The 57,229-nt window shown below is 54.0% G+C and carries 58 protein-coding genes (1 of these 58 running past the window's edge); 20 read left to right on the top strand and 38 right to left on the bottom strand.

The window, feature by feature from the left end; genetic code table 11:
- Positions 1-73: 73 nt before the first annotated feature.
- The 7 genes from U2W12_RS13920 to U2W12_RS13890 form a co-directional block, all read right to left on the bottom strand.
- Positions 74-613 carry a hypothetical protein gene (locus U2W12_RS13920; protein WP_326501297.1) on the bottom strand — a complete coding sequence of 180 codons (540 nt, stop codon included), beginning with the start codon at positions 611-613 and terminating at the stop codon, positions 74-76.
- A 63-nt stretch (positions 614-676) separates the two neighbouring features.
- Positions 677-1,774 carry a quinolinate synthase NadA gene (gene nadA / locus U2W12_RS13915; RefSeq protein ID WP_326501296.1) on the bottom strand — a complete coding sequence of 366 codons (1,098 nt, stop codon included), beginning with the start codon at positions 1,772-1,774 and terminating at the stop codon, positions 677-679.
- A gap of 86 nt (positions 1,775-1,860) precedes the next feature.
- Positions 1,861-2,046 carry a 2-oxoisovalerate dehydrogenase gene (locus U2W12_RS13910; RefSeq protein WP_326501295.1) on the bottom strand — a complete coding sequence of 62 codons (186 nt, stop codon included), beginning with the start codon at positions 2,044-2,046 and terminating at the stop codon, positions 1,861-1,863.
- Between the two features lie 78 nt (positions 2,047-2,124).
- On the bottom strand, positions 2,125-2,895 hold the full coding sequence (locus tag U2W12_RS13905) for a hypothetical protein (protein ID WP_326501294.1): 771 nt from the start codon (positions 2,893-2,895) through the stop codon (positions 2,125-2,127).
- 312 nt (positions 2,896-3,207) lie between these two features.
- Complete coding sequence (locus U2W12_RS13900; protein WP_326501293.1) at positions 3,208-3,399, bottom strand: type II toxin-antitoxin system HicB family antitoxin; 192 nt, start codon at positions 3,397-3,399, stop codon at positions 3,208-3,210.
- A 194-nt stretch (positions 3,400-3,593) separates the two neighbouring features.
- Positions 3,594-5,378 (bottom strand): aspartate--tRNA ligase, encoded by a 1,785-nt coding sequence (gene aspS, locus U2W12_RS13895; RefSeq protein ID WP_326501292.1) that lies wholly within the window; start codon positions 5,376-5,378, stop codon positions 3,594-3,596.
- A 73-nt stretch (positions 5,379-5,451) separates the two neighbouring features.
- The gene (locus U2W12_RS13890) at positions 5,452-5,709 is read right to left on the bottom strand and encodes an FmdB family zinc ribbon protein (protein ID WP_326501291.1); all 258 of its coding nucleotides are present in this window, start codon (positions 5,707-5,709) and stop codon (positions 5,452-5,454) included.
- 105 nt (positions 5,710-5,814) lie between these two features.
- On the opposite strand from U2W12_RS13890, the gene pyrC reads away from it, so the two are divergent.
- Entirely contained in the window at positions 5,815-6,873 is a 1,059-nt protein-coding gene (gene pyrC / locus U2W12_RS13885; RefSeq protein ID WP_326501290.1) for a dihydroorotase, read from the top strand.
- A 19-nt stretch (positions 6,874-6,892) separates the two neighbouring features.
- On the opposite strand, the gene U2W12_RS13880 is transcribed toward pyrC, so the two are convergent.
- From U2W12_RS13880 to U2W12_RS13820, 13 genes are all read right to left on the bottom strand, one after another.
- Positions 6,893-8,254: an FAD-dependent oxidoreductase gene (locus U2W12_RS13880; protein ID WP_326501289.1), complete on the bottom strand. Its 1,362-nt coding sequence runs from the start codon at positions 8,252-8,254 to the stop codon at positions 6,893-6,895.
- Between the two features lie 18 nt (positions 8,255-8,272).
- Complete coding sequence (locus U2W12_RS13875) at positions 8,273-9,325, bottom strand: D-cysteine desulfhydrase family protein (protein ID WP_326501288.1); 1,053 nt, start codon at positions 9,323-9,325, stop codon at positions 8,273-8,275.
- A complete protein-coding gene (locus U2W12_RS13870; protein ID WP_326501287.1) occupies positions 9,322-10,701 on the bottom strand; it encodes an adenylosuccinate lyase family protein in 1,380 nt (459 codons plus the stop codon). Before U2W12_RS13870 ends, U2W12_RS13875 begins: the two co-directional genes overlap by 4 nt.
- Complete coding sequence (locus U2W12_RS13865) at positions 10,698-12,212, bottom strand: lyase family protein (protein WP_326501286.1); 1,515 nt, start codon at positions 12,210-12,212, stop codon at positions 10,698-10,700. The genes U2W12_RS13870 and U2W12_RS13865 overlap by 4 nt, the downstream gene beginning before the upstream one ends.
- Before the next feature lie 29 nt (positions 12,213-12,241).
- Positions 12,242-13,090 (bottom strand): phosphosulfolactate synthase, encoded by an 849-nt coding sequence (locus tag U2W12_RS13860; RefSeq protein WP_326501285.1) that lies wholly within the window; start codon positions 13,088-13,090, stop codon positions 12,242-12,244.
- Positions 13,083-14,006 (bottom strand): hypothetical protein, encoded by a 924-nt coding sequence (locus U2W12_RS13855; RefSeq protein WP_326501284.1) that lies wholly within the window; start codon positions 14,004-14,006, stop codon positions 13,083-13,085. The genes U2W12_RS13860 and U2W12_RS13855 overlap by 8 nt, the downstream gene beginning before the upstream one ends.
- A 10-nt stretch (positions 14,007-14,016) precedes the next feature.
- Positions 14,017-14,865: a CoA-transferase gene (locus tag U2W12_RS13850; RefSeq protein ID WP_326501283.1), complete on the bottom strand. Its 849-nt coding sequence runs from the start codon at positions 14,863-14,865 to the stop codon at positions 14,017-14,019.
- Positions 14,858-15,778, bottom strand: coding sequence for a CoA-transferase (locus U2W12_RS13845; protein WP_326501282.1), 921 nt, complete (start codon positions 15,776-15,778; stop codon positions 14,858-14,860). The genes U2W12_RS13850 and U2W12_RS13845 overlap by 8 nt, the downstream gene beginning before the upstream one ends.
- Before the next feature lie 12 nt (positions 15,779-15,790).
- On the bottom strand, positions 15,791-16,903 hold the full coding sequence (locus U2W12_RS13840; RefSeq protein ID WP_326501281.1) for a cobalamin-independent methionine synthase II family protein: 1,113 nt from the start codon (positions 16,901-16,903) through the stop codon (positions 15,791-15,793).
- A 171-nt stretch (positions 16,904-17,074) separates the two neighbouring features.
- Complete coding sequence (locus U2W12_RS13835) at positions 17,075-17,275, bottom strand: zinc ribbon domain-containing protein (RefSeq protein WP_326501280.1); 201 nt, start codon at positions 17,273-17,275, stop codon at positions 17,075-17,077.
- A 94-nt stretch (positions 17,276-17,369) separates the two neighbouring features.
- Positions 17,370-18,782 carry an aldehyde dehydrogenase family protein gene (locus U2W12_RS13830; protein ID WP_326501279.1) on the bottom strand — a complete coding sequence of 471 codons (1,413 nt, stop codon included), beginning with the start codon at positions 18,780-18,782 and terminating at the stop codon, positions 17,370-17,372.
- Between the two features lie 197 nt (positions 18,783-18,979).
- Complete coding sequence (locus U2W12_RS13825) at positions 18,980-20,572, bottom strand: GMC family oxidoreductase N-terminal domain-containing protein (protein WP_326501278.1); 1,593 nt, start codon at positions 20,570-20,572, stop codon at positions 18,980-18,982.
- Between the two features lie 179 nt (positions 20,573-20,751).
- The gene (locus U2W12_RS13820; RefSeq protein ID WP_326501277.1) at positions 20,752-21,546 is read right to left on the bottom strand and encodes a VacJ family lipoprotein; all 795 of its coding nucleotides are present in this window, start codon (positions 21,544-21,546) and stop codon (positions 20,752-20,754) included.
- Between the two features lie 140 nt (positions 21,547-21,686).
- Between U2W12_RS13820 and rnt the strand changes: the two genes are divergently transcribed.
- The 4 genes from rnt (at position 21,687) to U2W12_RS13800 (ending at position 25,277) form a co-directional block, all read left to right on the top strand.
- Positions 21,687-22,316, top strand: coding sequence for a ribonuclease T (gene rnt / locus U2W12_RS13815; RefSeq protein ID WP_326501276.1), 630 nt, complete (start codon positions 21,687-21,689; stop codon positions 22,314-22,316).
- 68 nt (positions 22,317-22,384) lie between these two features.
- The gene (locus U2W12_RS13810; RefSeq protein WP_326501275.1) at positions 22,385-23,812 is read left to right on the top strand and encodes a glutamate--cysteine ligase; all 1,428 of its coding nucleotides are present in this window, start codon (positions 22,385-22,387) and stop codon (positions 23,810-23,812) included.
- Positions 23,809-24,852, top strand: a complete 1,044-nt coding sequence (locus tag U2W12_RS13805) for a M14 family metallopeptidase (RefSeq protein WP_326501274.1) — start codon at positions 23,809-23,811, stop codon at positions 24,850-24,852. Before U2W12_RS13810 ends, U2W12_RS13805 begins: the two co-directional genes overlap by 4 nt.
- Complete coding sequence (locus U2W12_RS13800) at positions 24,849-25,277, top strand: HIT domain-containing protein (protein ID WP_326501273.1); 429 nt, start codon at positions 24,849-24,851, stop codon at positions 25,275-25,277. Before U2W12_RS13805 ends, U2W12_RS13800 begins: the two co-directional genes overlap by 4 nt.
- A 71-nt stretch (positions 25,278-25,348) precedes the next feature.
- Here the strand turns inward: U2W12_RS13800 and U2W12_RS13795 are convergent, their stop codons facing one another.
- From U2W12_RS13795 to rpoE, 4 genes are all read right to left on the bottom strand, one after another.
- On the bottom strand, positions 25,349-26,755 hold the full coding sequence (locus tag U2W12_RS13795) for a DegQ family serine endoprotease (RefSeq protein ID WP_326501272.1): 1,407 nt from the start codon (positions 26,753-26,755) through the stop codon (positions 25,349-25,351).
- A gap of 142 nt (positions 26,756-26,897) precedes the next feature.
- A complete protein-coding gene (locus U2W12_RS13790) occupies positions 26,898-27,851 on the bottom strand; it encodes a MucB/RseB C-terminal domain-containing protein (RefSeq protein WP_326501271.1) in 954 nt (317 codons plus the stop codon).
- Positions 27,848-28,402: a sigma-E factor negative regulatory protein gene (locus tag U2W12_RS13785; RefSeq protein WP_326501270.1), complete on the bottom strand. Its 555-nt coding sequence runs from the start codon at positions 28,400-28,402 to the stop codon at positions 27,848-27,850. The genes U2W12_RS13790 and U2W12_RS13785 overlap by 4 nt, the downstream gene beginning before the upstream one ends.
- Before the next feature lie 12 nt (positions 28,403-28,414).
- Complete coding sequence (gene rpoE / locus U2W12_RS13780; RefSeq protein ID WP_326501269.1) at positions 28,415-29,005, bottom strand: RNA polymerase sigma factor RpoE; 591 nt, start codon at positions 29,003-29,005, stop codon at positions 28,415-28,417.
- A gap of 288 nt (positions 29,006-29,293) precedes the next feature.
- Between rpoE and nadB the strand changes: the two genes are divergently transcribed.
- The gene (gene nadB, locus U2W12_RS13775) at positions 29,294-30,946 is read left to right on the top strand and encodes an L-aspartate oxidase (RefSeq protein ID WP_326501268.1); all 1,653 of its coding nucleotides are present in this window, start codon (positions 29,294-29,296) and stop codon (positions 30,944-30,946) included.
- A gap of 60 nt (positions 30,947-31,006) precedes the next feature.
- Here the strand turns inward: nadB and U2W12_RS13770 are convergent, their stop codons facing one another.
- Positions 31,007-31,390: a hypothetical protein gene (locus U2W12_RS13770; RefSeq protein ID WP_326501267.1), complete on the bottom strand. Its 384-nt coding sequence runs from the start codon at positions 31,388-31,390 to the stop codon at positions 31,007-31,009.
- 562 nt (positions 31,391-31,952) lie between these two features.
- Here U2W12_RS13770 and U2W12_RS13765 point away from each other — a divergent pair.
- Both U2W12_RS13765 and U2W12_RS13760 read left to right on the top strand, forming a co-directional pair.
- Complete coding sequence (locus tag U2W12_RS13765; RefSeq protein ID WP_326501266.1) at positions 31,953-33,359, top strand: hypothetical protein; 1,407 nt, start codon at positions 31,953-31,955, stop codon at positions 33,357-33,359.
- Between the two features lie 45 nt (positions 33,360-33,404).
- Positions 33,405-33,911 (top strand): hypothetical protein, encoded by a 507-nt coding sequence (locus U2W12_RS13760; protein WP_326501265.1) that lies wholly within the window; start codon positions 33,405-33,407, stop codon positions 33,909-33,911.
- 40 nt (positions 33,912-33,951) lie between these two features.
- On the opposite strand, the gene U2W12_RS13755 is transcribed toward U2W12_RS13760, so the two are convergent.
- Positions 33,952-35,451: an FAD-linked oxidase C-terminal domain-containing protein gene (locus U2W12_RS13755; RefSeq protein ID WP_326501264.1), complete on the bottom strand. Its 1,500-nt coding sequence runs from the start codon at positions 35,449-35,451 to the stop codon at positions 33,952-33,954.
- A 32-nt stretch (positions 35,452-35,483) separates the two neighbouring features.
- Here U2W12_RS13755 and U2W12_RS13750 point away from each other — a divergent pair, with 32 nt between their 5' ends.
- A complete protein-coding gene (locus tag U2W12_RS13750; RefSeq protein ID WP_326501263.1) occupies positions 35,484-36,065 on the top strand; it encodes a YigZ family protein in 582 nt (193 codons plus the stop codon).
- Between the two features lie 365 nt (positions 36,066-36,430).
- On the opposite strand, the gene U2W12_RS13745 is transcribed toward U2W12_RS13750, so the two are convergent.
- Positions 36,431-37,147 carry a hypothetical protein gene (locus U2W12_RS13745; protein WP_326501262.1) on the bottom strand — a complete coding sequence of 239 codons (717 nt, stop codon included), beginning with the start codon at positions 37,145-37,147 and terminating at the stop codon, positions 36,431-36,433.
- On the bottom strand, positions 37,144-38,157 hold the full coding sequence (locus U2W12_RS13740; RefSeq protein ID WP_326501261.1) for a tryptophan--tRNA ligase: 1,014 nt from the start codon (positions 38,155-38,157) through the stop codon (positions 37,144-37,146). The genes U2W12_RS13745 and U2W12_RS13740 overlap by 4 nt, the downstream gene beginning before the upstream one ends.
- A 281-nt stretch (positions 38,158-38,438) precedes the next feature.
- On the opposite strand from U2W12_RS13740, the gene U2W12_RS13735 reads away from it, so the two are divergent.
- The 4 genes from U2W12_RS13735 to U2W12_RS13720 all read left to right on the top strand — a co-directional run bounded on the left by U2W12_RS13735 (position 38,439) and on the right by U2W12_RS13720 (position 40,486).
- Positions 38,439-38,735: a PilZ domain-containing protein gene (locus tag U2W12_RS13735; protein ID WP_326501260.1), complete on the top strand. Its 297-nt coding sequence runs from the start codon at positions 38,439-38,441 to the stop codon at positions 38,733-38,735.
- A 5-nt stretch (positions 38,736-38,740) separates the two neighbouring features.
- Positions 38,741-39,157, top strand: a complete 417-nt coding sequence (locus U2W12_RS13730; RefSeq protein WP_326501259.1) for a 6-carboxytetrahydropterin synthase — start codon at positions 38,741-38,743, stop codon at positions 39,155-39,157.
- The gene (locus tag U2W12_RS13725; protein ID WP_326501258.1) at positions 39,154-39,609 is read left to right on the top strand and encodes a DUF1249 domain-containing protein; all 456 of its coding nucleotides are present in this window, start codon (positions 39,154-39,156) and stop codon (positions 39,607-39,609) included. The genes U2W12_RS13730 and U2W12_RS13725 overlap by 4 nt, the downstream gene beginning before the upstream one ends.
- Positions 39,610-40,144: 535 nt before the next feature.
- The gene (locus U2W12_RS13720; RefSeq protein WP_326501321.1) at positions 40,145-40,486 is read left to right on the top strand and encodes a YajD family HNH nuclease; all 342 of its coding nucleotides are present in this window, start codon (positions 40,145-40,147) and stop codon (positions 40,484-40,486) included.
- A 32-nt stretch (positions 40,487-40,518) separates the two neighbouring features.
- Here U2W12_RS13720 and rnhA read toward each other — a convergent pair whose 3' ends face one another.
- Both rnhA and U2W12_RS13710 read right to left on the bottom strand, forming a co-directional pair.
- Positions 40,519-40,956 (bottom strand): ribonuclease HI, encoded by a 438-nt coding sequence (gene rnhA / locus U2W12_RS13715; RefSeq protein WP_326501257.1) that lies wholly within the window; start codon positions 40,954-40,956, stop codon positions 40,519-40,521.
- Entirely contained in the window at positions 40,953-41,663 is a 711-nt protein-coding gene (locus U2W12_RS13710) for a methyltransferase domain-containing protein (RefSeq protein ID WP_326501256.1), read from the bottom strand. Before U2W12_RS13710 ends, rnhA begins: the two co-directional genes overlap by 4 nt.
- A 207-nt stretch (positions 41,664-41,870) precedes the next feature.
- Between U2W12_RS13710 and U2W12_RS13705 the strand changes: the two genes are divergently transcribed.
- Entirely contained in the window at positions 41,871-43,556 is a 1,686-nt protein-coding gene (locus U2W12_RS13705; RefSeq protein ID WP_326501255.1) for a LysM peptidoglycan-binding domain-containing protein, read from the top strand.
- A gap of 19 nt (positions 43,557-43,575) precedes the next feature.
- On the opposite strand, the gene U2W12_RS13700 is transcribed toward U2W12_RS13705, so the two are convergent.
- Complete coding sequence (locus U2W12_RS13700) at positions 43,576-44,322, bottom strand: IS5 family transposase (protein WP_326501254.1); 747 nt, start codon at positions 44,320-44,322, stop codon at positions 43,576-43,578.
- Positions 44,323-44,329: 7 nt separating this feature from the next.
- On the opposite strand from U2W12_RS13700, the gene U2W12_RS13695 reads away from it, so the two are divergent.
- Positions 44,330-44,485, top strand: coding sequence for a hypothetical protein (locus tag U2W12_RS13695; protein WP_326501253.1), 156 nt, complete (start codon positions 44,330-44,332; stop codon positions 44,483-44,485).
- Positions 44,486-44,608: 123 nt separating this feature from the next.
- Here U2W12_RS13695 and U2W12_RS13690 read toward each other — a convergent pair whose 3' ends face one another.
- The 6 genes from U2W12_RS13690 to def are packed head-to-tail and all read right to left on the bottom strand — an operon-like array spanning position 44,609 to position 51,387.
- Positions 44,609-45,970, bottom strand: a complete 1,362-nt coding sequence (locus U2W12_RS13690) for a sigma-54 dependent transcriptional regulator (protein ID WP_326501252.1) — start codon at positions 45,968-45,970, stop codon at positions 44,609-44,611.
- Between the two features lie 18 nt (positions 45,971-45,988).
- A complete protein-coding gene (locus U2W12_RS13685; protein ID WP_326501251.1) occupies positions 45,989-48,130 on the bottom strand; it encodes an ATP-binding protein in 2,142 nt (713 codons plus the stop codon).
- The gene (locus U2W12_RS13680; protein ID WP_326501250.1) at positions 48,112-48,684 is read right to left on the bottom strand and encodes a DUF4390 domain-containing protein; all 573 of its coding nucleotides are present in this window, start codon (positions 48,682-48,684) and stop codon (positions 48,112-48,114) included. The genes U2W12_RS13685 and U2W12_RS13680 overlap by 19 nt, the downstream gene beginning before the upstream one ends.
- Positions 48,662-49,948, bottom strand: a complete 1,287-nt coding sequence (rsmB, locus tag U2W12_RS13675) for a 16S rRNA (cytosine(967)-C(5))-methyltransferase RsmB (RefSeq protein WP_326501249.1) — start codon at positions 49,946-49,948, stop codon at positions 48,662-48,664. Before rsmB ends, U2W12_RS13680 begins: the two co-directional genes overlap by 23 nt.
- Before the next feature lie 6 nt (positions 49,949-49,954).
- Positions 49,955-50,878 carry a methionyl-tRNA formyltransferase gene (gene fmt, locus U2W12_RS13670; RefSeq protein WP_326501248.1) on the bottom strand — a complete coding sequence of 308 codons (924 nt, stop codon included), beginning with the start codon at positions 50,876-50,878 and terminating at the stop codon, positions 49,955-49,957.
- On the bottom strand, positions 50,875-51,387 hold the full coding sequence (def, locus tag U2W12_RS13665; protein ID WP_326501247.1) for a peptide deformylase: 513 nt from the start codon (positions 51,385-51,387) through the stop codon (positions 50,875-50,877). Before def ends, fmt begins: the two co-directional genes overlap by 4 nt.
- Positions 51,388-51,492: 105 nt before the next feature.
- Here def and U2W12_RS13660 point away from each other — a divergent pair, with 105 nt between their 5' ends.
- From U2W12_RS13660 to grxC, 5 genes are all read left to right on the top strand, one after another.
- A complete protein-coding gene (locus U2W12_RS13660) occupies positions 51,493-52,611 on the top strand; it encodes a LysM domain-containing protein (protein ID WP_326501246.1) in 1,119 nt (372 codons plus the stop codon).
- A complete protein-coding gene (gene dprA / locus U2W12_RS13655; protein ID WP_326501245.1) occupies positions 52,580-53,710 on the top strand; it encodes a DNA-processing protein DprA in 1,131 nt (376 codons plus the stop codon). The genes U2W12_RS13660 and dprA overlap by 32 nt, the downstream gene beginning before the upstream one ends.
- Positions 53,711-53,725: 15 nt before the next feature.
- The gene (locus U2W12_RS13650) at positions 53,726-54,193 is read left to right on the top strand and encodes a DUF494 domain-containing protein (protein ID WP_326501244.1); all 468 of its coding nucleotides are present in this window, start codon (positions 53,726-53,728) and stop codon (positions 54,191-54,193) included.
- 86 nt (positions 54,194-54,279) lie between these two features.
- Complete coding sequence (gene topA / locus U2W12_RS13645; protein ID WP_326501243.1) at positions 54,280-56,607, top strand: type I DNA topoisomerase; 2,328 nt, start codon at positions 54,280-54,282, stop codon at positions 56,605-56,607.
- Position 56,608: 1 nt separating this feature from the next.
- Positions 56,609-56,866, top strand: a complete 258-nt coding sequence (gene grxC, locus U2W12_RS13640) for a glutaredoxin 3 (RefSeq protein ID WP_326501242.1) — start codon at positions 56,609-56,611, stop codon at positions 56,864-56,866.
- 162 nt (positions 56,867-57,028) lie between these two features.
- Here the strand turns inward: grxC and U2W12_RS13635 are convergent, their stop codons facing one another.
- Positions 57,029-57,229, bottom strand: the 3' portion of a protein-coding gene (locus U2W12_RS13635) for a hypothetical protein (RefSeq protein ID WP_326501241.1). Its footprint extends 21 nt past the window's final position; only the last 201 of its 222 coding nucleotides appear in the window; its start codon lies off the right edge, out of view; the stop codon is at positions 57,029-57,031.

Raw genomic sequence — 57,229 nt, 5'->3', positions numbered from 1 at the left:
GACAGTTGAATCTATGTCTCTTTGTTAGCGAATAACTTGATGCATCGCATAAGGCTTACTTTTTGAGTTACTATCAATGCCAGCCGCCATACTGCTTGGTCGGGTCGCCGCGAAAGCCTGCAGTCGTTTTATTGTCATCGGGCACGGTGCCCATGCTTTCGGCCGCGACGAGCAGGTTGCCGTGCGTATAACCGCCGAGCGCCTTGGCTTTCTTCGCGATCGCGGTCGACAGCGGCGTGATGTCGTATTGGGTCACCGCCGGATGAATCACCGCGGTGATCAGCTGCGCACCGCCAGTCACCGGGTAAAAAGTCAAGATAATCGGCAGGGCGGTCCCGGCAGGCACCTGCACGCGATAATGCTCGCTGCCCTGCAAGGCCGTTTCGGCAATCACCGCGCCTTTTTCGTCGCTAACCTTGACCGTGCCGGCCTTGATCGGCCCCTTGTCATCGGAAACCAGACCTTCCAGCGTGGTCGCCTGTTCGTATTTTTTGACCGCCTGCTGTGGAAATGCGCTTTTCGGAGCGTCTTTTCCGCAGCCGGACGCCAGGAATAATATCAAAAGAGATGCCGCCAGCACACCTCGATTGAGTGAAGATGAATTCGCGCGCATACTTTTTACTCCCTATGGGATTTAGAAAACCGGCTTTGATTTTGTTCCGGCCATTAACACGAATCAGGCGACCGCCAGCATGTTATCGAGCGCCTTTTTCGCCAACGCCGCCTCTTTCGGCGGCACCGTGATCCGGTTGATCACATGGCCCGCGGCCAGATTTTCCATCACCCAGGCCAGATGCTGCGGGTCGGTTCTGAACATCGTCGAGCACATGCACAGCATCGGCGACATGAAATGCACATGCTTGCCCTGCGCCTTGCATTCCTCATTCAGCCGGTTAACCAGATTCAGTTCAGTCGCGACCAGCCAGCGCGTATTCGGTTCGGCCTCGCGCACCGTTTTCAGGATAAATTCGGTCGAGCCGATGTATTCGGATTTCTGGCAGACCTCGAATGCGGCCTCGGGATGCGAAATGACCTTCGTTTCCGGATTGCGCTCCAGAAACTGATCGATCTGCTCCGGCTTGAAGGCCTGATGCACCGAACAATAGCCGTTCCAGAGAATGATCTTGGCGTTCCTGATCTGTTCCTCGGTCAGTCCGCCGCGCGGCTTGTTGAAATCCCAGGCGACCATCTGCTCAAGTGGGATCCCCATCCGGTAGCCGGTATTGCGGCCCAGATGCTGGTCCGGAAAGAACAGCACCTTGCTGCGCCGAGCAAAACTCCATTCGAGAATTTTCTGCGCATTCGATGAAGTACAGACGATGCCTTCATGCTCGCCGCAAAACGCCTTCAGGTCGGCCGCGGAATTGATGTAGGTGACCGGCGTGACTTCGTTTTCGACGTCGATCACCTCGGCCAGCTCCTGCCAGCACTTCTGCACCTTGATCAGATTGGCCATGTCCGCCATCGAACAGCCGGCGGCAAGATCTGGCAGGATCGAAATCTGTTCCGGACGAGACAGAATGTCGGCGACTTCGGCCATGAAATGCACACCGCAAAACACGATGTATTCGGCGTCGGATTCGGCCGCATTGCGGGACAGTTTCAATGAGTCGCCGGTGAAATCGGCATGCTTGAAGACTTCGTCACGCTGATAATGGTGACCCAGAATCACGCAGCGCTTGCCGAGTTTGGCTTTGGCCGCAACGATGCGGGCGTCGCATTCGGCGTCGTCGAGGAGGGCGTATTCTTCTATCGGGAATGGAGTGGTAGACATACTTTCTGGTAAACAATACAAAAACGCTGGAACGCGGATTTCACACACTATCCGCTAAAAAAGCCGCTTGATCAAATCATCGCGGCTCATTGAAAATGCAAACGGATCATTTTGGGCTTATCGTCCGGCTCAAAATGGCAACTTACCGCATCGCGAACCTTTTGATGTAAATCGTTTAAATCATCGGCATCGGTGAATATCGAAACATCCAGTGCGCGAGCGCTAAAGCCGCCTTCCGGCGCGTCTTCGACCAAGAAAATAATCTCGTTCATGCTCATTTTCCTTTTTGTTTAACACCCCAAAGGTAAAAAATAGCCTTATCCTATTCAACTACCAGCGAGTGGTTAATCTTAGGATCTAATCACACCTTTTAAAACACTCTTAAATAAATCGCCCCACGTTAGCCAACCCATGTTTTTGGCTATGGATTCAACCGGTGGAGTGTCTATCCCTGCAAGCGCATCTCTTAGAGGCTTTAAGCTTTTATTCCTGCCGACTTTGTAGTAATTGAACAACCATGCGCTTTTCCATTTATCGTCAAAACCATTTTTAGATGGGGCAAGAGCAACGGATTTGGTTTTTCTTTTCGTCAGTTTGTCCAACGGCGCAATATCCAGGAAAATAAAAAAGAACTCTCGCGTATCCTGCAAAGGCGAATCAAACCCTATTCTGAGTTTTCTTGCAATCTGATCATGAGGCTTTTCTGGAGGCTTTGCCATACTCACAGCGCTATAAAGTTTGGCCTCAATGAAAATCAGCTTACCCGGAAGCTCGATACTTACATCTACTTCAGTAGATTCATTTGAAGAAAGTCCTGTGTATTGTTTGCCGATATGTATTTGAATCTGGTTTTCCTGGAATTGGCCGTCCTTGAATGAAAGGGGGCTTTCGCCCTGATAAGCATCCTCAAATATTTCATCCAGCACCGCAATTTTCTTCTGCGGCGGAAAGCTGGACAAGAGATCGAAACAGGACCACGTCAAAGCGTCTTCGCTGTTGGAATTGGACCTATTCCTCCACTTATGCCGCATCCCGTTATAATCTTGTTTGAGAAAATCCTCCAAATCTTTCTCTCGCCCGGGAACAATGACGTGATTACGCTGATAATCTTGATAGATCACACTTTGCTCCTTTCGGTATTAAAGCCCGCAACTTTTTAATCCGGTTTAGTCAGTTTTTTAATGATTGATTTGGCCAAATAATCATCGATTTCGTTATGTCGCGGCACAGGTTGAGATTGCTGAGTTTCTTCATTGATAAGTGCTTCGCGAGAAGTTCGTTTGCAACCTGTGAATAGCAAATCAATGACTTAGAGAGCTCAAGAAATGCCAATGAACTTGTTGCTATTCACTTATACCAGTCATGATTTCCACCATGTCTTTTCAACTTGCAGCCCATCGCCTCAAGCAGCCTGATCAGGTCCTTTCTTTTCATCAGGCCACTTGCATTTGCTCTACCTTGCGAATATACGGTATTTCATTGCTTTCAAGATCAACCAGCAAATCCTTCAGATTTTCCTGCAACTCCTCTTTGGTTTCTCCCTGAGTGATATAGTCCGGGTAATCATTGATAAACCCAAGAAAAAACTCCTTGCTTTTCCAATAGGTATAACTAATCGTTTTCATCGCCTTCATACCTCACAGTTTTCCCCTACATTCACAGGGCTGCGGCTTCGAAAGGTGGGTTACGGCGCGCGGAACAGCCTGCTGAATCCGATAGGTCTATGAGCGGCGCGCCTCGGCAACCGCTCCATGCGTTGCCCTACCTCCTTTATGCCCCAGAGGGTATGCATCCTTGCAGTCGCAACCCACCCTACGCCTTAAACTTTCTCTTTACCCGCCGGCTTGATCAATTTGATGCCCAATTCGCGCAATTGTTCCTCGGGCACCAAAGCAGGCGCGCTGACCAAAGGACACGCCGCCGATTGCGTTTTCGGGAACGCGATCACGTCGCGGATCGAGGTCGAACCGGTCATCAGCATGACCAGACGATCCAGGCCGAACGCCAGACCTCCGTGCGGCGGCGCGCCGTATTTCAAGGCGTCGAGCAGGAAGCCGAATTTTTCGCGGGCTTCGTCTTCCTTGATGCCGAGAATCTCGAACACGGTCTGCTGCATCGCCGGCCGGTTGATACGGATCGAACCGCCGCCGACTTCGGTGCCGTTCAGCACCAGGTCGTAGGCGCGCGACAAGGCCGCGCCGGGGTTCGCCTGCAATTCTTCGATCGAACAGCTTGGCGCGGTGAACGGGTGATGGATCGCGGTATAGCGGCGGCTTTTTTCGTCCCACGCGAACATCGGAAAGTCGACGACCCAGACCGGCTTCCATTCGCCTTCGATCAGCCCCAGGTCGTGGCCGAGTTTGACGCGTAAGGCCCCTATCGCTTCATTTACGATTGTGGCCTTGTCGGCGCCAAAGAAGATCAGGTCGCCGTTTTGTGCGCCGGTTTTCGCCAGCACGCTGTCCCAGACTTCGGCCGGAGCGAACTTCACGATCGGCGACTGCAAACCGTCAATGCCGGCGGCAAGATCGTTGACCTTGATGTAGGCCAGCCCCTTCGCGCCGTAAATGCCGACAAACTTGGTCAGATCCTCGATGTCCTTGCGACTCAGGTCGCCGCCTTTCGGCAGGCGCATCGCGACGACGCGGCCGTCGGGATCGTTGGCCGGCGCCGAGAACACCTTGAAATCGACGGCTTTCATATCGTCGGCGATATCGACCAGTTCCAGCGGAATACGCAGGTCGGGCCGGTCGATGCCGTATTTCGAAATCGCCTCCTGATAGGTCATGCGCGGAAAATGCGCGCCGAGATTCACGCCGATCACCTTCTGGAACAACTGATGGATCATTTCTTCCATGATCTGCATGATCTCGTTCTCGTCCATGAACGAGGTTTCGATATCGAGTTGGGTGAATTCGGGCTGGCGGTCCGCGCGCAAGTCTTCGTCGCGGAAGCAGCGCACGATCTGATAATAGCGGTCCATGCCCGCGATCATCAGGATCTGTTTGTACAACTGCGGCGATTGCGGCAGCGCGAAAAACGCGTTCTCATGGGTCCGGCTCGGCACGATATAGTCGCGCGCGCCTTCCGGGGTCGCCTTGGTCAGGTACGGGGTTTCGATCTCGAAGAATTCGTGATCGTCCAGGAAATTGCGCAGAACCCGCGCGACATCGCGGCGCACCTTCATCTTTTCCTGCATCGCAAAGCGGCGCAGATCGATGTAGCGGTAGCGCAGGCGCAGTTCCTCGTTGACCTCGATCTCGCTTTCGACCGGGAACGGCGGGGTTTCGGACTCGTTCAACACGATCATCTGGCTAACCAGCACTTCGATTTCGCCGGTGCCCATGTTCGGATTGATCGTGCCTTCGGGGCGTCCGCGCACCGTACCGGCTACTTTCAGCACATATTCGCTGCGCACATGCTCGGCCAGAGAGAAAGACTCACGCACATCCGGATCGAAGACCACCTGCACCAGGCCGGTACGGTCCCGCAAATCGATAAAAATGACCCCGCCGTGGTCACGGCGGCGATGCACCCAACCGCACAATTCAACGGTTTGCCCGGTATGTTGTTTCGTTAATTCCCCGCACTTGTGCGTCCGCATGGTGGTGTGATTCCTGTAAATCCGAAAAAATGATCGATATTAACTGCTTGGCGTGGTTAATTCAAGCCACAGCCTAGTGGCCGCAGCTGCCGCTGCAACTGTGCGGCTTGGAGGACTCGGTACTTTCGCCGGCGACATTTTTCTTCGCGCCGCTCTTGAAGTCGGTTTCGTACCAGCCGCCGCCTTTCAAACGGAAACCGGCCGCCGATATTTTTTTGATCAGATCAGGCTTGCTGCACGCAGGGCACTGCACCAGAGGCTGGTCGCTGAGTTTTTGCAAGGCTTCGTGTTCATGCCCGCAGGATTGACATTGATATTCGTAAATTGGCATGGAAGACTCCGGTAAGAAAATAATGACCGAGATAGGGATGCTTGCGTTTTTTTTCAAGCAGCTACGATAGAATATCGAGTTATTCTACAGAAAACGGCCTTTTAAATGAAGAAATTAACCATCATCCACCCCGACGACTGGCATTTGCATGTCAGAACCGGCGCGATGCTGAAAGCGGTGCTGCCGCATACCGCCCGGCAATTCGCCCGCGCGATCATCATGCCGAACCTGAAGCCGCCGGTCACGACCGTCGAGCAGGCCTTGGCCTACCGCCAGGAAATCTTGCGGGCGATTCCGGAAGGGCTCGATTTTACGCCGCTGATGACCTTGTATCTGACCGGCTCGACGCGTACCGAAGAGATCCGGAAAGCCGCCGAATCCGAGCATGTGCATGCGTTCAAGCTCTATCCTGCCGGAGCCACGACCAACTCGGACTCGGGCGTCGCGAACATCGAAGCCGCCTATCCGTTGTTTCAGGAAATGGAAAAGCAGGACATTCCGCTGTTGATCCATGGCGAAGTGACCGACGAACACTGCGATATTTTCGACCGGGAGCGCGTTTTTCTCGAAACCCAGCTAAGCCGTATCGTCGAGAATTTCCCGGCCCTGCGCATTGTCGTCGAGCATGTGACCACGCGAGAGGCTGTCGATTTCGTGACGGCGCAAGGCCCGAACATCGCCGCGACGATCACCCCTCAACACTTACTGTATAACCGCAATGCGATTCTGGCCGGCGGCATCCGCCCGCATCATTATTGTTTGCCGGTACTCAAGCGCGAAAATCACCGCCTGGCGCTGGTGCAGGCGGCGACCAGCGGCAGTCCGAAATTTTTCCTCGGCACCGACAGCGCGCCGCACCTGACCGAATTGAAGGAAAACGCCTGCGGCTGCGCCGGCTGCTTCAGCGCGCCTATCGCGCTCGAACTTTATGCGGAGGCATTCGAAAAAGCCGATGCGCTGGACAAACTGGAAGGCTTTGCAAGTTTTTACGGCGCCGATTTTTACCGGCTGCCGAGAAATCGGGGCACGATCACGCTCGAAAAGACTAACTGGCAGGTGCCGACGGCTTACGAAGACGTCGATGTCGCGATAACGCCTTTGAAGGCCGGAGAACAATTGATATGGAAAATGGCAGCGGCATCGATCGCTTCAGCCGAAGCCTGATTATCTGATCGCGGCGCATTCAGTCCATCCTGCCCGAAAGCCGGCTGCTCAGGGCGCCAGCCGCCATGATCATCGGCGACAACACCGGACTGAACGGCGGCGAGTAAGCCAGATCGGCATTCTCCAGATCATGACAGGTCAATTTGCCGAGCAAGGCGGTCGCCGCAATATCGATCATCTTGTCCGTCTTGCCGGGACCGATCACTTGCGCGCCAAGCAGGCGGCCATCCCGGCGATCGGCAATCAATTTGATAGTGACCTCCCGTCCGCCCGGATAATAGCGGGCCCGGTCGCCGCGCCTGATCAGCACCGAGACAGGATCGAAACCCTGCGCGCGCGCCGCCTGCTCGGACAATCCGGTCATCGCGACATTCAAATCGAAGACCTTGAAGATCGCGGTGCCGAACACCCCCGGAAAATGCGCATTGCCGCCGGCCGCGTTTTCGCCCGCGACCCGTCCCTGCAGATTGGCGATATCGCCGAACGGCATCCAAACCGGCTGTCCCGCTACCCGGTCGATCGTCTCGGCGCAATCGCCGGCCGCGAAGACTCCCGGAATATTCGTTTCCATCCTTGTGTCGACCGCAATCGCACCAGTCGTACCGAGCATGATGCCGGCGGCTTGCGCAAGTTCGGTATTCGGCCGCACGCCGATCGCGATCACGACCAGGTCGGCCGGAAGGATTTTGCCGGATTCGGTTACAACCGCGATGACGCGGCCGTTTTTACCCTGCAACTTGCTGAGACCATCGCCGAGGATCAATTCGATATTCTGTTCGACCAACTGATCGTGCACCATTTGCGCCATTTCGGGGTCGAATTTCGGCAAAATACGCGGAAACTTTTCGACGATGGTCGTTTCGATATTCAATTCATGAAAGGCCTCGGCAAGCTCCATGCCGATATAGCCCGCTCCGACGATCACCGCTTTTTGCGGCCGCAGCGTATCGAAAACTGATTTGAACCTGGCCAGATCGCCGATTTTTCGCAAGGTCAGCACGCCGTCAAGATCGATGCCTTGCGCCCGAGGCACAATCGGCAATGCGCCGGTGGCCACGATCAGACGGTCGTAAGCGATGCTTTCTTCGCTTTGATCCTGTAGATTGCGCACCATCATCCGCCGGTTTGCCGTATCCAAAGCAACGACGCGATGGCCGGTGTTAACCTGAATGCCGTCTTTGGCGAATTCTTCCGGTCTCCTGATCACCAGTTTATTCTGATCCGTAATCGTACCGCCAATCACATACGGCAACCCGCAGGCCGAATAAGCCACCTCGGCCTCGTCCTGAAAAACGATGACTTCCAGATCGGGGTTGACCCGCTTGGCCTTGGCCGCCGCCTTCGCCCCGGCCGCCACGCCGCCGATGATCACAATGCGCATGTCATTCTCCTTATTCTGTTAAATGACCCTCGGATGCATGTCCAGCCAAACGCCGTTACCCGCAAAAAAGGCCGGTTCGCCGCCGCTGTGCAAAAAGATCATGTTTTCGTATGCAGCAAACAAGCCTGTAGCCGATGCGCTCAGATAGCCGGCCATAGCCTTGCCGGTATAGACCGGATCGAGCAAAAGGCCCTCGGAGCGGGCCAGAAGCTTGATCGCAGCCGCGCCTACAGGACTCGGAATGCCATAGCCGGAACCGATGAAGCCGCCCTGCACCGGCGCATCCACGGCCGAGAAGCCGAATTCGCAGCCCAGCCATGCCGCCGCTTCATTAGCCAGACGTGCTACCTGCACGCTGGCTTCCGCTGGATCGCGGCTGACGCTGTAGCCGATGATTCGCCAATTCAGATTCAGCAATTTCGTTCCGAGCAGCCAACCCGCATAGGTGCCGCCGGAACCGACCGCCATCACGATCGCGTCCGGACTGAGCGCAAGTTCCAGGCATTGACGGTACGCCTCGCACACGGCCAGCACATGGCCCAAAACGCCCATCATGCAGGCGCCGCCGCGCGGGATCGGGTAAGGGCGTCTGCCGCTTCTGCGCATGCGGTCCGCGATGGTTTCGATCGCGGTATCCACGTTCGCCCTGTCGTCGTTTTGTGTGAAATGAACCTGCGCAGCCAGCATCGTGGTGACGCGGTAATTGCCGTCGATGTTCGGCGGCGGCTTACCCCAATATACGGCAATGCAGTCGAGCCCTGCGAATGCCGCCACGAAAGCGGTCGCGCGCACATGATTCGATTGCGGGCCGGCCCCGGTGATCAACATATCGGCTTCACTTCGCAGCGCATCGGCCAGTATCACTTCGAGGCCCCTAATCTTATTGCCGCCGAGCCCGAAGCCGATCAAATCATCGCGCTTGAGCCAAAGTTTTGGACCGGCCTGCGCCCTAGATAACCGGTCGGCGGGCTGCAAAGGGGTCGGATAGACCGCCAGTCTTTGCCGCGGGATTTTCTTTTCGATGTCACAGGCCAGATCGAGACGCCCTGCGGCGGTCATTGGAAGCTTCACGATGACTGCCCCGATAGATCGATTGAAGCGATCACCCGCTCGACCATCTCCGCACAATGGCCGGTACAGGAGCCGAGGTCGAACAGCGCATCGATCTCGGCCGTCGGCAACAGACCGGTAATGGATTGATCCTTGTGTAATGCCTGCCGCAGATGCAGCCCTTGCCGATCAACCCGCAGCGCGATTTCGTATAGCTTTTGATGCGCGCTTTGCTTGCCGATTTTTTTCGCCAGGGCCAGCATCACCTTTTCGCTGTAAATCAGGCCTCGACTGGCGTCGATATTCGCCAACATACGCCGATCGTGCACCTGAAGATCGGTCAATAGCGTCTCCAATAAGGCCAGCGCCTTGCCGGCAGCCAAGGTGGCGTCCGGAATGATCGCCCATTCGCCTTTCCAGGAACGGCCGTCGCGCTCATGACTGTGCACCAGATTTTCGGCCATGTGCGCGGCATGATGCCGAACGACTCTGGACAGCGTACCGAGATGTTCGGAAATCTCCGGATTTCTTTTCTGCGGCATCGTGATACTGCCGACCGCGCCGGGGACAAAACCCTCGCTCAGTTCGCCGATTTCTGGCCTCTGCAACTGCACGATTTCCTGACCGATCCGGTCGCCGGTCGCGCTGATCAAGGCGAGGCTATTCAGCCATTCGGCAAGACGATCGCGGCTGCTGGTCCACGAGATCGCGGGGGACTCAAGACCCAGCCGCTGCAGAACCTCTTGCTGCAATGCCAGCGCCTTCGGACCCAATGAGGACAGACTGCCGACGCCGCCAGCCAATTGCCCGACACAAAGCCTCGGGCCGAGCTCGACAAGACGTCGGCGGTGGCGGTCGACCTCGTCCAGCCAGCAGGCAACTTTGAAGCCGAAGGTGATCGGCAGGCCCGGCTGCCCATGCGTTCTGCCGCACATCGGCGTATCGCGATGCCGGACGGCAAGAGCGCTCAAAATGCGTTCGATCGCGCAGACTTGCTCGATAAAATGGTCACGGACCCTCACCAAGGTCCGCATCGTCTGGGTATCGGTAATATCCTGCACGGTCACGCCATAGCAGAGCCATTCGCCGCCCTGGGAGCCGACCCGCGATTTCAGGGCGTTGATGATGCCGAGCAGCGAGTGGTTCGTCTTCGCGAAGCCTTCACTGGCCTCGCAGAGGAAAGCCTCGTCGATCTCGATATGCGCGTGACATGCCTCGATTTGCCTGGCCGCCTCGACCGGAATCAGACCGAACTCCGCCTGCACGGCCGCCAATACCGACATGATTTCGAGCCAGCCCTTGATTTTATTCTGCTCGGCGAATAGCGCGCGCATTGGTGGCGTGCTCCAGGCCGGGCCGTAAATCGTCGAATCACTGATATGCACCGAATCGATCATGTTGCGGCCAGCGCCTCGGCGAGCATCAGTAGCTCCTTTTCCTTGTCTTCAAGGTAGGCGAGACTCTGCCGGACTTGCTCCCGATAGCCGGTGAATTGCGCCGAACAGTCGTTCAGCATATTTTCCATGCTGCGCATTGAAGTGCCGCCGGCCTCCTGCCGGGATTCGATCGCATGCAGGGGATCGAGCGCTTTTTCGAGTTGCGCGCGGGACAATTCGATGCGCCGTCCAAAGCGCTGTTCGCAGGCGGAGATAATGATGTCGGGAGACAGGGTACGGAGGCCATGCCCCTGAAACTCACTGGCCAGGAATCCGACCAGCTGATGCGCGGCGCGAAAATCGAGACCGCATTCGAGCACCAGCGTTTCTGCAAGATCGGTCGCGAGCGCCCAGCCGGACTCGATAAGGTGCAAGCCCCTGTCGGCTTTGAACGTCAAGTGTTCGAGCAGCTCGGCCATCAGCTCGCTCACTTCCGTCGCCTGCAGGACGGCTTCGGGCAGTTCGCCGTAAATCAGCAAGCGGTTATCAGGCTGGCCGCTCGGCGTTCTGGAACTTGCGGTCACGGTCGCACTAAACCCGATCATCTTGTTCGCGAAGGCCCTGACATGAGTCAAGGCGAATGGGTTTTTTTTCTGAGGCATGATCTTGCTCGCGCGCGCATGGCGGTCGTCAAGCTCGATCAATCCGAACTCCTGCGTGCTGAAAATCTGCAAGTCTTCGGCCAGGCGGCTCAAGGTGACGCTGCCGGTATTGAGTATCGAGACGCAGTTGATGCACACATCGGCCTGCCACATCGCGTCGCGGGCATGCTCGATCACGCCGGCAAAACCGAGAAGCTGGGCCGCTTGCTGCCGGCCTTGCGGAATCAGGGAGCCATTGGTGCTGCCGCAGCCGACCGGGCTGAGGTTCAATTGGCTAAACAGCAGATCGAGCCGTTCGAGGTCCCGGAGCAGAGGATAGGCAAAGCTCAGCAGATAATGTCCAAACGTGGTCGGCTGCGCCGCTTGCAGATAGGTGTAGTCCGGCATGATCGAAAGCCGGTTGGTCATAGCCCGTTCGATCATCACACCGCCCAGTTTGCTTAACGCGAATTGATTGTCCAGCAAGGCCTTGCGCATCACGATCACGAATGCGGTCGTAATCGCTTCGCGGCGGGCGCGACCGGCGCCGAGCCAGCCGGCTGCGGCGCTGCGTTCGCTCAGCCAGGCCTCGCGGTTGGTGTAGATGTCGCCGCGCTCGGGGCATGGTACAAAATCGTCCGGTTTCTTTTGCAGTTCCAGCAATGCAGCCAGCAATGCGCGTCCCTCGGTTTCGGGAATCGATCCCAGCTCGAGAGCAACGAGGGTCTGCGCGATGTCGGTGATGCCCAATGCATCGAACAGATGCAGTTGCTGAGCGAGTTCCTGGGCAAACACCGAATTTACCAATAAATCGGAAGGAGGGGCCTTCAGGCGGGCGCCTATTTCGAGCACTTGTTGCGGGAGTGGTTCCGTCGAATGCCGGGCAGTCATACTGATCTCAACTTTAACAAGAGGAATAACTACGGTTTGTCCTGCTCCACCGCATTCGGATCCCAGAAGCCGGTGCGCACCAGTTTATCGGAGACCCGGTTCAGCGTATCGAAGCGCAGGCCGTTACGCAGCGCCTCGACCGCGAGTATCTGATCCGGGCTGATATTGCCGAGACCGACATTCACGCCGAATTTTTCGATGAAATAGGCCTGCTGCGGCTTTAGCGGCGCCTCCCAGATCAACGCGTCGATTCTGGAACCGAGCAATTCGACGAGCCTTTCGACCTCGAAACCCTCGACATTGCCCGCCTCATCATAAACTCCGACGCCCTGGCCGCACTCCCTGCCTTCGAGAATCACCCAGGCCGCCCCCCACTCCAGGTCCTGCACTATCTCGTCCGCGAGTTGATCGACGGTCGGCTGCCGCTTCGGGTCTTTTTTGCCGACTTCGGTGATCGGGATCAAGCCAGCATTCAGCGCGCACTCGATGATGCGGCGCCGTCTGAAGCGCGGAATCGGCAGGGTGCCGTCCGAAATTTCGACCGCCTGAAAGCCAAGCGCCTGCGCATGCGTCATGTAGCCCCGGCAATGCATCTTCAGCATCGCCACTTCAAGCAGGGTCCCGCCCGGAAAAGTCAGGATATTGTGCTCGGCCAACAGGCGCAATTTTTCCTGCAATCGGGTTTTCTCGACGAATACCGAGGTGCCGAACGCGAACTTCCAATGATCAATATACGCGCCCGACATCTCCAAAATGCTCTGCGTTTCGAAGAGGCCCTTGCCGACATCCATCACCATCGTGCAGCCGGTTTTGCGCGGCTTCGCGCTGCGCGCTTCGCGCACGCCGGCAATGATATGTTCCCAGGCCAGTTCAGCCATCGCCGCCGTCTCCGGTTAATTCACGCAAGGCTCTTTCGAGCATCGGCAAATCGGTGCCCCAGGGCACGATCATCCGGGTGCCGTCCCGTTCAATATCATATTCGAGCAGGCAGCATTTCAGCAGCGTCAGGCGATCATCGGGGGCGGTCAGTTTGCGCGGGCACATCTCGACGCGCGGCGGTTCGTCGCCGTAATAATGCCGGTGAAATTGCAGGCTCCGTTCGCAGCCGAGCAAGGTCCAGTTTGCGCGTTGTGTCGGCCGCTCGTCCAAAAAATAGACCGGCGCGCCGAGTTCCTGCAGACCGCCCGAGCGGCAGGGGACCAGATAGGCTTCCGGGCTTACGGTAGCAGCCAAATCGCGCAAGTCGATCGTGACCGGCTCCAATATTATCGGAGGCAAATCGGCATAGCCCAGCACCTGTTCAACCATGTGTAATAACTTCGGTGGATGGGGCGGTACCACTTCAACCACGCGCAGGCGCAGCGGGTTCGGCCGATGAATGATGTTGACATGATCGAACGTGCCGACCACTATCGCGGTTTGCTTGGGGGTGACCCCGTGCTTTATCGCGGTAAGGGCAAGCGCCGAGCGGTTGGCGGGATCGGTATCGGGATCTTCGATCAAAATACAATCGGCGGGTAGGCCGAGTATTTCAACCTTCTCTGCCATTGTAAACAGGCTATCCGATCCCAAACGCTGCACCGCCGCGACCGCATAGTCACGGCTCGGGCCATGCAGAACCACAATATCGGTTCGGCGGTATACTTCCCGACTCATTAAATAACGCTCGATGGCCTCCGCCGTCATCGGGCCTTCATACGGCTGAAAACTGACGCAGCGGTAAGGCAACGGCACGAAGTTTTCCCGCTGTCTTAATTGACCGACTTCGAGGATACCGCCGTTCGTGTTTGCCATCCGCCTGCTCCTACAACTCGAACTCGCGGGTCCGATCATCATGGCTGAGTTCCCGGCGGTGAATCCGCATCGGGTCCAGACGGCGGATCAGCTCAATGATGCCCGGCTCGGGCAAACGCGCGCACGCCAGATCAGCGGCGACCGGAAAATCAAAACCGGTGTTCTCGGCGACAAGCTCCACCGTGGTATCGGGATAAACCGCATTCAGCCTGGCATGACCGGTTGCGTCGAAATCGAAAATACCGAGATCGGTCACGATCCAATCCGGTCCCTTGCCCCGGTACGGCAGTTCGGAACGTGGCCTGCCGTCGACGCTGCGGTGACCGACGCTGGTCACGAAATCGCAGCGATCGACCAGCCGGAAGCGGCGCCGTCCTTGTTGATCCGGGGGCGCGCGATGCGCCGCGGTCCAGATCGTGATATGGCCCGCATCGCAGGACAGGTTGCAGCCGCCGCCACCGCCCGGCAGCTTCAGTTTCAGATGGCCGGCATCGCCAAGCCGGGTCACATTCAAATTGCCCCACGGGTCGATTTGCAACCCGGATAAAAACATCCGCCCCATCCGCCCGCTTGCGGCCAGATCGAACAGTTCCTCGATATTCAAGTCGCATTCGGCGCCGACGCTCATCACGAAATCGTTCGAGGTTGGCGTCAAAAACAGGGGGCTCGGATTGACCGCATAGGTCGCGCCCGCCACCAGGACCAGATTCGGCGCATGGCTGCGCTTGGCCAGATGCAGCGCGAGTTGTACCAGGGGCGAGCCGAAACCGTGAAACGCCAGGATGCCGTCTTCGATCGTCAATGCGATCTGATAAATCATCAATTCGCCGAGCGTGCAGGTGCGGACTGGCTCATTCATACAAGCTCCTCCACTGCTCGTCGCTCTCGCGCCATGTTGTTAGCCGGTTCAAACGCTCTCGGCCGCCTATCGCCTCCAGATAAACCCGATGATCGGGACATTGACTAACGAACGGTTTCAGATAGTTTTCCCGAAAAACCTCGGCGCCTTGCCTGGCTTGATCGTAGTAATGCTGCGTATGCCGCCTATCATAGGCATAGTTCGGATAACATGAGGTCGGGTGCGCGCCGTATCGAACCTCGCAGACCGCGGTCACGTAAAAATAAGGGATCGTGACGCCTTTTTCAGCAAGGTCTTCATGCTCGAGGATCTCTTCGACCGTCACAATTACTTTGCGGGAGGCCTTCGCGAACAGAATATCGGCCACCGGCGGCCCTTCGATGTGCAGGTTGCCGTGGCGATCCGCGAAATGCGCATGCAGGACCGCAACATCGGGCTGCAATGGCGGCACCAGCACGAGCCTGTCGCCGGTATAAGGACAGATCATCGTTTTGAATTCGGGATGCAGCGCTTCAAAGCCCGTACCCTGCACCGAGCGGATCGGCATGAACGGCAGCCCCGAGATCGCGGCACGCAATTGCTGCACCAGCGTATAACAGCAATTATCCCTGACCTGAACTGCGCCGGATTCACAGGCGCGCCGGTAATTCGGCGCCATGCCGAAATCCTGCTCGAAACCGACATAGGATTCGCCGCTCACGGCCACGACGCCGGCGCCGCACAGCATGTCGATATCGATGCCATGGGCGGAGCCGACCACCGTAAGTCCTCTGCGCCCATGACGGATCAACTCGCGCAAGGCGGCCATCGGTTCGCGCCAGGACAAGCCGCCACCGACCGCAACCACATCGCCGTCCTTCACCTGAGCGACGAGTTCGGACAACGAACAACGCTTGTCGGCCTGCGTGAACATGGGCGGCTCCGGTTAAGCCACTCCAAGTTCCTTGCGGACGATCTTCGCGCCTTCGACCAGCGCGTGCAGTTTGTCCTGGCAGATGTAACGCTGCAACAGGATCAGACCGCAATCGGTCGTGACGCCCAATTGCTCTGCCGGCACCACGGTCAGTAGCTGCAGAATCTTCGCGGCAACCTGCTCGGCCGTTTCGCAGACGGTGCTTTTGACATCGATCACGCCGGCCCAGAACATCATGTTTTTCGGAATCGGATGTTTCTTCAGGAGGTCCAGGCCTGAATTCTCGAACGGCAGACGGCCGATGCCCTCGATATTGAAGACGTCGATGTTGGCCTGGTAGGATTTCGGCACAACCGACGAGGTCGGATTCGGTTTTTTGGCGTTTTGCGCACGCAGGGTCAAGTCGAAAACCTCGCCCGCCGATGCAGTTTCATCCGGGTAATAGGCCGGCGTCCCGCCCCAGTTGCCCCAGCAGATATGGCAGACGATTTTCGCGTTTTTGACGCCGGCCACCGCGCGATTGAATGCTTCTATCGCCCAGTCTTCGTAGAAATAAGGCCAAGTGAATTCGTCGAGTTGAATATAATCGACACCCAGTGTATCGACCTCCAGAATATCTTCGTTGATCGCCTTCGCAATGTCCATCGCGCGGTCTCGACTGTTCGAGTAATGAAGATCGTTCGTACACTGCGCCAGCACCTGCACACCGGTGTATTGCACCTTGACCGGCTTGTCGGTCGCCCGCTTCAACGCCCTCGCCTGTTCGACCATGATCTGGCCGCGGCGTTTGATTTCCTGGGTCACGGTCGCCGAATGCAGTCGGCTGTAAATCGGAAAGCCCAAATGCTTGCCCGACAGATCGTAGCCGAGCCGATCAAAGTAGTAATACAGCGCCTGATCGGCATAGTTGTCGCCGTGCAGCCTGCCGTCCGCGATGATGTCCAACCCTGCCTTCAGTTGATCGGTCACCAGCGCGGCGGTCGCATCCTCGAGCGCTTCCCGGACCAGCGCATCAGGCGGCTGCCTATCGCCCTTGAAATGCCTCGCAAACGCCGCGTCCCACCATCTCGGATTCGGATAGTTGCCGACCATGCTGGTTGGAATCAATACTTTATTCTTATTCATAGCTTGCTCCCAATGTTCTGAATGACATTCGATCGCTCACCGCGTGAATCCAGTAAAAAATTCCTCTGTTCAATCCGATTGCGCGTCCAGAGATCGTCAGTCGAAAGTATCACAGTTATATTTTGACCCATATAGGTATAAATACCTATGCAGACTTGCCACTCACCTCACTCAATGGCCTCCGCAGCAAGGGCAGCCCTTGCCGTGAGGCTTTTCGAGCGGATGAAAATCGCTCGGCCGCTCGCCTATCGGTTCGGCCGCGCGGCTCCCGCATTCCGAACAGACCCAAATCCCCGGAACTTTGGCGCCGTTCAGCACCAGACTTTGAAACTGGTGTCCGCAATCGGGACACTTGAGCAGATAAACGGGCATCCCCCCTCCTGAATCAATATACTCCGGCTAAAAGACACAAAGCAGGGCGCATGTCTCCCCTCTACCGGCATACACCCAACGTCGCGCGGCCGGGTTAGCGCGAATACTTCAGCCAATGACTCTGAAACAATGTCTCTTCATCGAATGTTCTCGGCGCAATCGGCCGCGACACCCAAGTCAAATTGATCATATGCCGGGCATTCACATTTTCGGTTGTGATGTTACCGCCCCAAGTGCCGCAGCTTAGACTCAGCGTATAGGGCAAGCCGTTACGCGGACTGCCCGCTCCTTCGTTCAGATTTTGATTGACCATGACACGGGCGGTCCTGGTTCGCATCGCCAACTCCATCACATGCGCCTCATTCGCGGTATGGATGCCGCAGGTATGACCCTGTCCTTGGTAAGCCGTGATCGCATTGACTTCGGCAATCGCATTGTCGATGCCGTCCCGGTAACGATACAAGGCCAGCACCGGCGACAGTTTTTCGCCCGAAAACGGATAATCCGATCCCGCGCCGTGCTCTTCGACGATCAGAAAGGTACAATTATCGGGTACCTCAATACCCGCCAGCCCGGCAATATGCCGCGCCGATTTCGCGATCACCAGGGCGCTCGGAAGATGGACCGCAGGTTCCGGCCACATCAGCGCCTGCAATTTGGACTTTTCCGCGTCCGTACAAAGATGGCCGCCGGCCTGCTGCAACTTGCCGAGCAATGCCTGATAAATCGACTCCTGCGCAACGACCGCATTATCGGCCAGACAACTGGTCGCATGATCATGGCGCTTGGCGGCCGCAATCATGGCCGCCGCATCGTCGAGATCGGCGGTTTCATCGACCACATGCACGGCATTGCCGACACCGACGCCATAGGCCGGCGTTCCGGAACTGTAGGCCGCCTTGACCATCGCCGCGCCGCCGGTCGCCACGATCAGATCGGCCAACTGCATCAAGCGCTGGGTTTTCGCAAGAGAGGAATTTTCGATCACCTGCACCAGGTCGGCCGGCGCGCCGACCTGAACACAAGCGGCGCGCATCAGTCGCACACTCAATTCGGTAGTTTTCTGTGTTCTCGGATGCGCGGCCACGATGATTGCATTGCGTCCCTTCAAGGCCAGGAGTGTTTTCAAGGGAGGCGTCGCGTCAGGCCCGGTCGTCGGTATCAGCGCCGCGACCACACCAACCGGTTTGGCGATTTTGACAAGGCCTTTTTCGGGAATTTCCTCGACCACGCCGACCGTTCTGACCGTCAGAATGTCCGCCAAAGTACCCATGCAACGGTTGCGAATCTTGGTAACCTTGTCGTTGTAATTGCCGAATCCGCCCTCATCGACCGCCAGTTTCGCCAGTTGCTCCGCATGATCCTGGCGCACAACGGCCCAGCAAACCGCCTTGACCAAATCATCGGCCTGCTCTTGCGAATAGTCTTCTATGCCTTGCTGCGCTTTCCGAGCGCGACCGATATAGCCGGCAATCTCATCCGTATCGTGCTCTGTCGTACTCGCCATGGATGCACCTCCTAACTACGGCCTCAAAGGGACGAGAAAAGATGGCGAACATAGATTCGTCATTTGCCGACTCTATCACTCTGCATAACTATGTACAATCTAAATTTTTGCACTGTTGTCATGAAAACCGAATGAATGAGTATCGCGACAAAGGAGAAGCTGCGGCTACTCGAGGAACGTATATTAGCAGGGAATGATTATGTCGAATTGCGGATCAAATCGGCCGCTTTTTCGGCAATCATGATCACCGGCGCATTGGTGTTGCCGCTAACGATGGTCGGCATCACCGAAGCGTCAACGATGCGCAAACCGTCGATGCCGTTCACGCACAATGCGGGATCGACGACCGCCAATGCATCCGCGCCCATCCGGCAAGTGCTAGTCGGATGCCATGTAGTTGACGCGGTCCGTTTCACAAATGCCGCCAAGCCCTCATCGTCCCGAATGTCGATACCTGGCGACAACTCAGCGCCGCGAATATCGTCGAAGGCGCTGCCGTAAAGAATGCTCAGATTCCAGCGCACACCCGCAACCAAACAGCGCAGATCATCCGTGTCGCTAAAATAACAGGGATCGATACGCGGCCGATCCAACGGATCGGCGGAAGCCAAGGCAACCTGCCCCCTGCTGCGCGGCCTGTTCACATAGGCGGTCAGCGCGATGCCGTGACGCGTGGGCGTGCCCGCTTCGGGATACTCGGGCGTCAAATTGCCGAACAAAAACAATTGCAAATCGGGATAATCGACATCCGGCCGACTTTTGACAAAGCAGCCGGCTTCGAGAAAATTCGAAGCCAACGGCCCGGTTTTTTCGCGGTCGTATTGCTGCTGCGCCAAGGCTTTCTCGCCCCCGGGCAGCGGCGCGAAGGTCAACGGCTGGCTCAGTTCGCAGCGTACCCTGGCATGAATATGATCCTGTAGATTTTTGCCGACCTCCGGCGCATCATGCAGTACCTTGATGCCCAACGTTTCCAGTTCCGAAGCCGGACCAATCCCTGACAACATCAAGAGATGCGGCGAACGCAAGGCGCCGGTAGCGACAATGATTTCGGCACTGGAATAGGCCTGCTCGATCACGCCATTATGCAAATATTGCACGCCGATTGCGTGCCGGCCATTGAACAACAGCTTGGTGGCGCGCGCATGGCTGAGCACAGTCAGATTCTGACGTGAACGGAACGGATGCAAATAGGCCTTTGCCGCGCTACAGCGTTCGCCTTTGTCGATCGTACGCTGCAAGGGACCGCAGCCGTCCTGGCTTTCGCCGTTAAAATCAGGATTAAATGAAATGCCGGCTTCCTGCGCGGCGGCGAGGTATCGCTCGGTAATCGGGTTTAAGCGGGAATGGCTGGAAACGCGCAGAGGGCCTGACGCGCCATGGTAACGATCCTGAAACATTGCGTTTGTTTCGGATTTAATGAAATAGGGCAATACCTCGTCGTAGCTCCAGCCGCTATTGCCGAGGCGGGCCCAATGATCGTAATCGTTGCGGTTGCCGCGAATATAGATCATGTAATTGATCGAGCTCGAACCGCCGAACGCCTTGCCTTGCGGCAAAAAAATACGCCGGTTTTGCATAGCCGGCTGCGGCTGAGTTCTATCGCCCCAATCGTAGGGGCTGTCCTGCAACTCGGCGAAACGCGCCGGTGTTTGGATTATCGCCGCCGTATCCTCGCCTCCGGCTTCGAGCAGCAGCACACGGCAACCCGGCTCTTCGCTGAGCCGGGCTGCAAGCACACAGCCGGCCGAGCCCGCGCCAATGATAATGTAATCCACGATCGGTCTGGGCATAATTGCTCGCCTCGCATAAAGATCACCCGGCCAATGCATTTTTCAATCACAGGTACGTAAGCCTGCATCCAAAAGGGCGACCTCCCTCCTCTCGGGAGGATAGCGAAAAAAGACGACTCTTGCGCAATCGCGAAAGCCGCCCGAGAAATAGCGATTATCCTAAAGATTAAAGCCCTTTATTAATAAGGTCTGACCGGAGGGGCCAACTCCTTATCCAGTTCCTCGTCTATATTAAAATTATATTCTTCATGTTTCTTATCTTCCGGAATCTTTCCGTCATGGACCAGATATTCACGCTGCTGCAAATACGCATTCTTGAAAAAATCGTAGCGATCCACCGCCGCCTCCGTTGCGATTTTTTCGGCACTCAGATTGTCGGCGCGCGCATCGATCGCATTGGTCGCAAAGAGCCCGCCGGAAATAGCGGTAGAAACACCGGAAGACACTCCTAAGCCGACATAACTGATCGGGTTCATCGCCGCATCGCCGATCAAGCCGCCCACCCCGCGCGGTGAACTGGGCCCGAACAGCGGCAACACCAGATAGGGGCCGGACGGCAACCCCCAATAACCCAAGGTCTGGTCGAAATCTTCATCATGTTTCTGCAAGTCGATCATCGAAGCGACATCGACGAAGCCCGCCACACCGGCAGTCGTGTTAACCAGAAAACGCGCGCCGTCCTGGCCGCTCTGCATCAGTTTTCCTTGCAGCAAATCATTGACCGTCACGCCAATATCATCGATATTGCTAAAAAAGTTGGTAATACCACGATCGACGAACGATGGCGTGATCCATTGATAACCTTTCGCGACCGGTTTCATGACATAGTCATCAAGGTTATCATTAAAGTTCTGCACCCCCCGATTCCAACCTTCGTACGGATCCCGAGCATCTTTTGACGTCGTCGCGCAAGCGGTCGCCAGCGTCGCCAAACCGAATACAACGCCTTTCATTATTATTTTAAACTTTTGCATTTCATTCACTCTTGATTTCGCTAAGGTTCCAATACCGCAAAACTACGCGTAACATATCACAAATGTAACAACTCTTCGAGTCTCTTCATCGCGACTTCTTATCAACAAACTTATTCTGCCCCCTTATAATTCAACCTTAAATGGAAACGCACGCAATCCCTATCGATCGACGCTTTAGAGGCTACCTGCCGGTAATTATAGACATAGAAACGTCCGGCTTTAACCCCAAGAAAAATGCCTTATTAGAAATTGCGGCAGTGCTCGTAGAATTCAATGCCGATGGCAATCTGGAAATCACCGAACGCTATTCGACGCATGTGATTCCGTTCAAAAATGCCGAGCTCGACGAATCCGCACTCAAATTCAACGGCATCGATCCGTACCATCCGTTTCGGATGGCGATCGACGAAGACGAAGCGCTGCATATGATTTTCAAACCGATCCGCCATGCGGTCAAACGCAACCTGTGTACCCGCGCAATTCTGGTCGGCCATAACCCGGCCTTCGATTTGAATTTTTTGAATGCGGCGATTCAGCGCACGCAAAACAAGCGCAGCCCGTTTCACCCGTTCAGCAGTTTCGACACGGCTACGCTGGGAGGGCTCGCATACCAGGAAACTGTATTAGCTAAAGTTGCCAAGGCCGCCGGCCTCGAGTGGGACAATGAGAAAGCACACTCGGCGCTTTACGATGCGGAAATGACCGCAACGTTATTCTGCAAGATCGTGAACCGCTGGAAACAAATGGAAGCCTTCATAGGCGAAACATAATTCGGATCATTGACGCTAACTTTTAAAAGTCCGTATGATGGGACACCGCCGATAGCCCGTATGCCACCATGGGACAAGAAATCACTCTGACCGAATTTGAAGCAGTCGACTTTATCGCCTTCCGTCAGAAGCTCGCCCAGGAAACGGCTCTGCTCAAACAGATGATTGACCGGAAATCCTGTTCGAATCGGCAACCTGTCGCCGGCTTCGAGATCGAGGCCTGGCTGGTCGATGCGGCGATGCGTCCGGCGCCTGTCAATCAGCAGTATCTGGCGACACTGAACGATCCACTGGCCAGCGCCGAACTCGCCAAGTTTAATTTCGAGCTGAATTGCGAGCCGGCGCCATTGACCGACAATGTGTTCAGCCTCCTGCATGCCCAATTGGAGCGCATTTGGCAAAACGCCGGCCGACATGCCGAAAGCATGAACCATAGCGCGGTAATGATCGGCATTTTGCCAACGCTTGCGCAAAGCGATCTGCATCTCGGCAACATGTCCGACATGCACCGCTACAAGGCATTGAATGAGCAAATCCTACAGGCGCGCGGGAAGCCGATTCATATCGACATCAGCGGCACGGAGCATCTGAAAATCGAGCATCACGACGTGATGCTGGAATCGGCGACTACGTCGTTTCAGACGCACATTCAGTTGCCGTTGGACCTTGCACATCATTTTTATAATGCGTCGATCATCGCTTCCGCGGCGGTTGTCGCAATCAGTGCCAATTCGCCGTTTTTGTTCGGCAGGGAACTCTGGCATGAAACCCGGATTCCGCTGTTCGAGCAGGCTGTCGAAACGGGCGGTTACGCAGGCGCGGCACGAGGTCCGCTGCACCGGGTCAGCTTCGGCTCGGGCTATCTGCGGCATTCGGTGATCGAATGTTTTGAAGAAAATCTAGCGCATTTTCCAGTCTTGCTGCCGGTCACTCAGGATACCGACGCCGCATCGTTTACGCATTTGCGTCTGCACAACGGCACGATCTGGCGCTGGAACAGGCCGTTGGTCGGATTCGACGCGGACGGCACGCCGCATCTCCGCATTGAACATCGGACGCCCGCCTCCGGTCCGACACCGCTCGATGCGATCGCGAATGCGGCGTTTTATTTCGGTCTCACACAAAACATTTGCGAGCAGATATGCAACCAAGGGCTGCCACTCACTTTTCCGGAAGCGAAGGACAATTTTTATCTGGCCGCCCGTCACGGGCTCGATGGCACGATAGTCTGGTTTGACGGCGCGCGGCATAGAATGGACCATCTCTTACGGACGGAGCTGTTACCGCGGGCGTTCGAGGGTTTAAAACCATTCGGCGTCAGTGCTTCCGACATTGGCGATTATTTAGACATCATCCGCCAGCGCCTCGCGAACAAACAGAACGGCAGCGACTGGCAGCGGCGCTATGCAAAAGAGCATCAACGGGATTTTGTGGAAATGACCCGAACTTACCTAAAAAACCAGAGCAGCGGCAAACCGGTCGGCGAATGGCAATGACGAATCAACTTTTTCATCAATTGAATGCCGTGCCGGCCGGATTGTTGGAAACCGATCCGATCCATCTGCGAACCCTCTTGCCGAAACCCACGCTGATACATTTGCAGGGCAAGCTGGCGGAGCCGTTGTTCATCTCGGTATTGCTGCACGGCAATGAACCGACCGGTTTTCTGGCGCTGCAGCGGCTGCTCATCAAATACAGGCACCGCGAATTACCAAGGTCGCTGGCATTGTTTTTCGGCAATGTTGATGCGGCCGCGCAAAATGTCAGGCGGCTGGAGCATCAGCCCGATTACAACCGGATCTGGCCGGGCACCGAATTGCCTGCCTCCGCGGAAACCGCAATGGCCGCAGACGTCTTAGCCGTGATGCGGTCACACCGGGTCTTTGCGAGCATCGACGTGCACAACAACACCGGCCTCAACCCGCATTATGCTTGCATCAACCGTCTCGATAACGGCTTTATGCAACTGGCCGCATTATTTGGCCGTTTGGTCGTTTATTTCAGGCGCCCGACAGGCGTGCAATCCGCCGCATTCGCCGAATTATGCCCGTCGGTGACTCTCGAGTGTGGACGCCCCGGTCAACAGCACGGCGTAGATCATGCGTTTGAATTTCTGGACAGTTGCCTGCACCTGTCCGCACTGCCGGAACAGCCGATGCATGCCCGCGACATCGACCTGTTTCATACGGTCGCGCAGGTCAAGGTCTCCGACGCCGTTTCGTTCAGCTTTACGCGTAGCGATTGCGATTTACTATTGAACGACGATCTGGAGCGGATGAATTTTACCGAGATTGCGCCGGGCACGATTTTTGGCCAAGCACGCCATGCCAGGATGTCGCCCTTGCTTGCGCAAGATGAACAGGGAAATAACGTGACCGATCAGTTTTTTAACTTGAACAACGGCAATTTGCAAATCACCCGGCGGACCATGCCTTCGATGCTGACATTGGACGAACGCGTAATCCAGCAGGATTGCCTATGCTATTTAATGGAACGCCTCTCGCTTCCCATACATCAGGAATCCCAATCCGCATGAATCCAGCCTTTACATTGCATCCCCGCTTGTCGGAAGACTGTATCACGCTCGGCCGTTTCGGCTTATGCCGACTCCTGCTGATGAACGACAGCCATTATCCCTGGTTTATTTTGGTGCCGGAAAAATCCGATCTGACCGAAATATATCAACTCAGCAAGCTCGATCGGATGAGGATAACGGAGGAGTCGAGTTTTCTCACTGAAAATCTCGCGGACCTGTACCGGGCAGACAAAATGAATATCGCCGCGATCGGCAACCTGGTGCCGCAGCTTCATATTCACCATATCGTCAGATACAAAAACGATGCGGCATGGCCCGCGCCTGTCTGGGGAAGATTTGACCGCACACCCTATACGGAAGACCGGATCGCAGCCATTACCGATCAAATGCATTACCGCTTCAAGGATTTTTTGATAAAAGTTTAGGGTTTAATCAGGAAGGCAGCCCAGACCAACCAGCACATGCAGGTTGGTCCGAGGACAAAAAACAAGTTTAATTACTTGCCTATTTTCAGCGCCAGGAATACCGGATTGCCGCGGCGTTGAACCAACAAAGCAATCGATTTCCCTTCCGGTAGATTTTTGACAACCTTAGAAAAATCGGCGACATTTTTGATCACGCTGCTCTGAATGCGCAGGATCACATCGCCCGGTTGAATACCGGCATCTTTCGCAGGTCCCTTGCCGACACTTTTCACGAGCACGCCATTCTTCGCGATTTCAAGCGCTTCCCGTTGCTCGGAGGTCAATTCGGTCACCGAGATGCCGAGTTTATTGTCGGGTTTTGCTTCGCCTTTGCCGCCGACATCCGCCAATTTCTCTTCCTGCTCAGGCAAGAGTCCAATCCGGATCGACACGGTCTTCGTCTCGCCCTGCCGTATCAGCTTGAGTTCCGCTTTTTCGTCGATCGGAGTCATACCGACCATCGGCGGCAATTCGCCCGAGGATTCGATTTCGTGTCCATTGAATTCAGTGATGATATCGCCAATCTGAATATCCGCTTTTTCGGCGGGACTGCCTGGCACGATTTTCGCGACCAGCGCGCCATGCGGACGCTTCATGCCGAACGACTCGGCCAATTCGCGGGTCACATCCTGAATCTGCACACCCAGCCAACCCCGCGACACCTTGCCCTTCGTTTTGATCTGGTCGACGACATTCATCACGACATCCATCGGGATCGCGAATGACAAGCCCATGAAACCGCCGGTCCGGCTATATATCTGCGAATTGATGCCGACGACCTCACCTTCCATGTTAAATAAGGGGCCGCCGGAATTGCCTGGATTGATCGCGACGTCGGTCTGAATGAACGGCACATAATTGCCGCCGGGCAGACTGCGCCCTTTCGCGCTGACAATACCGGCTGTCACCGACTGTTCGAAGCCGAAAGGTGAGCCGATCGCGAGCACCCATTCGCCGACTTGTAATTTTTCCGGCGAACCGATCGTCACTATCGGCAAGTCTTTCGCATCCACTTTCAATAACGCCACATCGGTGCGCGCATCGGAGCCAACCAGTTTTGCGACCAGCTCTCTTCTATCGGTTAACTTGACAACAATCTCGTCGGCATCCTTTACGACGTGGTGATTGGTCAGTACATAACCATCCGTCGAGATGATGAATCCCGAACCCAGCGACTGCGTATCCCTGGGGACGGAATCACCACCGGGCGCATTGAAAAAGTGTTTAAAAAACTCTTCCATTTCGGGCGGCAAGTCTTCGGGCAGTTGCTGTTCCTGGGGAAGACTGCTGGTTTCCGGAGATGCTTTTTGGGTAGTACTGATATTGACGACCGCTACACCATTTTTTTTGACCATTTCGGTAAAATCAGGCAGCTGCGCGTAAACCTCGTGACTGAACAAAAAGACCAGAAAAACACACCAACCAAGCCTTTTAAGCATAAAAATCTCTACTTCCAATAACATAAAATTGATCACCTACCAGCCATGCTACCGATGGCCTGTAGGGCCGTGTACACAGTAAAAACTCAAAAAATAACTCCTTCGCTTGAGGCCTGCCCAAATGCCTGACCTTTGGAAGGCCTCAACGGCTGCCGTATTTAATCCCGATGCCTTCGGCAATGGTTTTCACCGTTAACGGCGGTACTTCGCCCATCGCCGTGACCTGATAATCATCGAGATTGCGGCTATAGAAGTTGACCACACCGACTGACCTCGGACCTGACGCCAAGTCGGGATTTTTGTTTTCCATATACACCGAAATCGACGCCAAACCATCAGTCATCAGCAAATGATCAACGGGTAAACGAGAATCATGCATTGTTCTGCGCGCAAAATATATTTCTTTGAATCCGACGGGCGGATTCGTAACGATGAACCGCAGCTTGCCGGGATTATTGTCTTTTATCGCTTGGCTTTGCGAATTGGCATTCGCCGACTGCACCTCGCTAAAAGGCAATGCTTCCTTGACATGCTGCTCGGTAAACACCACTTGTTCGAGAAGCGCGCCGGAAAGATCATACACCGCGACCTTCAGCGGCAAAAACTGTAGCTTTTCTACCCAAATCCTCCGCGCGTAACGAAATTCGTCTTTCGGCCGAATATCGATGACATAGGCCGGAAACATCGCCACATCTTCTTCGCCGGACAGCGCAAAGTCATAAAGGTTGGCCAGCTCATCAAGACTTCTCGAAAAGTTGACCAAAAACGAACGCTCGTAGGGCCTATGGTCGAAAACGACGGTTTGCGTGTCATTGTATCGGCAACTAACCTGATCGCCATTTCTGACGACTTCCCTCAAGGGCGAATTCAACGATACCAACCGCTCCTGCTCCCTGCCTTGCTCCGCCGCATGAAAATATTTCATCGTTTCGAGCTTGCTGTTGCGCAAAAACACGACGGTGCCCTCGTAATTGAGAGCCCCCATGGCCTGAATCATATTTGCCAGGATTTGCTTCGCGGTTAATTTACTGTCTTCAGCTGAAGCCGATCCGATTGAGAAGAAAAATAGCAGGATAAAGCGAACAACCACGGTCATTTTTGACTGTAATGAGTAACTTGTGCATAGGGCTGAAAACCAGCCTGATCATTAGTAGTATAAATGCTGCTGTGGGCCTGCAAATAATCGTTGATTTGTTGATTGACCGGATAAGAATCTCGAGGCGTTTCTATTTCGGCCATTTGCGGGACTTGCTTGACCGGCGGTTTAGCCGTGGCAACCTGAATATTACTGGCCGGTTCGTGACGCTGCGTGTGGGCGACAAACGCAATTATCGCGACCGATGCCGCTGTGGCAGCAATTTTATGCGAGCGCGTAAGACGCCGTTCTCGAACCACACGGCGCTCCGCATTCGGAATCATGTAAGTCGGCTCGCGCTGAATCCGGCTACTGACCGAGGCAACGAAATCGGACGTTGACGATACCGACATCTCGTGGTTTTTGATTGCGTAAGTGATTGCCTCATAACGGCGCATCTTGTTGTTCAAATCGGAACGGGTCCGTATTTTTTGCAAGAGACTCAAGGCTTCTTTTTGAGGAAGCTCATCGTCCAGAAGTTGAGAAATTTTTTGCATTAGATCTTCATGCATCGAATATCACCGTCAATCGAGCAAGGGGGTTAATTTATTATCGATCGCTTCACGCGCTCTAAAAATGCGTGAACGCACCGTACCAACTGGGCAATCCATCGCCTGAGCAATCTCCTCATAACTCATTCCTTCAAACTCCCTCAGCATAATGGCCACCCGCATTTCTTCAGGCAATTTTGCAATCGCCGTTTTGATTGTCTCGACGATTTCCCGGCTGAGCAGTTCCCTTTCGGGCGTTTCCTGGCCATGCAGTTGAGGCAGATTTTCATAGACTTCCGCATCCTGGACGTCTATCTGCATGTCGACATTCCGTCTTGATCTCGACATCAGATAGTTTTTCGCGGTATTGATTGCGATCCGATAGAGCCAGGTATAGAAAGCACTTTCACCTCGAAAGCTGCCCAGCGCCCGGTAGGCTTTGATAAAAGCCTCCTGCGCGACATCCTGAGACTCGCTAGGATCTTTAACATAGCGATTGACCAATTGAACGATTTTATGCTGATACTTGATCACTAAAAGGTCATACGCGGACTTATCGCCCTGCTGTACGCGCAATACCAAGTCTTCGTCCAATTGTTCGCTAGCCCTTGAATGACTCTTCACTTGTGTTCTTGGATGGTAGAATGGACAGAATTAAACCGCATTAGTTCTGCTGTGACAAAAAAAATTGCTATCACGGTAAAAACCGTTATTATCCATCATGCTTGCCAACTAAGCCAGTCCGGCCCTTGCACAGATACTCATTTATCCTTGCGACGCCGCATACCAAGAACATAAGCCGTTGATTAATTATAGCTTCAATTCAATCAAATTCATTGCTGTTTGCCCAGAGCCGCAAAACCACTGATCAACGCCTGATTACCCATTCCGCATACCTTCCTGTAATTTTAGATGCACAATTCAGCAACACCTTATGACGTATTAATCGTTGGCAGCGGCGGCGCCGGCTTAAGTTTAGCCTTAAAATTAGCCGAACATGGGATTAAACTCGCGGTACTCTCGAAATTCGCGTTAACCGAAGGCAGCACTTTTTACGCACAAGGCGGCATTTCCGCCGTGTTCGACGCCGAAGACTCGATCGAATCGCATATCGAGGACACCCTGGATGCCGGCGCCGGGCTTTGCGACCCGGATATCGTCAGATTAACCGTGACGCACGGCAAAAGCTCGATCAACTGGCTGCGCAGCCAGGGCGTGGTCTTTACCGAGGAAGAAACCGAATCCGGCGAATTAAAATTGCACCTGCACCGCGAGGGCGGTCATTCGCATCGGCGCATCGTGCATACCGCCGATGCGACAGGCAAGGCAGTCTCCTTATCGCTGATCGAACGCGCGCGCGAACATGCCAATATCGATCTTCTTGAAAATCATAACGTTGTCGAACTGATTACCGGCTCATGCTCTGACAGCGCCAGCCCGATCGGCAGACGCATTCTCGGCGCGTATGTCCTGAACACCCAAAAACAACAGGTCAAAACGATCGCCGCACGCGCCGTGGTATTGGCGACCGGCGGCGCAAATAAAGTGTATCTCTACAGCACCAATCCGCAAAGCTCGACCGGCGACGGCATTGCATTGGCCTGGCGCGCGGGCTGCCGGGTCAGCAACATGGAGTTTATGCAGTTTCATCCGACCTGCCTGTATCATCCCGAGGCGCGCGCATTTTTGATCAGCGAAGCAGTCCGCGGCGAAGGCGGCAAACTGATCCTGCCCAACGGGTCTCCGTTCATGCAAAACTATGATCCACGCGGCGAACTCGCGCCGCGCGACATCGTCGCCCGCGCGATCGACGCCGAGATCAAAAAGCGGGGCATCGACTGCGTCTATCTTGACATCAGCCACAAGCCCGAAGCCTTCATCCGCGAGCACTTCCCGACCATTTACCAACAGTGCCTCGAATACGATATCGACATTACGAAACAGCCGATTCCGGTGGTGCCGGCAGCCCATTACACCTGCGGCGGCGTATTGACCGACAGCTATGCGCGCACCGATATCGCCAATCTTTACGCGATCGGCGAAGTCGCCTGCACCGGCCTGCACGGCGCGAACCGGATGGCCAGCAACTCGCTACTCGAATGCCTGGTGTTCGCGGAGCGCGCGCATATCGATCTGGCCAGGAAACTGCCAGAGATTGCCCCGCCGCCTTTGCTTCCGGCCTGGGATGAATCGATGGTCGCCGATTCCGATGAAGAAGTCGTCGTATCGCACAACTGGAACGAGCTCAGAAACTTCATGTGGGACTATGTCGGTATCGTCAGAACCGACAAACGACTGCACCGGGCGCGGAACCGCGTCGAACTGCTCAAAAAAGAAATCGCCGAGTATTACGGCAATTTCCGTGTCACCAGCGACCTGCTCGAACTGCGAAACTTGGTGATCGTCGCCGAATTGATCATCCGCAGCGCTATGTTGCGCAAGGAAAGCCGCGGCCTGCATTACACGCTGGATTATCCCGAGATCGACCAGAGCAGACCGCCGCAGCCCACCATTTTGCAACCGGTGCGGCTGAAAGGACGCAATACCTACGAGATGGGAGAATGAAAAATCACCCATAAACCCCGTTTCCGCAACACTAGCTGCCCCCTAAACCGATCGGCCTACCTAACGTTTCAACAACACCTCGACTTCATGCGCGGCGTGGTCACAATCAAGGGCCGTTTTGACGACTTGACGCCGCAATGTCAGACCGCTGCCGAGTCCGTCAATATCACGGGATACATATTCATTCAACGGTGCACAGACCTGCTGCATATGTTGTTCGGCCTTCAATACGTCGGTAAAATTACCGCCCTCATCTGCCTCCGTCAGCATCATCACTTCGCTGGTCATCCGGTTTTGAAAGCGGAACACCTCTTCGACATAGTGCGCAAACTCTTCTTTACTCAGTCCAGTGCCCCCGAAATCGCCAACATACGGCAGCGTGCATCCCTGTAACAGGACGACCAGAATCACTCTAAACAAGCGAAGAAAGTACGGCAGCTTCATGGATGATCAGCCATTCGAACGTGATAGGACGATAACCGGCCCGGTTAAAACTCGACAAATATACACAAATTCGCCGCCTACGGTGGATAAAAATATACGAATCAATCGACTCTCACGGCTTGACGGAAGCGCCAGATAAAACACAAACCCTTGATAAAAAAAGACTTTTCAATGCGGCGATCGGTTAAAACCAAGTTCCGCATCAAGCCGACGATCGCCTTCGAGGCCCAGCCGCTACCAATCATTTGACAATAAAATACCTTTAATATTTGCTCCATTTTTTGTATCATCATACTAATACGCTCTTTTTACGGCTTTCTTTCCAAGCAGGGAGCAACGGTTTTTGTAACCGCTTCGTTAAGCACTCATGTCTAAAAAAATAACGGTAAGATGAGTTAACAACCGTAAAACACGGCTTAACAAACCGGTAGCTAGCCCTATGCGGTCAACCATGACATCCGGGATACTGAACGCTAAGATCAGTGCCTCTCCCGGCACATGGCTCCAAGCATCCGGCTTTTTATACCAAGAATAATAAATTTAACAAACCGGTGTGAAGACAATGACTGAAAAGACTGTAAGCAAATACCTGTCAAATCTGGAAAAATTTTTCGCCAGCGACAGCCCGATTTTACAAAAAACATCGAAAGTCTTTCATGAACTCGATCAACTGGAATACGACCTCGGCCTGATCGAAGCGGATGGCACCACCGCGACCAAAAGCTCCTGGTGGCCGATCGTCAGTTTGATCGGCGGCAATTCAAACGCCAAGTCGAAATTCATAAACAGTTATTTCGGTTCCGATTTGCAGTTAACCGGCCTGCAAACCTCCCATAACAAATTTTCGGTCCTGCTGCACAACAACCAGACCAGCCCGACCATCTTGCCCGGCACCGCGCTTGATGTCGATCATCGCTTCCCGTTTTATCAAATCAGCCACAAGATCGAGCAATTGCAGCGGGGCGAAGGCAGCCGCGTCAACGCCTATCTGGAACTCAAAACGCTGCCGAGCGACCACCTGAAAGGCAAGCTGTTCATCGAAGCCCCCAGCATCAGCGCGACTCCGGCCAACGCGGTCACCTCTTTTTTGATCTCTTATGCGATCGAAAACTCCGACACGGTGTTCGTCTTTACCGATGCTTTCGAAACGCCGTCGCCTTTGCTGGATCATTTGATCACACAGATTCAATTGCACCAGGATACCAATAAACTGGTTTACCTGATCGATGCGCCGGCCGCATTGAATTCCGCCAGAACCGGCGAAATCATCTCTACCTGGCAACGGCGCCTAGCCGATCTCGGCATTTCTTCAGGCCAGTTCATGCTTTTGCCGAGTCAGGAAACCGGCTTCATTCCACAACCCGGCAAAGTTGATTTCAGCGTGATTGATCAGCGTCTCGCCAATGTCGGCTACGATCGTACTTACCGCGTTTTGCAGGCACTCGAAGACAACATCGCCGAAATCGAAAACGTCGTGATTCCGGAAGTCAAAAAAGCCCTCGCCACCTGGAAAGATCGGGTCAATATGTCCAGCCTGCTGGTGCTCAGCCTGTTCATCGTGCTGGCATTGTTTGCGGAAATCAACACCGGCATCGTCTTGGCCACGCTGATCGATCCGATTTTAGGGCCTATCACGATCCTCGTGCTGATCGCAATCATGACGCCAATTCACCTGATCTTCAGTCGGTTGCACGCCAGGCCGATCATCACTCAGTTGAACAACCGCCAAAAAGAACTGAATCTGCTCGAAAATCTGGCCGGTTTGTTTGAAAAAAACCTGACTTTTTCACGCATGATGCTACCGGTTTCCGAACCAGCCCTCTGGAATAAAAAAACCAAAAGTCGGCTGACCCATTTAACGGGAAAAACCAAGGATCTCGTGCAGTCCCTGAACGATACGTTCAGCGCCTACAATGCGCAACTCTTCGATATTTTTTCGGACAGCAAAGGCCCCAAGGAGCTATTGTAGACGATTATTTCCAGCCGGCCCCTTCCTTAACCTGTCAGAATCGCCATGGCAACCGTCGACATCATCAGGCAATATCTGCCTTTATGCTGGTTCCGGCACAACCCCCTCGAATTGACTCGATCGGCCAGTTTTTTTAAACAGAATCTGATTTTCTATTACCTGATCGAGTATTTCCTGCAGGCCAACATGACCGATGACCCATTCGAGTCATTTTACGAAGTCACGATCGAAACTGGCTTGACCCTGCTCTTTATCGGCCTGATGATGTTTTTTAATAAAACGCTGTACGGCTTCGTGCAGGTCACGACCGCAATGATGCTCTGCGCGAATGTCGTCGCATTGTTCATCATACCGGTGATGATCTGGTTGACCGTCAGCGACGATCCCTTCAGCTACTACATCCTGTTTGCACTGATCTTCTGGGATTTTACCCTGGTCGCCTACATATTCAAAAAAGTCATTGAAATCAATATATTCGCGAGCGTTATTCTCGCCTTGCTGTATTTTATTACAACCTATCTGGGTGCTTTCGGGCTTGGCCAATTGATATGACCACCGCAACAAAGCCGGGTTTAGATCGCACAACTCGAGCCTAAAACCGTTCAATATCCGGAAAACGCAAGTTGCCCTGATGCACGTGCATCGCCCCCCATTCCGCGCAGCGGTGCAGACTTGGAATTGCCTTGCCGGGATTCAACAAACCTTGCGGGTCGAATGCGCGTTTAAGCGCCTGAAACTGCATCAATTCGCTTGCCGAAAACTGTAAACACATTTGATTCAACTTTTCGATGCCAACACCATGCTCGCCGGTAATCGTGCCACCAACGGCGACGCAATGACCCAGAATCGCCCCGCCCAGTTGCTCGGCCCTGTCGAGTTCGCCGGGCTTCCCCGCGTCATAAAGAATCAGCGGATGCAGATTGCCGTCGCCAGCATGGAATACATTCGCGACCGCCAATCCGTAATCTTCGGATAATTTTGCAATCTTTTTCAACGTAGCGGCCAGAAAGCGGCGCGGAATCGTGCCGTCCATGCAGTAATAATCAGGACTGATCCGGCCGGCGGCAGGAAACGCTGCTTTGCGGCCCGCCCATGCTTTCTGCCTGCTCTCCGGGGTATTGGCAATAGCTAGTTGATAAGCGCCGCACGCCTTCAGTAAGCAGGCCGAGTTCGCCAAATCTTCCTCGACCTGTTCTCGCATTCCGTCGAATTCGGCGATCAAAATCGCCTCGGCTTCACGCGGGTAGCCCGCGCCGATAAAATCCTCGGTTGCCTGGATGATCGCATGATCCATCATCTCCAAACCGGCGGGTAGCAGCCCTGCCTCGATAATCCCGGCGACCGCCCGCCCTGCCTTTTCGACATCGTCAAACGCCGCCAGCAACACCTGCGTCTCTTCGGGCAAGGGCAACAGTTTGACCGTTATCTCGACCGCGATGCCCAATAGTCCTTCCGAGCCGATCATCAATGCAAGCAGGTCGAGCCCCGGACTATCCAATCCGCCGCCACCCAATGTGACCAACTCGCCATCCATCGTCACGATTTTTGCTTCCAGCACATTGTGCGTGGTCAATCCGTATTTGAGGCAATGCACGCCGCCGGAGTTTTCCGCGACATTGCCGCCCAAGGTACAGGCGATCTGCGACGACGGATCGGGTGCATAGAATAGGCCATAAGGCCGCGCCGCCTCCGAAACCGCGATATTGCGCACGCCGGGCTGCACTCTGGCCTGCCGATTGTCAGGATCGACTTCAAGAATTTTATTCAACTTCGACAAGACAAGCAGCACGCCATTGTCAAGCGGCAAGGCGCCGCCGGCCAGCCCGGTACCGCCGCCCCTCGCCACGACCGGAACGCCTTGGCTATGACAAATCCGCATGATCTGTTGAATCTGATCCACGGTTTCCGGCAGCAGAACCAGCCACGGCAGACAGTGATAAACCGACAATCCGTCGCATTCATAAGGCCGCAAGGCTTCGGCTTCGGTCAAAATCGAGGCGAGCGGCAGTAGGCGTTTAAACTCACCAAGCAGGCGGTTACGATCGATCTGATGGTGAATTTTTTCGGCAGGATGCGGATGTATTGTTATCATACCCGGTTTGCAGGACGGATTCGGAGCGAAGCGTGTATTGTGTCAAATCCCAACACACGATTGAAGACAATATCAAAAAATCGCGTTTTATCGGCATGATTTTTCCTTGCAAGGATGAACAATCGATTACTCGGCATTTGAAAAACCTGCACAGTCAATACCCGGATGCGACGCACATTGTGTATGCTTATCGGCTCAAAACGCCACAAGGATTCGTTTATCGTTTTCACGATGCCGGCGAACCGTCCGGCACGGCCGGAAAGCCTATTTTTCAGCATCTGGAAGGCAAAGACCTGATTGACGTACTGCTGGTGGTGGTCCGTTACTTCGGCGGCATTAAACTCGGAGCGGGCGGCTTGACGCGCGCTTATGGCAACGTTGCCAAACGGGTCATCGACGAAGCCGATATCGAACCTTTCATCGAAATGGCAAGCGGCAGGTTGGCGGTGACTTACAGCCAGTTACAGCCCTTGGAATATTTACTCAAAAAACTGAACGGACGCATCGTCGCGCAGCAGTTTGCCGAACAAATCAATCTGGTGCTTGAATTGCCCGCCGAACACTTGTCGACGTTGCGACAATCCTTTCCGTTACTCGAAATAATCTGCTTGTAAAACTCATCTGGACTTACCGCCGAACACGCTCTGATAAGACACAGACATCATCGTCGACGCCAGCATATACAGCACAGGCGTCAACAACGGCATGACGGACAGGCAAAGCAGCGCCTGCAAAAAGCAAGGTAGCCTCGATGGAGCTTTGCGGAATCGAGGAACATCGAAGCCACAAAACCCTCGATTCCGCTGCGCTGCATCGAGGCTACTTTCATTATTATAAGAAAATAGCTTTCGGATGTCGCCGGCCGCTGTAGCTTGTCGAACTCGATAAGGCGCAATAGCGAAGCGTATTGCGCCGCAATGTTGGGCTTCCCATGCGGCGCAATCCGGTTAGATGCACGCTTGGTTTTTCACCGCCGGCTTCATTTGGACCTGGCGCCGAAAAGACTCTGATAGGACACATACATCATCGTCGACGTCAGCATATACAGCACAGGCGTCAACAACGGCGTGACGGACAGGCAAAGCAGCGCCTGCAAAAAGATGAAGCCCTGCATTTTATAGAACGCATTCGAACATTCGGAAAGCGCCGCCCGGCCCTCTTCCTTCGCCGCGCTCCAACCGTAATTTCTGAATAACATCAACGGATAACTGAACCAGCTCGCGAAGCTATTCATCATCAGCAAGCAAAAAATCAACGCGACATTCGCGTAGCCGAACAACCAGATCGCCAACTCACGCGTCGTTTGCCGCTGTAGGTTTTCCGGGGTGAATTCCCAATCAAAGAAAAATTTGGCGATATTTTGCCAATCGCCGGCGGCAATACCTGCAATCGTCCTGAAAAGCCCCCAGCAAAACACCAAGCTACCGGCGGCCAAAATCGCCAGCGGCAGGCTTTTTTTGATCGCCCACGACAAAGCGACCGGATCATCCGCCCGGTATTTCAAATCGATATATTTTGCCACGCCGACGCCGACGAACAGGCTGCCGACCGAAACGAGGACGCCCAGCGCCAAGGACAAGTGCCCCAACGGCATCAAGAGTCCGATCACCAGGCAACAGCCAAACCAGACGACCGGACCACGACCTATAAATTGCAGGGATTCTCGCAGCCAATCGCTAAAGGTGATTTTAATCACGCTGAAATCCTGGCAATCCCGACCGCATCGCGCAGCTCCTTGATAAAGGGCATGCTGATCGCGCGCGCCTTGCGCGCGCCTTCCTGCAATTGCTGCTCGATATGATCCGGCGCCTGCATCAAAGCCTCATAGCGCTCTCTGGCCGGCGTGATGTGCTCGTTGATATATTCGAACAAAGCCTGTTTCATCTCGCCCCAGCCGATGCCATTCGCATAACGCAAGCGCATTTCGCTGATTTCGGCTTTGGTTGCGAACGCCTTATAAACGCTGAACAAGGTGCAAGTCTCGGGATCTTTGGGCTCGCCGGGCTCCAGCGAATTCGTTTTTATCTTATTGATCAATTTTCTGAGCTTTTTCTCGGGTTCGAATAGCGGGATCGTATTGTTATAGCTCTTGCTCATCTTGCGGCCGTCGAGCCCCAACAAGGTCGCGCCATGCTCCTCGACCACCGCCTCGGGCAACGTAAAATGCTCACCGTAAATGTGATTGAAACGCGCCGCGATGTCCCTCGCCATTTCAATGTGCTGAATCTGATCCTTGCCGACCGGCACCTTGTCGGCCTTGAACATCAGGATATCGGCCGCCATCAGAATCGGATAGCTGAACAGGCCCATCGTGACACCTTTGTCCGGGTCATTTTCGCCGCCTTGTTCGTTGTCCGCAACGGCAGCCTTGTAGGCATGCGCACGGTTCATCAAGCCTTTCGCGGTTACGCAGGTCAAAATCCAGGCCAGTTCCAGAATTTCGGGCACGTCCGACTGCCGGTAAAACACCGCATTCGAGGTATCGAGCCCTAAAGCCAGCCAGGTCGCAGCGATTTCCAGACTGGACTGCCTAACCCGTTCCGGCTCCTGACATTTGATCAGCGCATGATAATCGGCCAGAAAATAAAAAGGCGCGACATTGTCATCCTTGCTCGCATCGATCGCCGGCCGAATCGCGCCGACATAATTACCCAAATGCGGCGTGCCCGTGGTTGTGATGCCTGTTAGTACCGTAGCTTTACTCATTTATTCCCACTCTATGGTCTTTGATTATCTATGCGACCAATCAATCGATTGCCGGTAAGTTCAATGGGCTACCCACATCGGACCGAACAGCATCGGGTCATGCGCACATCTTACCGAAATTCAAACGACTTTGCAGGGCAAATGGCCGGCAAAAAAGAGGCGTCCGCTTTTTTAGCCCATTGCGCAACTTTTATAGTACACTTTGGCTAATTCAGCGCAGGATATTGAGCAAAATATTTCTTCAATCCTTGTGATTTTACAACTCAAATTAGGTTAAAATTTTGCCTGATACAAATGAAAAACGCCACCAAACGCGGCTGACGATGGACAGCGAGATCGCCGTCAAACTGGCTGGATCGTCCGAGCAACAATTAGGGCGCTGCAAAACTATCAGCGGGGCGGGCGTCTCGTTTATCACACACCAGGCGCTTCCGCTGGGCAAAGCCGCCGAGATCCACGTCTTCAAAAGTTCGCTCGGCCCGCCGGTTACCGCCTTCACTGAGATCATGCGCTGCACCCAATTAACCACGAACAGTTACGAAATCGCCGCAGCGATCAGAAGCATAAAAGGATGTTGATTCACATGTACACGATAACCAAAGAGGTTTATTTTTGTTACGGCCATAGGTTGATGAATCATCCCGGAAAATGCCGTCATCTGCATGGACACAGCGTCAAGGCCTCCATTTCGATAAAACAGGAACGGCTTAACGACCAAGGCATGGTCTGCGATTTTTCGGACATTCGGGATTGCGTCGAGGCCTATATCGATCAAAATCTCGATCATAATTTTCTCCTGCACAAGGACGACCCGATCATCCCGATACTGGTTGCCAACAACGAACGTTTTCTGGCCCTGGACGAACATCCGACCGCCGAGGTACTCAGCAAAATGATCTACCGTTATCTCCAGCAGGCCGGCTTGAACGTCGCGCAAGTTGTTCTCTGGGAGACCGCCAGCGCCTATGCCTGCTATAGCGAGGATTCGCCGCAATCATGAGCCAGCTCAACCCCGTCAATAAATCCTTCTGCCTCGAACAGGTCTGCGCCGCCAACTATCAGAAAATCTTGTGCTTGATACCAAATCTGCTCGACTGCCTCGATACTGCGACCGGTCGTGCCAAGGGCGCTTCAACGCTGCATCTCGAAATACTGGAACGCTCTCCCTATACGTTGACGATTCTGTTGAGCCACAGCTTCAAAAAAAATCTTGAGGAGTTTATGGAACCCGCCGTGACGATACGGCTTTATCTGGACCTGCAACTGGCCGAAGCAATCAGCGACCACTCCCGCGCAGCCGTGACCAGAGTATACAAAAACCCCGGCTTGAGCCTTGAGATTATGAATTACAAATGGCGGTTAAATTACTTTCTGCAAAAATGGCTGGAACATTGTTTGAATAAAAATTACCGCTTCAGTGCTGAAACCATTGAAACTATCGCCATCGCATAAATCTTGATTCAGCGCGATCCGCTCATTGCGGCGCATATCCACAGTCGCGCCGTCATGCATTCGATCAAGATATTGCCGTTATCCGCGGTGGCGATGATTTAGCAGCGAAGGTCTCGGGACGATGTCGGCCGCGATAATGCTGTCCGGTGTATTATCGCCACCGCTACTGATCAAAAGCGTTAACAAATCGCGGTGTCGTCCCGCTGGCGCATCGCCCAGTAAATCCCTGATTCAAGGGCTCTGGATTGACTGTTTGAGACGGAAGTAGTATGTTTTTCTGGTTGGCACTTGTACGACATAAGGTGCATTCAAGGTTTGGCCCTACTTTAGAACCGAGGCGTTTCAAGTTTTTCGCAAAAATCCTTACCCAAAGCAACTGCTTCAACCAAAATTTTCGGATGCATCCTTTTTTCAAGCAAGCACTTTGGCCCTTAAGTTTATGGCCTGAAGCGACGAAATATGCCGTCAGCGCCCCCCAATAACTCAGACAGCACACATACCAGCCATGAAAAAAACGCCCCTCGATAAAGACAAAATGCAGGAATTCATCCGCGAAGTCAAGCATAACCAGAAACTTAAAGAAGATACTTATCGTGAGCGAGCGCTCAAGATGTATCCCTGGATTTGCGGGCGCTGCGTGCGGGAATTTACTTCCAAAAACTTGAGCGAATTGACCGTTCATCATAAGGATCATAATCACGACAACAACCCGCTCGACGGCAGCAACTGGGAATTATTGTGCGTTTACTGCCATGACAACGAACATTCTCGCTACGAAGAAATGCGTTTCGGAAGTTCGCATACGCTCAAGACTTCGGCTCCCGTGGCAACACATAATCCTTTTGCAGGGCTGAAGGATTTGCTGGGGAAGAAATAAGTGCAGGATTCGGAACGGCCTTGCCCCTGAACCTACTTCAGCCCATCGATCCCAAGATTCGCCAACTCGTCAGCCCTGTCGTTTTCCTTATGTCCGGAATGCCCCTTCACCCACTTCCATTCGATGTGGTGAAGGCTTCTGGCCGCATCCAGTCTTCGCCACAAATCCTCGTTCTTAACCGGTTTATTGCCGGCGGTTTTCCAGCCTCTTTTTTTCCAGTTCGGCAGCCACTCAGTAATGCCTTGCAGGACATATTTGGAATCGGTATTCAGTTCAACCCGGCAATGTTTTTTCAAGGCTTCTAGTCCCTGAATGGCGGCCGTCAACTCCATCCGGTTATTGGTGGTATCTTTTTCGCCGCCGTACAACTCCTTGACAGCTCCTTTATAACTCAGCAGCACACCCCAACCGCCTGGCCCGGGATTGCCTCGGCAGGCCCCGTCCGTATAAATGATCACGGTATCCGTCATGAGCCGACCCGTGTCGTTGGATTGACCGAATTGATCAGCGCCAGGCGCGGTTTGAGCTCGCACACCGGCGTCAGCGGTATGATATTGTACCGCCGCTTGATCGCCTTGATCGCATAAGCGCCGGCGGTTAATGAATAACAATTATCGATGAATTTGCCGTGCATTGAACGTACCGATTTGGCATTGAATTCGGTGAATAAAATCACTTCGAAGTTGAGCAATTTCAGCCAATCGATGACCCGAGTGCGGCTGATAAAATGGCCGGACCAGGCGTCATGTTTTTGCCGCTCCCACAGATATTCGTATCGTATCCTCAAACTCCAGGGATTGAAATTGACCACTACCAATGAGCCTTCCGGCTTCAATACGCGTTCGATTTCGCGCATGGTTCGCAGGCAACAAGGATCAAACTCCAAAAAGTGAGGCAAAATAATCATATCGACACTGTCGCATTGCAACGGCAAGCGACTGGCTTCGGCCCGGATTTTTTTGACTGCCGGTGCGCCCAACCCCTCCGCATCAAGCACAATATAATATTTATATAAGGTGCAGTCGATCAATTCCGTTTCCCAACCCAAGCCGCCAATCTGCAGGATCGTCTGTTTGCAACTGACCGTAATCGAGCGCTGTAGATAATCGGTCTCTTGCTGCCGGAGCACTTCGCCGCGCGGAGTTTTGTAGTAGGAAAATAAAAAGTCGCGCTTCATCGCAAGTCAACAAATGAGGATTATTTAATGTTATTCGGTCAAAAAATGATATATACTCTATAGTTATAACCGACTTTGAAATTCGTTTGTAAAAATGACAACCTCCATTTGTTCGCAACTGGGCTCAGGCAAATAATCTGCTGAAGCGGGTGTCGTTTTTTATGATGCCACAATCAGCACTTTATAGACATAAACAAGGGTTAGAAAATGCAAATTAATTCTAACAGGTCAGTCAAATTATTGTCCCTGTCACTGTCGCTGATTGCGGCCGGCTGCTCACAGCCATCGAAAGATTCCCTCAGCGCCTACGATACCCCACCACAAGTCTCATCCGAAGATCACAGCTTTTTCGAGCGTTTTTCATATCGCTCCCATAATAAAAGTAAGCTTAGCAACCGGCAATACGAAACGGTATGGGATCGGCTGGTATCGCTGTATGCCTTGCCCGAAATCGATAACGCGCGCGTGGATCGGGAGATCGAATGGTATTTGCAACACCCTCAATCCCTCATTTCCTTGCAGCAACGCGCGGAACCTTATATGCATCACATCCTTGATGAGGTCGAGGCCAAGCATATTCCAGGAGAATTGGCTTTGCTGCCCGTCGTTGAAAGCTCCTTCGTGCCTAATGCTTATTCGAAAAGCGCCGCTTCCGGGCTTTGGCAATTCATTCCTTCAACTGGCCAAGAGTTCGGACTCAAGCAAAATACCTGGTACGACGGCCGCCGCGATGTCTATGCCTCGACGCAAGCCGCGACCACCTATTTGAAACAACTCAGTGAAACCTTTAATGGCGACTGGCTGCTAGCCTTGGCTTCCTATAATTACGGCAAGGGCAATGTCAGAAAATGCATCGAAAGAAATGAGGATAACGACCTGCCAACCGATTACTGGTCGCTGAGCCTTCCCGACGAGACTTATCATTACGTGCCGAAATTACTCGCCGTCGCCAAGATTTTCGCGAATGCCGAGCGCTACCATATCCCTCTTCGGCACATTCCGAACAAGCCTTATTTCGAAGTCGTTGACATCAAAGCACCGCTTGATCTAAGCAAGGCCGCGCAGATGGCCAATACGCCGCTCAATGAGTTTCTCAAATTGAACCCCGGCTTCAATCGCTGGTGCACCGCGCCGGATGGACCTCACCGCTTGTTGATACCGGTTAAAAACGCGCCGCTGTTCAAGAAGAATCTGGCAGAGATCCCTTATTATGAGCGCGTCAACTACTCAAAGCTGATTGCGGAACAGGAAGAACAAATCATTGCCGAGGAGAATTATCACAAACCCGAGCCTGTGGTAATCAAACAGGCGGTCGCACGCACGTCTTCGGCGCCATCGGCAACCGGCTTTGCAAACTATCAAGTAAAACGCGGCGACACCTTGACGTCGATCGCGCAAAGAAATCATACCACGGTGCAAAGCTTGCGTAGCGCTAATCATTTGGCAAAAAATTCGGTTAATTACGGCGCAGTTTTACAAATCCCTTCTGCTGCCAAACAAAGCGCCAAGTCGATTATTTTAGCGAAATCTTCTAACTCTCCCGGCGGCTATCACACCGTCCAAAAAGGCGATACTTTCTTCAACATTGCTCGACGTTATTCAGTCAACCCCAAAGAATTGGCAGACTGGAATCGCATCACCTTAAAAACCGCACTGGTACCCGGACGCAAGCTGATGATCAAAGGCCGCGAGCAACAGGTGGCCTCATCCTCAAACAGTCTGCGCCTAATTCACTACACAGTCAGAAAAGGCGATACGCTGACCCAGCTATCCAAGAAATTTAATATATCGGCTAGCGAGTTGCGTAAATCGAACTCGGATACGTTAGCTAGAGGATTGCAGCCCGGTCAAAAACTTAAAATTTTAGTGGACAGCAACCGGTCTACAATCTAGAAAACAAAGCACACCGGGGTTATTGCCTCTCTTTTTGGTCAGATACCGTGACCGAACCAGAAGTTCGGCAGATTCGGCGGCACCCAGATAAATATCGTAAATCGAAATTCCTTTCGGCAAGCCCGTGCATCTGTAATCTTTGGTCTTGATGGAGCACGGAAAGCGTAATACTAGGTTCCGTTGACATAATTAGCGCAGCCAAATAAGAGCGCAAAAATCCCCTATAGTTACGAGCTCGTTTTTCATGGCGAGAAAATACCCTGCGGTAGTGTTTGATTTTATTAAAAAAGCACTCTATCAAATGGCGTTCTTTATACACATGCCAATCGCATTCACGGGCTTCTAGACGATTACCACGGGATGGGATCCGGGGTGTCATGCCCCGGTCTTTGATAGCTTGGACCAGGGTATCAGCATCGCATCCTTTATCCCCGACAAATGACTCCGCGTCGGCTGGCGTCCTTCTTAGCAAAGCTTCGGCCTGATCTGTGTCACTGGTTTGCCCGCCGGTCAATACAAAATCAAGCGGATTACCCAGCGCGTCAGTAATCGTGTGCACTTTGGCGCTGAAACCGCCCCGAGACCGCCCCAACGCTTCATCCTCGGCGTTGCTTTTGGCAGCGCCTGCCGCGCAAGGATGTGCTCGATTGACTGTGGAATCGATGAAAACCGCTTGTAAATCATGAAACTGTAACAGCCTTTGTGCATGACCTCCCAAACAACATACTCGCACCACCGAGCAAAACGCTTGAATATGGAATTCCATCGACCGAATGATTCTGGCAACATTCGCCAAGGCATCCCGCCGCGAAGAATCCACAACACAGCAACTCAAAACCGGCGACATTGTCCTTGCCTGCGAATACGCACCTGTTTTTGTGCCGAAAGAATTGAGTAATCACATCTCATTCTCGATCGCTAATGCCTAATCGTTGAGGCATTCGAACATCCGTAGATACCCATATAAGTTGACAGCCCCCCATTTCAATATATCTACTCATTAACAATGAGTCGTATTCCGCATGATGATATTGATTCAGACTGCCGAAAGATTATAGCTTGATATTCAGCGAATGCAGTTTACGGTATAAATGGGTACGCTCCATCCCCACGATCGCAGATAATTTAGCAACACTGCCGCCGGTTCTTTCGAAATGATATTCCAAATAGGCCTTTTCAAATTGATCGCGCGCATCTTTCAATGGCAGATTGAAAAAATCCGGAACCGACGAAGGCGCGGCGACATCGTTGATCACGGCGCCCAAGGCCGACTTGACCTCTTCCAGCTCGATGTCTTCGCCAACTCCGAGAATCATCAGGCGCTGCACCAGATTCTTCAGCTCCCTTACATTGCCGCGCCAACTGTAGTTGCGAAGGAAATTCTGCGCCGCCATCGAAAACCTACGGAACGGCAGATTTTCATGCTTAACGAAATAGTCGACATAAAAATTCAGCAAGCTCGGCACATCTTCGCTGTGCTCACGCAGCGGCGGAATAGATAAAGACACTTCGTTCAACAAATAGTACAAATCCTGCCGGAATCGCCCTGCCTTGACTTCCTCGTCCAAAGGAATCCGCGTCGAGGCGAGCACCTTCACATCGACGCGCACGGCTTCGCTGCCGCCGACGCGCAGGAACGAGCTCGATTCGAGCGCGCTGAGCAACCGCAATTGCGTTTCTTTGTCCATGCCGCCGATTTCGCCCAAAAACAATGTACCCCGATTCGCGCGCTCCAACAGACCCGGGTTGACCTTGCCCGAGCCTTCCTTGCCGAAAAATTCGACAGCCGAGTTTTCCGGCGAGATACTACCGACCGCAACATCGACAAACGGTCCATCCCGGCGCGGGCTGTTATGATGCAGGTAGCGCGCGAGCAATTCCTTGCCGACACCTGCCTCGCCGACAAACAAAACCCGCGCGTCATGCTGAGCGAGACGCTTGATTTGATCCTTGATCCTGGCGATCGAGGCGCTTTTGCCGACCGGTTCGATATCGGCGAGCAATTGCTGCCTGAGCCCGGCATTTTCTTTTTGCAGATTACTCGTTTCGAGTGCGCGGCCGACGATCAGCAATAGCTTAGCCAGCGATAACGGCTTTTCGAGAAAATCATAGGCGCCGAGACGCGTTGCCTCGACCGCCGTTTCCACCGACCCATGGCCGGACATCATCACAACCGGGCACAGCATCGCATCCTCGGCAACCCATTCTTTCAGCAGCGTGATGCCGTCAGTATCCGGCATCCAGATATCGAGTAATATCAGGCTCGGGTTTTGATCTTTTTTCAATTCCCTGGCCGCGCTGGCGTTGTCCGCCATGGCGACTTCATAACCTTCATCCGCGAGAATTTCGCCGACCAAGCTTCTGATTTCCGGTTCATCGTCCACGACGAGAATACGAGGTTTGTTTGCGTTCATATCGGTTCGCTTGAAAAATTAAATTGCTGGCAAGTGGATGATGAAACCCGCTCCGTGTCTGCGCCGTGTGTCGACCCAGATCGCGCCGCCGTGTTCTTCGATGATTTTTTTGACGATCGCGAGCCCAAGCCCGGTGCCTTTGGCCTTAGTTGTAACATAGGGCTCGAAAATTTGCTCGATTTGTTCTTCCTTGATACCCGGCCCATCGTCGAAAAAACCGATTTCGATGAAATCGCTGTTGTTTTTTTGCATCCGTTGCATGTCGACTTCGATATGACCATGACCCTCGGTGGCCTCCAAGGCATTCTTGAGCAGATTATGTAACACCTGCCGGATACTGATGGGATCGCCATTGATGGAAAGCCGCTTTTTGTCCTGTCCAGCCTGTATGACAATGCCCGATTTCAATGCATAAAGCCCAAGCACCTCTTGTACGAGCGCGTATAAATCGATGTTGACCGCCTGCTTTTTGGAGGTCTTCGCATATTCGGAAAAATCATCGACCATTTCCTTCATCGCCTCGACCTGCTGCACAATCGTACGTGTAGAACGCTGCAACATATCGGCGTCAGCGTCTTCCAGTTTTGCGGACAATTTAAGCTGTAAGCGTTCGGCTGACAATTGGATCGGCGTCAACGGGTTTTTGATTTCATGAGCCAAGCGCCGTGCGACTTCGCCCCAGGCCGCATTTTTCTGGGCCTGAATCAGATCGGTCACGTCGTCGAATACGACTACCGCACCGACACGCATGCCTTCGTGCGAATACATCGGCGTGCCCCGGCAGAGCAGTTCATGACGGCCGTTCAGACTCAAAAAGGCAATCCGCTGCTGCCAAATGTCATCGGCTTGCTCAAGCAGACGTTGAATCGACTTCAATGGCTCGGCTAATTCGGCGTGATCCTGAGCCAGCGACAGCAACGACTGGCCAATGAACTGATTCACATGCACATGGAAAATCCGGAAAGCAGCCTGATTCGCGGTGCGGATTTTATAGTCCGAGTCGAAGCTGATCACGCCCGCGGTCAGGTTGGCCAGAATCGTTTCGAGATAGGCGCGCTGGTTTTCAACCTCGACGCCGGCCTGACGGATCTCGTCGCGCGCGCCCGAGATGCGTTGAGTCATGATATTGAACGATTCGACCAGAAACCCTAAATCATCCTGCGCGGTAACTGGCAATTGCTGCTCGTAGTGACCCGAAGCGACCGCCTGCGTGCCCTTGACCAGTTCCTTGACCGGCGCAACGATATGGCGAATGCTGATGAAAGCAACCCAGATCGCCGCCAGCAAACTCATCAGCAGCACCAGCGACAATGCCAACGAAAACGTCAGTTTCAACGAATCTCTGAGAAAATTCATTTCCTGATAGCGCACGAAAGCGAATTCGACCGAATCGGCCAGATCGGCAATCCGCATCGGGACCGGAAACAGCGTCTGGATATACCAGGTGTCCAAACCCTTGACGGTCACGATCGAGCGAATCATCAATTCGTTTTCGCTGACCGGAGCCAGTGCAATGTAATCGCCGCTCTGACGCAATTGCAGCCAGATTTGCTCATCGGGAATACTCGGCAAAATATCCGCAGGATTCACGCTACTGGACGCGATGATTCGGCCCTGACGCGAAAATAGCGTCATCTCGGCGGCACCCAATTGCGCGCGGAAATTTTCGATTTCGTGCGCGCTGAAACCTTCCGCACTGAGTTGGAGCTTTTCGGCCAACTGCTGGGTCTGCATCAAGTGCCAGTGCATCCGTTGATCCAGCGAAGCCTGGCTCAGTTCGAGCGCATCTTCCATCGCCCGATCGATTTCGACATTGAACCAACTGTCGATCCCCTGATGCAAAAATTGCATCGAAAAATAGAATACGATGGCGGCGGGCGCCAAAGCCTGCAATACAAACAACGACAACATGCGAGTGGTCAGCCTCGAACCGGCTTCCCGCTTCTTGAGCCGCCGCGTCAACGCCGCTATATTCGCGACGACCAGCACAAAGAGGACCACCGACCCCAGTGCATTGATCAGCAGCAGCCAGGAATACATCGCGCTGAGTTCGGACGACTCCTGCGTCGCGGTGCTCATCAATTGCAACGAGAACAGGATCAGCGCGAACAGCACCAGGATCGAAACGCTGACCGGCGGTTTTAGTTTTTCATATTCCATAAATACCAACCGCTGGATAAGTACCACTGCGGATTCAGATAGGCTAGGGGGCGTAATGGCAAAGGCAGTAACTCGCGCTCAAAAAGCACACGCAGCCCAGCGGTATAGCGCTCGCCGTCGGCCAGCGTCGATTTGTTCAAGACCGGCACATAACGGATCGAGGATAAGGCGTCCATCGCCGAGGCCAGCGAAGAAAAATTGCCGCCTTCGCCACTGTCTTCATTGCGTACCCGGTAAACATTAAGCAATGCCTGATACTGAATCTTGAAACGCAGGTTTTTTTCGACGATCGTTTCGTCCCACCAAAAATCGCGCTGGCGCTGAATCCTGATATTGACCGCCCAGAACAGCGGCACGCCGTTTTTCAGCGCATCGGTCGCTTTCGGACTGAGCCGGTATTGAATCTCCGCCGACAACAGATAATCCTCGTCCTGCAAGGTCAACTCGGCATCCTTGACGATCGCGGCATAAGCGCCCGCGAACACCGGCACCGGCATGAGCCAGCCCCAGAGCAAGATTATCAAAGCTGCCTTACGCTTTGCGGAGGAGCGCATAATAAAATCCGTCCATGCCTGCATCGCCGGCGAGAATCTGCCGCCCTACGGCGCCGGCGACGCCCCAGGCAGCGGCGATCGGCAGTTCGCTTGCATCAGGGCGGCCAGCCAGAAAGCTCAGCACCTGCTGCTCGTTTTCTTCCTGCAATACCGAACAGGTGGCGTACAATAACTGTCCGCCCGGCGCCAGCAGACTCCAGGCGGCATGCAGGATCGCGCGTTGCTGCGCCTTGAGCGCATCGATGTCCTCGGCCCGGCGCAGCAATTTGATGTCGGGATGGCGGCGAATCACGCCGAGCGCCGAACACGGCGCATCGACCAGAATACGGTCGAACCATTGTCCGTCCCACCAATCCCTAGGATTGGAGGCGTCGCCAACGATTGTTTTGGCTTGTAGCCGCAGTCGTTGCAAGTTGTCCTGCACGCGTCGCAGTCGGTCGCTGTCGATATCGATCGCAACCATTTCCTTCAGTTGCGGCTGCATTTCCAGAATATGCGCGGTTTTACCGCCCGGCGCGGCGCACATGTCGAGCACACGCTGTCCTGGCTGAGCGTCGAGCAGGCCGGCCGCCATTTGGGCGGCGGCATCCTGAACCGAAACCAGGCCATCGGCAAATCCCGGCAGCAATTCAACCGGCACGGGTTTATCGAGAATCAGCGCGCCGGCACAAAACGCGAGCGCTTCGGCCGCCATGCCCCTTGCTGCCAACAAATCGCCATAGGCTTGTCTGGAAATCCGCGCCAAGTTGACGCGCAAGACCAGCGGCGGTTGCAGGTTGTTCGCCAGCAGACAGGCTTCCGCCTGTTCGGGCCAGTCGCGGCGGATTTTATCGATGATCCAGTCGGGATGGCTCCAACGCGCGGACGGATTCTCGTCGGCCGCTTGCTCGCATGCGTCCTTTTCTCGGAGGTAGCGCCTGAGCAGCGCATTGACCAGCCCTTTCGCCCAAGGCTTGCGCCCCGCCGCGCCGACCGTTTCGGAGACCGCCGCATGCGCCTTGATGCGCATGTAGCCGAGCTGATAAAGCCCCACCAGTATCAGCAGCCGGATGTGAATGTCCTTCAGCGGTTTTTCCAGAAGTCGAGTCAAAATAAAATCGAGCCGGTGATAATGCCGGCAAACGCCGTAACACAAAGCCTGCACCAAGGCGCGGTCCTGTGCCGACTCCACGGGCTGCAACGCCTGCTCCAGCGCCGCAGTCAACGACTGGCCGTCCGCCACGACCCGGGTCAGCACTTTGGCTGCAATTAATCGTAAATTCACCGTGCGTCAACCCAGTTTCTGGCCATCGATGTCGTGCGCATTCAGAAACGCCTGCGCCGGTATCCGCTTGCCGCCGGGCAATTGCACTTCGAGCAGCCGCAATCGACCGTTGCCCGTCGTCACGTCCATCTGCTTGTGCGCGCAGTTCACCCTGCCGGGCTCGGCTGTTGCGCTTTCGGGGAGCGCTTGCGCGCGCCATATGCGCAACGCTTCTCCATGATACAGAGTTTGCGCAACCGGCCAGGGGTTCAGCCCGCGCACCTGCCTGTCCAAATTGTCCGCCGGTTTCGTCCAGTCGATTGCTGCTTCGCTTTTTTCGAGTTTGGCGGCATAAGTCACCAGGGCTTCGTCTTGTGGCTCGGGCTTGACCGTGCCGGACTCGACTTGCCGCAAGACTTTTTCGAGCCCTATGGGGCCCAAGGCAGCCAATTTGTCATGCAGATCGCCCGCCGTATCTTCGGCTCCGATCGGGATGACTTCTTTATGCAGCATGTCGCCGGCATCCAGCTTTAACACAATGCGCATGATCGTCACGCCGGTTTCCGGGTCGCCCGCCATCAGCGCGCGCTGAATCGGCGCGGCGCCGCGCCAGCGCGGCAAGAGCGAGGCATGGATATTCAGGCAGCCGTATTTCGGCACATCCAACACCGCTTGCGGCAGAATCATCCCGTAGGCGACGACCACCAGCAGATCGGGTTCGAAAGCCGCAAGCTGGCTGACAGCGTCGGCCGATTTCAGCGATTCGGGCTGCAGCACCGGAATACCCGCGACCAATGCGGTTTCCTTGACCGGGCTTGGATGCAATTTACGGCCGCGTCCCGCGGGCCGGTCCGGTTGCGTATAAACGGCGCAAATATCGTGCCCGGAAGCCAGCAGCATCTCCAGAGTTGGCACCGCAAATTCGGGCGTGCCGGCAAAAATAATCCTCATGCGTGGCTGGCTTCCATTTTATGCATCTTTTCGAGTTTCTTCTTAATACGCTGGCGCTTCAACGGCGACAGATAATCGACGAACAATTTACCCTCCAGGTGATCCATCTCATGCTGCACGCAAACCGCTAGCAAGTCATTCGCTTCCAGTTCGAAAGGTTGTCCATCGCGGTTCAGCGCCCTGACTCGGACATGTTCGGCCCTCTGAACCTTTTCAAAAAAACCGGGTACCGACAAACAACCTTCCTCGGATTCCTCGACACCGTCTTTCTCGACGATCTCGGGATTGATCAGACAAATCGGTGCATTTTTTTCCTCACTGACATCCATCACGATCACCCGCTTGTGCACATTCACTTGCGTCGCGGCCAACCCTACGCCCCGCGATTCGTACATCGTTTCGAGCATATCATCGACCAACTTGCGAATCGAATCATCGACCGTCCGCACTTTTTCGGCTTTTTTGCGCAACCTCTCATCCGGAAATTCCAGAATGGTTAAAATACTCAACGAACTCTCCACACTTGATTGATTAATAGTCAATACTGGAATTCTATATGAATTCATCTAAACTTTGAAATCAGACAGTTTAAAAACACTCGGCAGGTTTAATTTATGGCTTTTCGAACAATTCTTCGATTCATAGTTCCATTGGTGTATTGCTCCGCGCTACTGGCTGACGAAGTCAAATTGAATCCTTCCCATCCCGACCGCTATACGGTTGCTCCTGGCGACACGCTGTGGGACATTTCCGGCAAGTTTCTAAAGAATCCGGGACAATGGCCGCTTTTGTGGAGTTACAACAACCAGATCAGAAATCCGCATCTGATCTATCCCGGCGACACGGTCTATTTTTCGATGGTGAATGGGCAGCCGCAGCTGAGTTTTTCCCCGACCGAAACCTTGGGCGTCTCGCCATCCGCCGGCCCCTGCGTACTCAGCGATGCGGACATCAAAAGCGGGCGCACCAGCTTTGCGACGTCGGCGGAAGGCAAGCTGCAACCCTGCATACGCGAATCCGCCACGGCAAAAGCGATTCAATTGATTCCGGCCGAAGCGATTCAGAAATATCTGTCCCTGCCGCGCGTGCTCGGCCAAAACGAATTGAATGCCGCACCTTATATAGTTGATCTGGCCGGAGAACATTTGATTGTCGGCAACGGGGACAAGGTTTATGTACGCGCAATTGATAATCCCCAAACTCTGACTTATTCGGTTTACCGTGAAGGCGATACCTTAAAAAATCCGACCACCCAGGAAGTATTGGGTTTCGAAGCGAAATACATCGCCGACCTGACCTTGCTGGAGCCAGGCGACCCGGCGACTCTGATGATCACGAAGGCAAAACGGGAAATCAACGTCGGCGACCGGATTTTGCCGACCAGCGAGCAGGAAGTCGTGCTGAATTATTTTCCGATGCCGCCCGAGGAAAGCATCAAGGGCAATATCATCGGCGTGCTCGACGGCGTTACGCAAGTCGGCCTTTACAATGTAGTTGTGATCGACAAAGGCGCTGCCGACGGTCTTAAAACCGGCCATGAGTTGTCGATATATCAGCGCGGTAAAATCGCTCGCGACCCTTATAGCCAAGTAAAAAACGACGAGGTGCAAATGCCTGACGAGTATGCCGGCAAGCTGATGGTGTTCCGTCCGTTCGAGCGAGTCAGTTATGCTCTGGTAATGCAGGCGCAAAAAGATATTCATGTCCTGGACAAAGTTCAAACCCCGGAGTAGTCCTACGCCAAACGCATCCTGCGATCTTTCCTATTGGCTTGCGCTGTCGCGCGCGCCGGGAGTCGGCAGCAGAACTTTTTTGAATCTGCTGGAAACGCACTCCCCGGCGCAATTATTTTCCGAATCTTCCTCCGCTCTGGCTGCCCTGGGTCTAAATCCCGCCGCGATCGAAGCTATCAAAAATCCCGATTGGCATATAATCGACAATGATCTATCCTGGTCGACACAATCCGGTCATCACCTCATTACGCTTAACCATCCCTTATATCCCGAGCAACTGAAGCAAATTTCCGATCCACCGCCGGTGCTGTTCGTGCGCGGTCAGGTAGATTTGCTGTCCGGACCGCAAATCGCTATCGTTGGCAGCCGCAATCCTTCCACATTAGGGCGAGAAACCGCGTTTGAATTCGCCAAGGCGCTAAGCGCGCACGGATTCGTGATTTCCAGCGGCCTGGCATTAGGCATCGATGCGGCCGGCCATGAAGGCGCCTTGCATGCACAAGGGCCAACCATCGCAGTGGTCGGTACCGGCCCCGACCGCATTTATCCCGCCGTAAACAAGAACTTGGCCAGCCGAATCATCGAGCAAGGCGCCATCGTAACCGAACTGCCGCCGGGCACGCCGGCCAAGGCGCATCACTTTCCACGCCGCAACCGGATCATCAGCGGCCTGTGCCAAGGCCTGCTGGTTGTCGAAGCGGCCAAGGAAAGCGGCTCGCTGATTTCCGCACGTCTGGCGCTGGAGCAAAACCGCGAAGTATTTGCGATTCCGGGATCGATCCATAATCCATTGGCGCGCGGCTGCAACGCCCTGATCCGCGAAGGCGCCAAACTTGTCGAAACCGTGCAAGATATTATTGAAGAATTACACCAATATTATCAAAAGGATACGAATTACGCACCGACACCGAAACAATCAATGCTTGACCTGGAGCAACAAACATTATTGAATCTTGTCATGTATGACCCCATATCTATCGACTATTTGGTCGAAAAAACCGGCAAATCGGTCGAGATGATTGCCTCGATGCTGCTGATTCTGGAGCTCAATGGTTACATTTCAGCCGTCGCGGGCGGCTGTTATACCCGAATTAAATAATCTCTGGCGAGTGCTATGAAAGAAAATATCTTTGATGTTCTGATGTATCTGTTCGAAAACTATATGGAGGGCGAAATCGAAATCCTTCCCGACAGTGACGTGATCAGAACCGAATTGCTGGAAGCCGGCTTTGAACAGGTCGAAGTCAGCAAGGCCTTTGATTGGCTGGAGTCGTTGAGTTTACAGCGTGCCATTTCGCCGACCATCGCGCCCGCATTCCGCATTTTCAGCGCCGAGGAAAAAACCAAGCTGAGCACCGAATGCCTCGGCCTCATATTATTCCTGGAGCAAAAAGGCATCCTGAGTTCGGCGAATCGCGAGATTGTGATCGATCGGGCGATGGCGCTCGAAAACGAAGAAATTTCAGTCGATAAACTCAAGTGGATCGTGCTGATGGTTCTACTCAGCCAACCCGATCAGGAAATCGCATTCTCGCGAATGGAAGATTTCGTTTACGATCTGATCCCAACCTATTTGCATTAATCATTGAGTTGCAGGACACAAGGTTCAAGATGCAAAAAGCAAACTGAATCTTAGTACTCTGTGCCTTGACCCCAATTTACGGATAAATGAGCAAAAACCTTGTCATCGTCGAATCTCCGGCCAAGGCCAAAACCATCGAGAAATATCTGGGTAAGGATTTTCAGGTGTTGGCTTCCTACGGTCATGTCCGCGATTTGATTCCCAAAGAAGGCGCGGTCGATCCCGACAATCATTTCGCGATGAAATATGAGGTGATTGAGCGCAATCTGCGTCATGTGCAGGTCATCGGGAAGGCGCTTAAAGACGCCGACGCGCTCTATCTCGCGACCGACCCGGACCGGGAAGGCGAAGCGATTTCCTGGCATCTGTATGAGCTTTTAAACGAAAAAAAAGCGCTGAAAAACAAAACGGTGCACCGCGTGGTCTTCCATGAGATCACCAAGAAAGCGGTGACCGAAGCGATCGCGAATCCAGCCGAGCTGGCGATGAATCTGATCAATGCGCAGCAGGCGCGCCGGGCGCTCGATTATCTGGTCGGCTTCAAGCTGTCGCCGCTGCTCTGGAAAAAGATTCGCCGAGGGCTTTCCGCCGGCCGTGTGCAAAGCCCCGCGCTGCGCATGATCGTCGAGCGCGAGATCGAAATCGAGGCATTCAAAAGCCGCGAATACTGGACGATCGATGCGCTGCTGACCGCCGACGAGCAGACCTTCAAGGCTAAGTTGACCCATCTGGCCGGCGAGAAACTGAATCAATTCAGCATCGCCGACCAAACGACGGCGGAACAGGCCAAACAAACGTTGTTGAATGCAGCGGACGGCCGCCTGATCGTCTCCAAGCTCGAAAAGAAGCAGCAGAAACGCAATCCCGCGCCGCCGTTCACGACCTCGACGCTACAACAGGAAGCCGCCCGCAAGCTCGGCTTCACGACAAAGCGCACGATGATGGTAGCCCAGCAACTGTACGAAGGCATCGACATCGGCGGCGAAACGGCCGGCCTGATCACTTATATGCGTACCGATTCGGTCAATCTGTCGATTGACGCGGTCGCCGAAATACGCGAGATGATCGCCGAAAATTACGGCCCCGGCAATGTGCCGAAAGAACCACGCATATTCAAAACCAAGTCCAAAAACGCGCAAGAAGCGCATGAAGCGATTCGGCCGACTTATCCACGCCAACTGCCCGCTCAACTTAAAAGTCATCTCAGCGACGAGCAGTTCAAGCTCTATGACCTGATATGGAAGCGCACGATTGCCTGCCAGATGATCCAGGCGACGATTAACATGATCGCGGTCGATCTGACCTGCGGCGAAGAACCTCAACATGTGTTCAGGGCGACCGGCTCGACGATCGCCGCGCCCGGCTTCATGACGGTGTATCTGGAAGGAAAGGACGACACCAGCGACAGCGACGACAAGGAGAGCTTCCTGCCGCCGCTCGCGGAAGGCCGCCCGGTGCCGCTGAACGACATCGTCAGCACCCAACATTTCACCGAACCGCCGCCGCGCTTCGGCGAAGCAAGCCTGGTCAAGGCGCTCGAAGAACACGGAATCGGCCGACCCTCGACCTACGCTTCGATCATCTCAACGCTACAGAACCGCGAGTACGCGACGCTCGAAAACAAACGCTTCCATCCGACCGATGTCGGCCGCATCGTGAACAAGTTTTTGACCGAGCATTTCACGAAGTATGTCGACTACGACTTTACCGCGAAACTCGAAGACGATCTCGACGCGGTGTCGCGCGGCGAAAAAGACTGGATACCGTTGATGAGCGACTTCTGGAAGCCGTTCAACACGCTGATCCAGGAAAAGGATGAAAACGTGCAGCGCAAGGATGTGACTCAGGAGGCGCTCGATGAAAACTGCCCTGAATGCGGCAGCCCGTTGTCGATCCGTCTGGGACGTAACGGCCGTTTCATCGGCTGCACCAATTATCCGGGCTGTTCCTATACCCGCAACCTGAACGAAGATCAAAACGAGGCAGTAGAGCCGGAAGTGGTCGAAGGCCGGGTTTGCCCGAAATGCGCCTCGCCGTTGGTGTTAAAAGCAGGACGCTACGGCAAATTCATCGGCTGCAGCGCCTATCCGAAATGCCGTCATATCGAGCCGTTGGAAAAGCCGCTCGATACCAGTGTCGAATGTCCACAGTGCAAGAAAGGCAGTATCCTGAAGCGCAAATCGCGCAGCAACAAGATTTTTTATTCCTGTTCCGAATATCCGAAATGCGACTATGCGCTCTGGAATGCACCGATCAAGGAAAGCTGCCCGGAATGCAACTGGCCGGTCCTAACCGTCAAGGAAACCAAGCGGCGCGGCGTCGAAAAAGTTTGCCCGCAGAAAGCCTGCAAGTACGCTACTCCTTATGAAGGCGATCCCGCCGACGCGGAAGGACCGAAAGAAGCCCGCACCTGATATGCCGAAAATCATTATCTATACGACCAAAATCTGCCCTTACTGCATCATGGCGAAGCGCTTGCTCGACAGAAAAGGCGTCAGCTATACCGAAATCAATGTCGATGCGGATCCCGACCAACGTGAGGAAATGATGCGCAAAAGCAAAAGGCGCACGGTGCCGCAAATCTTTATCGACGACCGTCATATCGGCGGCTTTGATGATTTGTATGCGCTGGATCAACTGAACCAGCTAGACTCGTTATTTGAGCGCGGGTAAGGCCCCATTTGACGCGCGGATACTACTTGTACGATCCAGAAGATAGAACGCCACCACAAGGACAATCTGTATATCGAGCAGTGCCGTACCCCCCTGGGAGCTCCCCTTGAGATCGGAAGATTTGCAGGGAGCATCCATCGCCATCTCAAGGAATATTAAAGGTTAAAACCCTAATTCCGCCTCGTCGAGGTCGTCAAACTCTTCCCGCAGACGCTTTTTTTCCCAATAAATTTCGATTTTTCGACGCGCATCGCGTTTGATCGTGTCGTTTTCACTCGCATCCAAAGACGAAAATTCAGCGTCGTCGAAAATGTCTTCTTCATGATCGATTTGACTCATCGGTTCGGCGGGTTTGTTCGCCAG

The sequence above is a fragment of the Methylomicrobium sp. Wu6 genome, assembly GCF_035916875.1.
Classification (GTDB): Bacteria; Pseudomonadota; Gammaproteobacteria; order Methylococcales; family Methylomonadaceae; genus Methylomicrobium.
The sequence above is the reverse complement of the archived record's forward strand: the minus strand, read 5'-3'. Positions and strand labels throughout refer to the sequence as shown.

Excerpts from the sequence above, each read along its gene's own strand:
- U2W12_RS13920 (WP_326501297.1), bottom strand. The coding sequence starts at position 613 with ATGCGCGCGAATTCATCTTCACTCAATCGAGGTGTGCTGGCGGCATCT.
- nadA (WP_326501296.1), bottom strand. The coding sequence starts at position 1,774 with ATGTCTACCACTCCATTCCCGATAGAAGAATACGCCCTCCTCGACGAC.
- U2W12_RS13910 (WP_326501295.1), bottom strand. The coding sequence starts at position 2,046 with ATGAACGAGATTATTTTCTTGGTCGAAGACGCGCCGGAAGGCGGCTTT.
- U2W12_RS13900 (WP_326501293.1), bottom strand. The coding sequence starts at position 3,399 with ATGAAAACGATTAGTTATACCTATTGGAAAAGCAAGGAGTTTTTTCTT.
- aspS (WP_326501292.1), bottom strand. The coding sequence starts at position 5,378 with ATGCGGACGCACAAGTGCGGGGAATTAACGAAACAACATACCGGGCAA.
- U2W12_RS13890 (WP_326501291.1), bottom strand. The coding sequence starts at position 5,709 with ATGCCAATTTACGAATATCAATGTCAATCCTGCGGGCATGAACACGAA.
- pyrC (WP_326501290.1), top strand. The coding sequence starts at position 5,815 with ATGAAGAAATTAACCATCATCCACCCCGACGACTGGCATTTGCATGTC.
- U2W12_RS13880 (WP_326501289.1), bottom strand. The coding sequence starts at position 8,254 with ATGCGCATTGTGATCATCGGCGGCGTGGCGGCCGGGGCGAAGGCGGCG.
- U2W12_RS13870 (WP_326501287.1), bottom strand. The coding sequence starts at position 10,701 with ATGATCGATTCGGTGCATATCAGTGATTCGACGATTTACGGCCCGGCC.
- U2W12_RS13865 (WP_326501286.1), bottom strand. The coding sequence starts at position 12,212 with ATGACTGCCCGGCATTCGACGGAACCACTCCCGCAACAAGTGCTCGAA.
- U2W12_RS13860 (WP_326501285.1), bottom strand. The coding sequence starts at position 13,090 with ATGGCTGAACTGGCCTGGGAACATATCATTGCCGGCGTGCGCGAAGCG.
- U2W12_RS13855 (WP_326501284.1), bottom strand. The coding sequence starts at position 14,006 with ATGGCAAACACGAACGGCGGTATCCTCGAAGTCGGTCAATTAAGACAG.
- U2W12_RS13850 (WP_326501283.1), bottom strand. The coding sequence starts at position 14,865 with ATGAATGAGCCAGTCCGCACCTGCACGCTCGGCGAATTGATGATTTAT.
- U2W12_RS13845 (WP_326501282.1), bottom strand. The coding sequence starts at position 15,778 with ATGTTCACGCAGGCCGACAAGCGTTGTTCGTTGTCCGAACTCGTCGCT.
- U2W12_RS13840 (WP_326501281.1), bottom strand. The coding sequence starts at position 16,903 with ATGAATAAGAATAAAGTATTGATTCCAACCAGCATGGTCGGCAACTAT.
- U2W12_RS13835 (WP_326501280.1), bottom strand. The coding sequence starts at position 17,275 with ATGCCCGTTTATCTGCTCAAGTGTCCCGATTGCGGACACCAGTTTCAA.
- U2W12_RS13830 (WP_326501279.1), bottom strand. The coding sequence starts at position 18,782 with ATGGCGAGTACGACAGAGCACGATACGGATGAGATTGCCGGCTATATC.
- U2W12_RS13825 (WP_326501278.1), bottom strand. The coding sequence starts at position 20,572 with ATGCCCAGACCGATCGTGGATTACATTATCATTGGCGCGGGCTCGGCC.
- U2W12_RS13820 (WP_326501277.1), bottom strand. The coding sequence starts at position 21,546 with ATGCAAAAGTTTAAAATAATAATGAAAGGCGTTGTATTCGGTTTGGCG.
- rnt (WP_326501276.1), top strand. The coding sequence starts at position 21,687 with ATGGAAACGCACGCAATCCCTATCGATCGACGCTTTAGAGGCTACCTG.
- U2W12_RS13810 (WP_326501275.1), top strand. The coding sequence starts at position 22,385 with ATGGGACAAGAAATCACTCTGACCGAATTTGAAGCAGTCGACTTTATC.
- U2W12_RS13805 (WP_326501274.1), top strand. The coding sequence starts at position 23,809 with ATGACGAATCAACTTTTTCATCAATTGAATGCCGTGCCGGCCGGATTG.
- U2W12_RS13800 (WP_326501273.1), top strand. The coding sequence starts at position 24,849 with ATGAATCCAGCCTTTACATTGCATCCCCGCTTGTCGGAAGACTGTATC.
- U2W12_RS13795 (WP_326501272.1), bottom strand. The coding sequence starts at position 26,755 with ATGCTTAAAAGGCTTGGTTGGTGTGTTTTTCTGGTCTTTTTGTTCAGT.
- U2W12_RS13790 (WP_326501271.1), bottom strand. The coding sequence starts at position 27,851 with ATGACCGTGGTTGTTCGCTTTATCCTGCTATTTTTCTTCTCAATCGGA.
- U2W12_RS13785 (WP_326501270.1), bottom strand. The coding sequence starts at position 28,402 with ATGCATGAAGATCTAATGCAAAAAATTTCTCAACTTCTGGACGATGAG.
- nadB (WP_326501268.1), top strand. The coding sequence starts at position 29,294 with ATGCACAATTCAGCAACACCTTATGACGTATTAATCGTTGGCAGCGGC.
- U2W12_RS13770 (WP_326501267.1), bottom strand. The coding sequence starts at position 31,390 with ATGAAGCTGCCGTACTTTCTTCGCTTGTTTAGAGTGATTCTGGTCGTC.
- U2W12_RS13765 (WP_326501266.1), top strand. The coding sequence starts at position 31,953 with ATGACTGAAAAGACTGTAAGCAAATACCTGTCAAATCTGGAAAAATTT.
- U2W12_RS13760 (WP_326501265.1), top strand. The coding sequence starts at position 33,405 with ATGGCAACCGTCGACATCATCAGGCAATATCTGCCTTTATGCTGGTTC.
- U2W12_RS13755 (WP_326501264.1), bottom strand. The coding sequence starts at position 35,451 with ATGATAACAATACATCCGCATCCTGCCGAAAAAATTCACCATCAGATC.
- U2W12_RS13740 (WP_326501261.1), bottom strand. The coding sequence starts at position 38,157 with ATGAGTAAAGCTACGGTACTAACAGGCATCACAACCACGGGCACGCCG.
- U2W12_RS13730 (WP_326501259.1), top strand. The coding sequence starts at position 38,741 with ATGTACACGATAACCAAAGAGGTTTATTTTTGTTACGGCCATAGGTTG.
- U2W12_RS13725 (WP_326501258.1), top strand. The coding sequence starts at position 39,154 with ATGAGCCAGCTCAACCCCGTCAATAAATCCTTCTGCCTCGAACAGGTC.
- U2W12_RS13720 (WP_326501321.1), top strand. The coding sequence starts at position 40,145 with ATGCAGGAATTCATCCGCGAAGTCAAGCATAACCAGAAACTTAAAGAA.
- rnhA (WP_326501257.1), bottom strand. The coding sequence starts at position 40,956 with ATGACGGATACCGTGATCATTTATACGGACGGGGCCTGCCGAGGCAAT.
- U2W12_RS13710 (WP_326501256.1), bottom strand. The coding sequence starts at position 41,663 with ATGAAGCGCGACTTTTTATTTTCCTACTACAAAACTCCGCGCGGCGAA.
- U2W12_RS13705 (WP_326501255.1), top strand. The coding sequence starts at position 41,871 with ATGCAAATTAATTCTAACAGGTCAGTCAAATTATTGTCCCTGTCACTG.
- U2W12_RS13700 (WP_326501254.1), bottom strand. The coding sequence starts at position 44,322 with ATGGAATTCCATATTCAAGCGTTTTGCTCGGTGGTGCGAGTATGTTGT.
- U2W12_RS13695 (WP_326501253.1), top strand. The coding sequence starts at position 44,330 with ATGATTCTGGCAACATTCGCCAAGGCATCCCGCCGCGAAGAATCCACA.
- U2W12_RS13690 (WP_326501252.1), bottom strand. The coding sequence starts at position 45,970 with ATGAACGCAAACAAACCTCGTATTCTCGTCGTGGACGATGAACCGGAA.
- U2W12_RS13685 (WP_326501251.1), bottom strand. The coding sequence starts at position 48,130 with ATGGAATATGAAAAACTAAAACCGCCGGTCAGCGTTTCGATCCTGGTG.
- U2W12_RS13680 (WP_326501250.1), bottom strand. The coding sequence starts at position 48,684 with ATGCGCTCCTCCGCAAAGCGTAAGGCAGCTTTGATAATCTTGCTCTGG.
- fmt (WP_326501248.1), bottom strand. The coding sequence starts at position 50,878 with ATGAGGATTATTTTTGCCGGCACGCCCGAATTTGCGGTGCCAACTCTG.
- U2W12_RS13660 (WP_326501246.1), top strand. The coding sequence starts at position 51,493 with ATGGCTTTTCGAACAATTCTTCGATTCATAGTTCCATTGGTGTATTGC.
- dprA (WP_326501245.1), top strand. The coding sequence starts at position 52,580 with ATGTCCTGGACAAAGTTCAAACCCCGGAGTAGTCCTACGCCAAACGCA.
- U2W12_RS13650 (WP_326501244.1), top strand. The coding sequence starts at position 53,726 with ATGAAAGAAAATATCTTTGATGTTCTGATGTATCTGTTCGAAAACTAT.
- topA (WP_326501243.1), top strand. The coding sequence starts at position 54,280 with ATGAGCAAAAACCTTGTCATCGTCGAATCTCCGGCCAAGGCCAAAACC.
- grxC (WP_326501242.1), top strand. The coding sequence starts at position 56,609 with ATGCCGAAAATCATTATCTATACGACCAAAATCTGCCCTTACTGCATC.